Origin of the sequence: Variovorax sp. UC122_21, assembly GCF_044056785.1 — a bacterium.
Taxonomy (GTDB): domain Bacteria; phylum Pseudomonadota; class Gammaproteobacteria; order Burkholderiales; family Burkholderiaceae_C; genus Variovorax.
The window spans coordinates 56,737-110,817 of sequence record NZ_CP172003.1; the positions used below are offsets into that span (position 1 = coordinate 56,737).

The 54,081-nt window shown below is 70.5% G+C and carries 53 protein-coding genes, 1 tRNA gene and 5 pseudogenes; 26 read left to right on the top strand and 33 right to left on the bottom strand.

The window, feature by feature from the left end; all coding sequences use genetic code 11:
- The first annotated feature begins 296 nt into the window (after window positions 1-296).
- The 15 genes and pseudogenes from ACHMXE_RS00315 (at window position 297) to ACHMXE_RS00385 (ending at window position 12,533) form a co-directional block, all read left to right on the top strand.
- Window positions 297-1,247: a TauD/TfdA family dioxygenase gene (locus ACHMXE_RS00315; RefSeq protein ID WP_395346218.1), complete on the top strand. Its 951-nt coding sequence runs from the start codon at window positions 297-299 to the stop codon at window positions 1,245-1,247.
- Window positions 1,248-1,386: 139 nt separating this feature from the next.
- Entirely contained in the window at window positions 1,387-2,346 is a 960-nt protein-coding gene (locus ACHMXE_RS00320; RefSeq protein WP_395346220.1) for a Bug family tripartite tricarboxylate transporter substrate binding protein, read from the top strand.
- Between the two features lie 143 nt (window positions 2,347-2,489).
- Window positions 2,490-3,293, top strand: coding sequence for an ABC transporter substrate-binding protein (locus ACHMXE_RS00325; RefSeq protein WP_395346222.1), 804 nt, complete (start codon window positions 2,490-2,492; stop codon window positions 3,291-3,293).
- Window positions 3,294-3,620: 327 nt separating this feature from the next.
- Window positions 3,621-4,046: pseudogene (locus tag ACHMXE_RS00330) on the top strand (ABC transporter permease subunit); the annotation flags it as partial.
- 121 nt (window positions 4,047-4,167) lie between these two features.
- Window positions 4,168-4,449: an ABC transporter permease subunit gene (locus ACHMXE_RS00335; RefSeq protein WP_395346224.1), complete on the top strand. Its 282-nt coding sequence runs from the start codon at window positions 4,168-4,170 to the stop codon at window positions 4,447-4,449.
- A 15-nt stretch (window positions 4,450-4,464) separates the two neighbouring features.
- On the top strand, window positions 4,465-5,208 hold the full coding sequence (locus ACHMXE_RS00340; RefSeq protein ID WP_209539495.1) for an amino acid ABC transporter ATP-binding protein: 744 nt from the start codon (window positions 4,465-4,467) through the stop codon (window positions 5,206-5,208).
- A gap of 78 nt (window positions 5,209-5,286) precedes the next feature.
- The gene (hutC, locus tag ACHMXE_RS00345; RefSeq protein ID WP_281081622.1) at window positions 5,287-5,994 is read left to right on the top strand and encodes a histidine utilization repressor; all 708 of its coding nucleotides are present in this window, start codon (window positions 5,287-5,289) and stop codon (window positions 5,992-5,994) included.
- Between the two features lie 23 nt (window positions 5,995-6,017).
- Window positions 6,018-6,788 carry a helix-turn-helix domain-containing protein gene (locus ACHMXE_RS00350; protein WP_395347375.1) on the top strand — a complete coding sequence of 257 codons (771 nt, stop codon included), beginning with the start codon at window positions 6,018-6,020 and terminating at the stop codon, window positions 6,786-6,788.
- Window positions 6,789-6,821: 33 nt separating this feature from the next.
- The gene (locus ACHMXE_RS00355; protein WP_395346225.1) at window positions 6,822-7,604 is read left to right on the top strand and encodes an NAD(P)H-dependent oxidoreductase; all 783 of its coding nucleotides are present in this window, start codon (window positions 6,822-6,824) and stop codon (window positions 7,602-7,604) included.
- A 22-nt stretch (window positions 7,605-7,626) separates the two neighbouring features.
- Window positions 7,627-8,802, top strand: a complete 1,176-nt coding sequence (locus ACHMXE_RS00360) for an NAD(P)/FAD-dependent oxidoreductase (protein ID WP_395346226.1) — start codon at window positions 7,627-7,629, stop codon at window positions 8,800-8,802.
- Window positions 8,803-8,815: 13 nt separating this feature from the next.
- Window positions 8,816-9,589, top strand: coding sequence for an SDR family NAD(P)-dependent oxidoreductase (locus ACHMXE_RS00365; RefSeq protein ID WP_395346227.1), 774 nt, complete (start codon window positions 8,816-8,818; stop codon window positions 9,587-9,589).
- 3 nt (window positions 9,590-9,592) lie between these two features.
- Window positions 9,593-10,045, top strand: a complete 453-nt coding sequence (locus ACHMXE_RS00370; RefSeq protein ID WP_395346228.1) for a VOC family protein — start codon at window positions 9,593-9,595, stop codon at window positions 10,043-10,045.
- Between the two features lie 16 nt (window positions 10,046-10,061).
- Window positions 10,062-10,826, top strand: a complete 765-nt coding sequence (locus ACHMXE_RS00375; protein WP_395346230.1) for a LamB/YcsF family protein — start codon at window positions 10,062-10,064, stop codon at window positions 10,824-10,826.
- Window positions 10,827-10,834: 8 nt separating this feature from the next.
- Window positions 10,835-11,536: an allophanate hydrolase subunit 1 gene (locus tag ACHMXE_RS00380; RefSeq protein ID WP_395346231.1), complete on the top strand. Its 702-nt coding sequence runs from the start codon at window positions 10,835-10,837 to the stop codon at window positions 11,534-11,536.
- Window positions 11,529-12,533 (top strand): biotin-dependent carboxyltransferase family protein, encoded by a 1,005-nt coding sequence (locus ACHMXE_RS00385; RefSeq protein ID WP_395346232.1) that lies wholly within the window; start codon window positions 11,529-11,531, stop codon window positions 12,531-12,533. The genes ACHMXE_RS00380 and ACHMXE_RS00385 overlap by 8 nt, the downstream gene beginning before the upstream one ends.
- 6 nt (window positions 12,534-12,539) lie before the next feature.
- Here ACHMXE_RS00385 and ACHMXE_RS00390 read toward each other — a convergent pair whose 3' ends face one another.
- Complete coding sequence (locus ACHMXE_RS00390) at window positions 12,540-13,472, bottom strand: LysR family transcriptional regulator (RefSeq protein WP_395346233.1); 933 nt, start codon at window positions 13,470-13,472, stop codon at window positions 12,540-12,542.
- A gap of 108 nt (window positions 13,473-13,580) precedes the next feature.
- Here ACHMXE_RS00390 and ACHMXE_RS00395 point away from each other — a divergent pair, with 108 nt between their 5' ends.
- Genes ACHMXE_RS00395 through ACHMXE_RS00405 form a run of 3 tightly spaced genes read left to right on the top strand, consistent with a single transcriptional unit; the run spans window position 13,581 to window position 16,202 of the window.
- On the top strand, window positions 13,581-14,117 hold the full coding sequence (locus ACHMXE_RS00395; protein WP_395346235.1) for a phosphonopyruvate decarboxylase: 537 nt from the start codon (window positions 13,581-13,583) through the stop codon (window positions 14,115-14,117).
- Window positions 14,117-14,713 (top strand): thiamine pyrophosphate-dependent enzyme, encoded by a 597-nt coding sequence (locus ACHMXE_RS00400; protein ID WP_395346236.1) that lies wholly within the window; start codon window positions 14,117-14,119, stop codon window positions 14,711-14,713. Before ACHMXE_RS00395 ends, ACHMXE_RS00400 begins: the two co-directional genes overlap by 1 nt.
- A 10-nt stretch (window positions 14,714-14,723) precedes the next feature.
- Complete coding sequence (locus tag ACHMXE_RS00405) at window positions 14,724-16,202, top strand: aldehyde dehydrogenase (RefSeq protein ID WP_395346237.1); 1,479 nt, start codon at window positions 14,724-14,726, stop codon at window positions 16,200-16,202.
- A gap of 30 nt (window positions 16,203-16,232) precedes the next feature.
- On the opposite strand, the pseudogene ACHMXE_RS00410 reads toward ACHMXE_RS00405, so the two are convergent.
- From ACHMXE_RS00410 to ACHMXE_RS00420, 3 genes and pseudogenes are all read right to left on the bottom strand, one after another.
- Window positions 16,233-17,491, bottom strand: a pseudogene (locus tag ACHMXE_RS00410) (putative Na+/H+ antiporter).
- A gap of 114 nt (window positions 17,492-17,605) precedes the next feature.
- On the bottom strand, window positions 17,606-18,478 hold the full coding sequence (locus ACHMXE_RS00415) for an SDR family oxidoreductase (protein WP_395346238.1): 873 nt from the start codon (window positions 18,476-18,478) through the stop codon (window positions 17,606-17,608).
- Between the two features lie 209 nt (window positions 18,479-18,687).
- Window positions 18,688-19,191 (bottom strand): annotated as a pseudogene (locus ACHMXE_RS00420) (low affinity iron permease family protein); the annotation flags it as partial.
- A gap of 160 nt (window positions 19,192-19,351) precedes the next feature.
- Between ACHMXE_RS00420 and ACHMXE_RS00425 the strand changes: the two are divergent.
- Complete coding sequence (locus ACHMXE_RS00425) at window positions 19,352-19,600, top strand: DUF2934 domain-containing protein (RefSeq protein WP_395346239.1); 249 nt, start codon at window positions 19,352-19,354, stop codon at window positions 19,598-19,600.
- Window positions 19,601-19,606: 6 nt separating this feature from the next.
- On the opposite strand, the gene ACHMXE_RS00430 is transcribed toward ACHMXE_RS00425, so the two are convergent.
- From ACHMXE_RS00430 to ACHMXE_RS00460, 7 genes are all read right to left on the bottom strand, one after another.
- A complete protein-coding gene (locus ACHMXE_RS00430) occupies window positions 19,607-21,901 on the bottom strand; it encodes an FdhF/YdeP family oxidoreductase (RefSeq protein ID WP_395346240.1) in 2,295 nt (764 codons plus the stop codon).
- Between the two features lie 97 nt (window positions 21,902-21,998).
- Window positions 21,999-22,256 carry a hypothetical protein gene (locus ACHMXE_RS00435; protein WP_395346241.1) on the bottom strand — a complete coding sequence of 86 codons (258 nt, stop codon included), beginning with the start codon at window positions 22,254-22,256 and terminating at the stop codon, window positions 21,999-22,001.
- A gap of 51 nt (window positions 22,257-22,307) precedes the next feature.
- Window positions 22,308-22,580: a hypothetical protein gene (locus ACHMXE_RS00440; protein ID WP_203207239.1), complete on the bottom strand. Its 273-nt coding sequence runs from the start codon at window positions 22,578-22,580 to the stop codon at window positions 22,308-22,310.
- Window positions 22,577-22,759 carry a DUF3606 domain-containing protein gene (locus ACHMXE_RS00445; protein ID WP_203207238.1) on the bottom strand — a complete coding sequence of 61 codons (183 nt, stop codon included), beginning with the start codon at window positions 22,757-22,759 and terminating at the stop codon, window positions 22,577-22,579. The genes ACHMXE_RS00440 and ACHMXE_RS00445 overlap by 4 nt, the downstream gene beginning before the upstream one ends.
- Before the next feature lie 19 nt (window positions 22,760-22,778).
- Entirely contained in the window at window positions 22,779-22,967 is a 189-nt protein-coding gene (locus ACHMXE_RS00450) for a hypothetical protein (protein ID WP_395346242.1), read from the bottom strand.
- A gap of 20 nt (window positions 22,968-22,987) precedes the next feature.
- Window positions 22,988-23,455, bottom strand: coding sequence for a PA2169 family four-helix-bundle protein (locus ACHMXE_RS00455; protein WP_203207236.1), 468 nt, complete (start codon window positions 23,453-23,455; stop codon window positions 22,988-22,990).
- A 186-nt stretch (window positions 23,456-23,641) separates the two neighbouring features.
- On the bottom strand, window positions 23,642-24,130 hold the full coding sequence (locus tag ACHMXE_RS00460) for a hemerythrin domain-containing protein (RefSeq protein ID WP_395346244.1): 489 nt from the start codon (window positions 24,128-24,130) through the stop codon (window positions 23,642-23,644).
- Window positions 24,131-24,378: 248 nt separating this feature from the next.
- Here ACHMXE_RS00460 and ACHMXE_RS00465 point away from each other — a divergent pair, with 248 nt between their 5' ends.
- Both ACHMXE_RS00465 and ACHMXE_RS00470 read left to right on the top strand, forming a co-directional pair.
- The gene (locus ACHMXE_RS00465; RefSeq protein ID WP_209539514.1) at window positions 24,379-24,774 is read left to right on the top strand and encodes a hypothetical protein; all 396 of its coding nucleotides are present in this window, start codon (window positions 24,379-24,381) and stop codon (window positions 24,772-24,774) included.
- Window positions 24,768-25,067: a DUF3253 domain-containing protein gene (locus ACHMXE_RS00470; protein WP_395346245.1), complete on the top strand. Its 300-nt coding sequence runs from the start codon at window positions 24,768-24,770 to the stop codon at window positions 25,065-25,067. Before ACHMXE_RS00465 ends, ACHMXE_RS00470 begins: the two co-directional genes overlap by 7 nt.
- On the opposite strand, the gene ACHMXE_RS00475 is transcribed toward ACHMXE_RS00470, so the two are convergent.
- The gene (locus tag ACHMXE_RS00475) at window positions 25,027-25,974 is read right to left on the bottom strand and encodes a GlxA family transcriptional regulator (RefSeq protein WP_203207232.1); all 948 of its coding nucleotides are present in this window, start codon (window positions 25,972-25,974) and stop codon (window positions 25,027-25,029) included. The genes ACHMXE_RS00470 and ACHMXE_RS00475 overlap by 41 nt on opposite strands.
- Before the next feature lie 135 nt (window positions 25,975-26,109).
- On the opposite strand from ACHMXE_RS00475, the gene ACHMXE_RS00480 reads away from it, so the two are divergent.
- Both ACHMXE_RS00480 and ACHMXE_RS00485 read left to right on the top strand, forming a co-directional pair.
- On the top strand, window positions 26,110-26,943 hold the full coding sequence (locus ACHMXE_RS00480; RefSeq protein ID WP_395346247.1) for an isocitrate lyase/phosphoenolpyruvate mutase family protein: 834 nt from the start codon (window positions 26,110-26,112) through the stop codon (window positions 26,941-26,943).
- A 10-nt stretch (window positions 26,944-26,953) separates the two neighbouring features.
- Window positions 26,954-28,138, top strand: a complete 1,185-nt coding sequence (locus ACHMXE_RS00485) for an MFS transporter (RefSeq protein ID WP_395346248.1) — start codon at window positions 26,954-26,956, stop codon at window positions 28,136-28,138.
- Here ACHMXE_RS00485 and ACHMXE_RS00490 read toward each other — a convergent pair.
- A complete protein-coding gene (locus tag ACHMXE_RS00490) occupies window positions 28,133-29,050 on the bottom strand; it encodes a DMT family transporter (RefSeq protein WP_395346249.1) in 918 nt (305 codons plus the stop codon). The two genes, ACHMXE_RS00485 and ACHMXE_RS00490, sit on opposite strands and share 6 nt — an antisense overlap.
- A gap of 168 nt (window positions 29,051-29,218) precedes the next feature.
- Between ACHMXE_RS00490 and ACHMXE_RS00495 the strand changes: the two genes are divergently transcribed.
- Complete coding sequence (locus tag ACHMXE_RS00495; protein ID WP_395346250.1) at window positions 29,219-30,937, top strand: thiamine pyrophosphate-dependent enzyme; 1,719 nt, start codon at window positions 29,219-29,221, stop codon at window positions 30,935-30,937.
- The gene (locus ACHMXE_RS00500; RefSeq protein WP_395346251.1) at window positions 30,934-31,674 is read left to right on the top strand and encodes an MgtC/SapB family protein; all 741 of its coding nucleotides are present in this window, start codon (window positions 30,934-30,936) and stop codon (window positions 31,672-31,674) included. Before ACHMXE_RS00495 ends, ACHMXE_RS00500 begins: the two co-directional genes overlap by 4 nt.
- A 15-nt stretch (window positions 31,675-31,689) precedes the next feature.
- On the opposite strand, the gene ACHMXE_RS00505 is transcribed toward ACHMXE_RS00500, so the two are convergent.
- Together ACHMXE_RS00505 and ACHMXE_RS00510 are read right to left on the bottom strand one after the other, a co-directional pair.
- Entirely contained in the window at window positions 31,690-36,051 is a 4,362-nt protein-coding gene (locus tag ACHMXE_RS00505) for a DEAD/DEAH box helicase (RefSeq protein WP_395346252.1), read from the bottom strand.
- 83 nt (window positions 36,052-36,134) lie between these two features.
- On the bottom strand, window positions 36,135-37,025 hold the full coding sequence (locus ACHMXE_RS00510) for a LysR substrate-binding domain-containing protein (protein WP_395346253.1): 891 nt from the start codon (window positions 37,023-37,025) through the stop codon (window positions 36,135-36,137).
- Between the two features lie 122 nt (window positions 37,026-37,147).
- Between ACHMXE_RS00510 and ACHMXE_RS00515 the strand changes: the two genes are divergently transcribed.
- Window positions 37,148-37,591 carry a VOC family protein gene (locus ACHMXE_RS00515; protein ID WP_395346255.1) on the top strand — a complete coding sequence of 148 codons (444 nt, stop codon included), beginning with the start codon at window positions 37,148-37,150 and terminating at the stop codon, window positions 37,589-37,591.
- A 72-nt stretch (window positions 37,592-37,663) separates the two neighbouring features.
- On the opposite strand, the gene ACHMXE_RS00520 is transcribed toward ACHMXE_RS00515, so the two are convergent.
- The 18 genes and pseudogenes from ACHMXE_RS00520 to ACHMXE_RS00605 form a co-directional block, all read right to left on the bottom strand.
- A tRNA-Arg gene (locus ACHMXE_RS00520) sits at window positions 37,664-37,740 on the bottom strand.
- 214 nt (window positions 37,741-37,954) lie between these two features.
- The gene (gene prpB, locus ACHMXE_RS00525; protein ID WP_395346256.1) at window positions 37,955-38,848 is read right to left on the bottom strand and encodes a methylisocitrate lyase; all 894 of its coding nucleotides are present in this window, start codon (window positions 38,846-38,848) and stop codon (window positions 37,955-37,957) included.
- Window positions 38,845-40,242 carry an FAD-dependent oxidoreductase gene (locus ACHMXE_RS00530; RefSeq protein ID WP_395346257.1) on the bottom strand — a complete coding sequence of 466 codons (1,398 nt, stop codon included), beginning with the start codon at window positions 40,240-40,242 and terminating at the stop codon, window positions 38,845-38,847. The genes prpB and ACHMXE_RS00530 overlap by 4 nt, the downstream gene beginning before the upstream one ends.
- A gap of 37 nt (window positions 40,243-40,279) precedes the next feature.
- On the bottom strand, window positions 40,280-41,917 hold the full coding sequence (locus ACHMXE_RS00535) for an FAD-dependent monooxygenase (RefSeq protein ID WP_395346258.1): 1,638 nt from the start codon (window positions 41,915-41,917) through the stop codon (window positions 40,280-40,282).
- Between the two features lie 29 nt (window positions 41,918-41,946).
- The gene (locus ACHMXE_RS00540) at window positions 41,947-43,356 is read right to left on the bottom strand and encodes an FAD-dependent oxidoreductase (protein WP_395346259.1); all 1,410 of its coding nucleotides are present in this window, start codon (window positions 43,354-43,356) and stop codon (window positions 41,947-41,949) included.
- 5 nt (window positions 43,357-43,361) lie between these two features.
- The gene (locus tag ACHMXE_RS00545) at window positions 43,362-43,610 is read right to left on the bottom strand and encodes a hypothetical protein (RefSeq protein WP_209539528.1); all 249 of its coding nucleotides are present in this window, start codon (window positions 43,608-43,610) and stop codon (window positions 43,362-43,364) included.
- Between the two features lie 65 nt (window positions 43,611-43,675).
- Entirely contained in the window at window positions 43,676-44,431 is a 756-nt protein-coding gene (locus ACHMXE_RS00550; RefSeq protein ID WP_395346260.1) for an SDR family NAD(P)-dependent oxidoreductase, read from the bottom strand.
- A gap of 2 nt (window positions 44,432-44,433) precedes the next feature.
- On the bottom strand, window positions 44,434-45,651 hold the full coding sequence (gene prpF / locus ACHMXE_RS00555) for a 2-methylaconitate cis-trans isomerase PrpF (protein WP_395346261.1): 1,218 nt from the start codon (window positions 45,649-45,651) through the stop codon (window positions 44,434-44,436).
- A complete protein-coding gene (locus ACHMXE_RS00560; protein ID WP_395346262.1) occupies window positions 45,648-46,742 on the bottom strand; it encodes an amidohydrolase family protein in 1,095 nt (364 codons plus the stop codon). The genes prpF and ACHMXE_RS00560 overlap by 4 nt, the downstream gene beginning before the upstream one ends.
- Window positions 46,743-46,774: 32 nt before the next feature.
- Window positions 46,775-47,569, bottom strand: a complete 795-nt coding sequence (locus ACHMXE_RS00565) for an SDR family oxidoreductase (protein WP_395346263.1) — start codon at window positions 47,567-47,569, stop codon at window positions 46,775-46,777.
- A gap of 48 nt (window positions 47,570-47,617) precedes the next feature.
- Window positions 47,618-48,322, bottom strand: coding sequence for an ABC transporter ATP-binding protein (locus ACHMXE_RS00570; RefSeq protein WP_395346265.1), 705 nt, complete (start codon window positions 48,320-48,322; stop codon window positions 47,618-47,620).
- A complete protein-coding gene (locus ACHMXE_RS00575) occupies window positions 48,319-50,160 on the bottom strand; it encodes an ATP-binding cassette domain-containing protein (RefSeq protein ID WP_395346266.1) in 1,842 nt (613 codons plus the stop codon). Before ACHMXE_RS00575 ends, ACHMXE_RS00570 begins: the two co-directional genes overlap by 4 nt.
- Window positions 50,157-51,020 carry a branched-chain amino acid ABC transporter permease gene (locus ACHMXE_RS00580; RefSeq protein ID WP_209539535.1) on the bottom strand — a complete coding sequence of 288 codons (864 nt, stop codon included), beginning with the start codon at window positions 51,018-51,020 and terminating at the stop codon, window positions 50,157-50,159. The genes ACHMXE_RS00575 and ACHMXE_RS00580 overlap by 4 nt, the downstream gene beginning before the upstream one ends.
- A gap of 13 nt (window positions 51,021-51,033) precedes the next feature.
- The gene (locus ACHMXE_RS00585) at window positions 51,034-51,783 is read right to left on the bottom strand and encodes an ABC transporter substrate-binding protein (protein ID WP_395347376.1); all 750 of its coding nucleotides are present in this window, start codon (window positions 51,781-51,783) and stop codon (window positions 51,034-51,036) included.
- A 43-nt stretch (window positions 51,784-51,826) separates the two neighbouring features.
- Window positions 51,827-52,174, bottom strand: a pseudogene (locus ACHMXE_RS00590) (ABC transporter substrate-binding protein); the annotation flags it as partial.
- A 43-nt stretch (window positions 52,175-52,217) separates the two neighbouring features.
- Complete coding sequence (locus ACHMXE_RS00595) at window positions 52,218-52,526, bottom strand: SDR family oxidoreductase (protein WP_395347377.1); 309 nt, start codon at window positions 52,524-52,526, stop codon at window positions 52,218-52,220.
- Window positions 52,453-53,025 (bottom strand): annotated as a pseudogene (locus tag ACHMXE_RS00600) (SDR family NAD(P)-dependent oxidoreductase); the annotation flags it as partial. The gene ACHMXE_RS00595 and the pseudogene ACHMXE_RS00600, both read right to left, overlap by 74 nt.
- A gap of 43 nt (window positions 53,026-53,068) precedes the next feature.
- Window positions 53,069-54,070 (bottom strand): Bug family tripartite tricarboxylate transporter substrate binding protein, encoded by a 1,002-nt coding sequence (locus ACHMXE_RS00605; RefSeq protein ID WP_395346267.1) that lies wholly within the window; start codon window positions 54,068-54,070, stop codon window positions 53,069-53,071.
- Window positions 54,071-54,081: the final 11 nt, after the last annotated feature.

Sequence of the window (54,081 nt, forward strand, 5' to 3'; positions counted from 1 at the left end):
CCGAATGTGTGCGTTGCGCCCCACATTGGATCCAATCCTGAATTCAATCATGGAGCCATTCGTAGGTATTTGCCCTTGATTTGCCCTCGCGCCCGTTGCGTCGGAAGCGGATGGCTGCCTAACATCTGTACCTGTCTATACATCAGTAGACAAAGCCCAATCATCTTTCTGGAGAGTTCATGTCCGAGTCGAGTTATCTGAGCGGCGCCTGCGTTTGGTCGGGTGCCGAGATGGGCCACAACGATCGGTGGGTCAAGCAGTTTCCCGCCGTCGTTCTGGATCAAATCGATACTGCGTTGCAAAAGACCGAGGGCCTCGACTGGCGCAGGATCGACCGCCAGAACTTCCCGCTGCCCGATGCCAAGCCCTTCTTCGACGAGGTGCGCGAGGAGCTCGAGAACGGCTCGGGCATGGTCAAGATCCGCGGCCTCGAGGTGGGGCGCTACCAGCAGGAGCAGCTGCGCCGCATCTGGTACGCGCTGGGCGCGCACCTGGGCACGCCGATGTTCCAGAACTACCGCGGCGAGGTGATGCGCGAGATCAAGGACGAGGGGATGGGCGTCGGCGCCAGGCTCTACGGCGCGACCGTCGACGAGCACGGCAAGCAGTTCCTCTCGTCGGGTGCGCGCACGCTGTCGCCGGGACAGCTGCGCTTCCACACCGACCGCTGCGACGTGGTCGGGCTGCTGTGCGTGCGCCAGGCCTCCGAAGGCGGCGTCAGCAAGCTCGCGAGCAGCGCGACCGTCTACAACCGCATCCTCGAGCGCCGGCCCGATCTGCATGCGCTGCTGTGCCAGGCGATTCCGCGCAGCCGCTTCGGCGAGGAGGCCGGCGGCGAGCACGTGGCCTACGACCTGCCGATCTTCGGCGTGCGCGACGGCAAGCTCACGAGCCACTTCTCGCTGACCTACATCGAGAACGCGCAGATGCTGCCCGGCGTGCGCAAGCTCGGCGAGGCCGAGCACGAAGCCATCCAGCTGCTGATGGCGGTGGCCGAGGAGGAGTGCTTCGAGATGCGCTTCGCGCCGGGCGACATCCAGCTGCTCAACAACCACGTGATCTACCACGGCCGCACCGCCTTCAAGGACGACGTGCAGACCGGCCAGGACCGCATGCTCATGCGCCTGTGGCTGTCGGTGCCCAATTCGCGCGCGCTGCCCGACGACCATGCGGTGCTGTGGGGCGACGTCGGCTCGGGCAAGCCGCACGGCGGCATCGCGCAGCCGGCGGCGGCGCTGCCGGCCTGAACCCGCGTCGCGCCCTGCCGGCCGCCCGGCGAGGCCCGGCCTTCGATCTCTCTTGCTTCGCTGCAGGACTCCCTTCGCAAGGGGTTCTGCCTTTTGCAACTTGCGTGCGTTCTCTCTGGAGGTGCCTATGAATCGATGGATGCGATGGCTGGCCGTGGCGTTCCTGGTCTGCACGGCCGGCACGGCTTCGGCGCAGGACTGGCCAAGCCGGCCAATCCGCTTCGTCGTGCCCTGGCCGCCCGGCGGACTCAACGACACCATCGCCCGCGCGTTCAACGACCGCGTCGGGCAGGCGCTGGGGCAGCCGGTGGTGCTGGACTTCAAGCCTGGTGCCGCGGGCCGCATCGGCGTGTCGGACGTGGCGCGCTCCGCGCCCGACGGCTACACCGTCGGCATGGGCAACCTCGGGCCGCTGACGATCCATCCGGTGCTCTACAAGCAGATGCCCTACGACGTGAAGAAGGACCTGCTGCCGATCGCGATGTTCGCCGCCTCGCCGCTGGTGCTGGTGGTGCCGGCCACCTCGCAGTTCAAGTCGGCGCGCGAGCTGGTCGAGGCGGCGCGCGCGAAGCCCGGCGGCTACAACTTCGCCTCGGTCGGACTCGGCAGCCCCGCGCACCTGACCTTCGAGCTGGTGAACGCCAAGGCCGGCATCCAGATCGTCCACGTCCCCTACAAGGGCACCAACGAAGCCCTGCCCGCGGTCATCGCGGGCGACGTGCACGCCACCTTCGACACGCTGTCGAGCCTGCAGCCCTTCATCAAGGCCGGCAAGCTGCGACCGCTGGCCGTCACCACGGCCGAGCGCGTCGCGCAGTTGCCCGAGGTGCCGACGCTCAAGGAGCTCGGCCTGCTCGATGACCCCGTGCTGTCCTGGTATGCGCTGATCGCGCCGGCGCGCACGCCCGCCGCGATCGTCGCGAAGCTGTACAAGGCCTATGGCGATGCCGCGCAGACCCCGGAGATCCAGAAGCTGCTGGCCGCGCAGGGCCTGATCTACCTGCCGATGTCCTCGGCCGAGTTCCAGGCCGGCATCGACAAGGAGACCGCCCGCTGGGCCCGGATCATCCAAGACCACCGCATCGAAGTCACGCCCTGAACACCACGCATCTCTCGCCACCCGGACCGCTTTTTTTCCTCGATTCCAATCAACCCAACGGAGCCCCGACATGACATCCCCCCAGCGCCAGCGAACCACTTCCCACGCCAGGCCGATTGCCTCGGGTACTCGCGGCCCTCCTCGTGAGTGCCGCCTCGTTCGCGGCTTCCGCGGCACCGGACTACGGCAAGTGCGAGGTCACGGGCCAGCGCGGCTCGGTGAAGCTCGAGACCGTGGTGCCGGGCGCGCTGTCCGTGCGGCCCGTGCTGCCCTCGCCGGGCTGGTGGAACGGCGACTCGATCGACACCATCAAGGACGGCTTCGAATACTGCATGGCCGCCAACATGGCCTACCGCGCCGGCCTCGACAAGGTGGTGGTGGTGAACCGCTCGTTCGCGCAGATCCTCACCGGCCAGGCGCAGGGCTTCGACATCGCGCTGAGCCAGATCACCATCACCGACGAGCGCAAGAAGGTGGTGAACTTCACCGAGCCCTACTTCAGCTCGGACCAGGGCATCCTCGTGAAGGCCGGCGTCAAGGTCGACAAGGAGAGCATCAAGAAGCTGCGCCTCGGCGTGAAGCAGGGCACGACCATCCTTGGCTACCTCGCCGACAACGTCAAGCCGGTGGAACAGCCCAAGGTCTTCGCCGAGGCGGCCGCGATGTACGCGGCGCTGGCGGCCGGCCAGGTCGACGCCGTGCTCTACGACACGCCCAACCTGCTGGCGCGCGCCAAGCAGTCGAACGGCCTGTTCGAGGTGGTCGGCCGCTACGACACGGGTGAACGCTGGGGCGGCCTCGTCAACAAGGACTCGCAGAACATGGCGACCTTCAACAAGCTGATCGACGAGATGAAGCGCGACGGCACCTTCGCGCGCCTGGCGAACCAGTACCTGACGCCCAGCCTCGGCGCCGATCCCACCAAAGTGCCCGTCTTCAATCCCTGAGACCGAGATCCGACCATGAACAGTGCAACGCAGCAGTCCGCCGGCCTGCCTTCGCCCGTCGCGGGGCAGGAGCGCCGCCTGAACATCGGAGGCATGCCGAAGGTGCCGCTGATGCTCTTCCTCTTCGCGCTGGCGGGCGTGATCCTGGTCGTCGCGGCCAGCTGGTACACCCTGCAGTCCCTGCGCGAGGCCCTGCGGGGCAGCGCCTGGGACGGCTGGTGGACCACGGCCGGGGCCGGGGTCCTCGCGCTCGCGTCGCTGGCCGTGGTCCGGCCGCTGTGGCGCGCCTTCCAGCGCTGCCGCGGCGTGCGCGCGGCGGCGAGCCGCATGGACATCGTGGCGGCGCGCATCGAGCGCTCCGACGCCTGCGTGCAGAGCTGGATCGCGCTCGGCCACACGCTGGCGCAGTTCCTCGTGGTGCTGGGCTTCCAGTTCCTGCTGGCCAACAACCAGGCGGTCGCCAAGACCTTCTTCCTGGTGCCGCTGATCGTGAAGACCTTCCCGCTGGTCCTCGATGCGTTCTGGGTCAACGTGAAGATCTTCCTGATCGCCGAGGTGCTGGTGCTGGTCTGGGGCCTGATCGTGGCGCTCGCGATGTTCGCGCCCGGCGCCGCCGGCAAGCCGCTGCGCTTCATCGCCACGGCCTACGTCGACGTGTTCCGCTCGATTCCCGCGGTGCTGGTGATCTACCTGGTCGGCTTCGGCCTGCCGTTGACGGGCGTGCCCATCCTCAAGGACCTGTCGCTCACGACCTATGTGGTGATCGCGCTGACCCTGACGGTCGGTGCCTACGTGGCCGAGATCTACCGCGCGGGCATCCAGAGCGTGCACTGGAGCCGAGACGGCCGCTTCGCGGTCGCTGGGGCTGTCGCACATGCAGACGCTGCGCTTCGTGGTCGTGCCCCAGGGCGTGCGCCAGATCATTCCGCCGCTGCTCAATGCCTTCATCGCGCTGCAGAAGGACACCGCGCTGGTCAACGTGGTCGGAGTGGTCGACTCCTTCAACCAATCGATGATCGTGGCCTCCAACTACTACAACCTGTCGGCCGCGACCACCGTCGCGCTGCTCTTCATCGTCATCTCCATCCCGCAGACGCGCTTCGTGGAGCGCATGGCCCGCCGCGATCGCGCCCGCATGCGCGCTGGCAACGCATAAACCGAGTCCCCACACATGTCCTTCATCGAGATCAGGGAAATTTCGAAGTCCTACGGCGAGCTGCCCGTGCTCAACCGGCTGGCGATGGCGGTCGAGGAGCACCAGGTGGTGAGCCTGATCGGCCCCTCGGGCTCCGGCAAGTCGACGCTGCTGCGCTGCATCAACGGCCTGGAGCCCATCGACGCGGGCGAGATCCGCGTGCACGGCGACCGCATCACCGGGCCGGGCGTCGATGTCAACTCGCTGCGGCGCGACATCGGCATCGTGTTCCAGGGCTACAACCTGTTCCCGCACATGACCGTGCTGCAGAACGTGACGCTGGCGCCGATCCAGGTGCTCAAGCAGTCGAGGGCGGAGGCCGAGGACCGCGCGATGGCGCTGCTCAAGCGCTTCAGCCTCGCGCACAAGGCCAAGGAATATCCCGACCGCATGTCGGGCGGCCAGCAGCAGCGCGTGGCGATCGTGCGAGCGCTGGCCATGGACCCGATGGTGCTGCTGCTCGACGAGATCACCTCGGCGCTCGACCCCGAGCTGGTGTCGGAGGTGCTCAACATCGTGCGCGACCTCGCCAACGAAGGCATGACCATGCTGCTGGCCACGCACGAGATGGGCTTCGCGCGCGAGGTCTCGTCCAAGGTCTGCTTCCTGTGCGACGGCGTCGTCTGCGAGGAGGGACCGCCCGAGCAGATCTTCGGCGAGCCGCAGCAGGACCGGACCCGTTCGTTCCTGCGCAGCATCCGAGAGGCGAAGCGCATCTAGATGAGCGACCGTGGCACTGGCCGCCCGCCGCGTTCCGACGCTCCGGCCGTCGAGGGCGGCCGTGGCATGCTAGAGGGAATGACGACGACCCTGCACGAGCGAATCAAGGCCCATGTGACGCAGGGCATCCTCGACGGTACCTGGCAGCCGGGCCAGCGGCTGCCGTCCGAGCTGGAGCTGGTCACGCAGTTCGGCGTCTCGCGCATGACCGTCAACAAGGCGCTGCGCGAGCTCGCCAACGCGGGCCGGATCGTGCGCGTGGCGGGGGTCGGCACCTTCGTGGCGGAGAAGAAGCCGCAGTCCACCTTGCTGCAGATCGCCAACATCGCGAGCGAGATCCGGGCTCGCGGCCACGAGCACCGGTGGCGCGGCCTGTCGCGCGAGCGCGTGGCGGCCGCGCCCGACATCGCGGCCTGGCTCAACATGCTGCCGGGGCAGTCGATCTTCCGGCTGCAGAGCGTGCACCTCGAGAACGGCGTGCCCGTGCAGCTCGAGGACCGCTACGTCAACCCGAAGATGGCGCCGGCCTTCCTCGACCAGGACTTCTCGGACATCACGCCGGGCGAGTACCTGCTCTCGCTGGTGCAGGCCGATCTGGTCGAGCACGTGGTCGATGCCGTCATGCCGACGGCGGAGCAGGCGCGCATCCTCGAGATGAAGCCCACCGAGCCCTGCCTGCAGCTGACGCGGCGCACCTGGCTGCGCGAGGTGCCCGTGACCTGGGTGCGCTGCCTGAACCCGGCCTCGCGCTACAGCCTGGGCAGCCGGTTCCGGCCCTCGCCCTGAGCTTCATCGAGCCGGGACTCGCGATGCGACTCGACGAACAGGTGCAGGCGTGGCTCACGCGCACGCCGGGGCTGATCGAGACCCTGTTCGACCGGCTGCCCGACGTGCTGTTCTACGTCAAGGACCAGCAGGGCCGCTACCTCTGGGCCAACCAGACCCTGATCGACCGCGCCGGCCTGCAGGACGGCGAGAGCGTGGTGGGCAAGACCGCGGACCAGCTGTTCCCGGCCAGCGGCCTCAGCACGGTGGCGCAGGACCTCGAGGTCATCGACAGCGGCCGGCCGATGCGCGAGCTGCTGCGCATGTACCAGACCTGGCGCGGCGACCGCTACTGGTGCCTGAGCTCCAAGTTCCCGCTGCTCGATGCCGACGGCCGCATCGTCGGCCTGGCCGGGCTGTCGCGCGACCTGCCGCGCCCCAACGAGCGTCATCACAGCTACCGGCGGCTGCGGCGCTTCCTCGACTTCATCGACGCCGGCCTCGACGCTCCGGTGCTGATCGCCGAGGCGGCCGCCCATGCCTCGGTGTCGATGGACACGCTGGCGCGCCTGGTGCTCGAGGTCTTCAACGTGACGCCCAAGCAGCTCTTGATGAAGAAGCGCATCGACAAGGCCTGCCAGCTGCTCGAGGAAACGCCGGCCTCGATCACGGAGGTGTCGGCCGCCTGCGGCTATGCCGACCACAGCGCCTTCTCGCGCCAGTTCAAGGTGGCGACGAACATGACGCCGGCGCAGTACCGCGCCGCGCGCCGCGACTATGCAGAAAACCGCAACCCGGTGCGCCGTACGTTCTAGCTGCGCCTGAGCCCGGCGCTCAGAATTCGCGGCATGAACTGCCTGATCGTCTATGCCCACCCCGAACCCGCGTCGTTCAACGGCGCCCTGAAGGACGTCGCGGTCCGAGAGCTCGAGCGCATGGGCCATTCGGTGGTCGTCAGCGATCTCTATCGCATGGGCTGGAACCCGGCGCTGGGCCCCGGCGATTTCGAGGGCGGGCGCGCCGACGCCGACTACCTCGATCTCTCGAAAGAGCAGGAGCATGCCTTCGCGGCCGGCACGCAGCACCCCGCGGTGGCGGCCGAGCAGGCCAGGCTCGCGGCGGCCGACTTCGTGCTGCTGCAGTTCCCGCTCTGGTGGTTCTCGATGCCCGCCATCCTCAAGGGCTGGGTCGACCGCGTGCTGAGCCGCGGCTTCGCCTACTCGGCGGGGCGCAAGTACGAGACCGGGCATTTCAGGGGCAAGCGCGCGATGCTCAGCATCACGACCGGCACGGCCTCCACGCTCTACGAACCGAACGGCATCGATGGCGACCTCCACCACGTGCTCTGGCCGATCCACAACGGCATCCTGGCCTATACCGGCTTCACCGTGCTGCCGCCCAGCGCCGCCTGGATGCCCGCGCGACTGTCGCCGCAGGAGCGCCAGGCCTGCCTCGACGCCCATGCCGAGCGCCTGCGCGGCATCGAGCACATCGAGCCGCTGTTCTTCCATCCGTGGAGCGACTACGACGAATCGCAGCGGCTCAAGCCGGGCGTGATCGCGCGCTCGGGCGTGCAGTGGAATCCGCGCGCCGGCCAGAGCTTCGAGGCCTCGGCGTCGGCCAACGCTTGACCGTCCTGTGCAGGAAACCCGCATGTCCTCCTCCAACACACCCCGCGTCGTCATCGTCGGCGGCGCCATCATCGGCAGCTTCTGCGCCTGGTCGCTGCGCCAGGCCGGCTTCGCGGGCCCGATCACCGTGGTCGAGAAGGATGCCTCGTACCAGTTCTCGTCGACGGCGCTGTCCGCGGCTTCGATACGCACCCAGTTCGGCACGGCCGCGAACATCCGCATGAGCCTCTACGGCGCCCGGATGTTCCGCGACATCAAGGTCGTGTTCGGCGACCAGGCCGACATCGGCTACCGCGAGCGCGGCTACCTGATCCTCGGCGGCCACGACCAGGTCACGCAGCGGCTGGAAGCCGTTCGCATGCAGCGCAGCCATGGCGCCGACATCCGGGTGCTCGATCCCGACGAGCTGGCCGGGCGCTATCCGGGCGTGGACTTCGGCGACGTGGGCATCGGAACGCTGGGCGTGCAGCACGAAGGCTGGTTCGATGCCTGGAGCCTGCTCTCGGAAGTGCGCCGCGCGGCGCGGCGGCAGGGCGTGGACTACGTGGAGGCGACGGCCAGTGGCTTCCGCACCAACGGCATGCGCGTGACCGGTGTCGAGCTGTCGAACGGCGAAGTGCTCGCTTGCGACTTCTGCGTGCTGGCCGCGGGCGCGCTGTCGGGCCGCCTGGCCGCCTTGCTCGACATCGCGCTGCCCGTGGTGCCGAAGAAGCGCACCGTGTTCTCGTTCAAGACGCCGTTCAAGGCGAGCGAGCTTCCGATGCTGTTCGACTCGAGCGGCATCTGGGTCCGGCCCGAAGGGGAGGGCTTCATCGGCGGCATCCAGCCCCCGGCCGAGATCGACGGGGACGCCGATGGCGACTTCGAACCGCACCACGACCTGATGGAGTCGCTGTTCTGGCCCCTGCTCGCCAAGCGCATTCCGGCCATGGAGGAACTGCGGCTGCAACGCGCCTGGGCCGGCCACTACGAGGTCAACACGCTCGACCACAACGGCGTCGTCGGCCCGCATGACGCGCTCGGCAACCTGATCTTCGCGACCGGCTTCTCGGGCCATGGCGTGATGCACGCGCCGGCGGTCGGCCGCGGCGTGGCCGAGCTGATCACGACGGGTGCGTTCCGCGCCATCGACATGAGTCCCCTGGGCTGGGCGCGCATCCGCAGCGCGACGCCCTTGTTCGAATCCATCGTTTACTGAAAAGGAGATCGCCATGAGACTGGCAGGCAAGGTGGCAGTGGTGACGGGCGCCGCGCGCGGCATCGGGCGCGCGACGGCGGAACGGCTTCTGGCCGAGGGCGCGAAGGTGGTCGTGTCGGACATCGATGCGCAGACCCTCGAGAAGACGGCCGCCGAGATCGGCCCGGCCGCCAACGTCTTCGCGGTGCGCGCCGACGTCTCGAAGAAGAGCGAGGTGGTCGACCTGGTCGAGGCGGCGGTCCGGCATTTCGGCACCCTCGACATCATGGTGAACAACGCCGGCATCGCACCGGTGGTGGAGTTCCTCGATGTCACCGAGGAGATGCTCGACCGCGTGCTCGACGTCAATCTCAAGGGCGCCTTCTACGGCACCCAGGCGGCGGGGCGCGAGATGGTCGCGCGCGGCAAGGGCGGGGTGATCATCAACATGTCCTCGATCAACTCCGGGCTGGCCAATCCCAACGTCGCGCCCTACGCGATCTCCAAGGGCGGCATGAACCAGGTGACCTCGACCGCGGCCGTGGCCTTCGCGCCGCACGGCATCCGCGTGGTCGGCGTCGGGCCCGGGACCATCATGACCGACATGGTGGCCGGCGCCTTCGTGCAGAGCGCGGGCAACCACGCCATCCTCTCGCGCACGCCGCTGGGCCGCTACGGCCAGCCCTCCGAGATCGCTTCGGTCGTCGCCTTCCTGGCGAGCGACGATGCCTCCTACATCACGGGCGAGACCATGTACGTGGACGGCGGCCGGCGCGTGCTGAACTACGTGGTTCCGGTGAAGGCCTGAGCGATGACGCATCCCTTCGCCAAGCTGCACCACCTCTGCATCGTGGTGCACGACATCGACCGGACGCAGGCCTACTACGAGTCGATCGGCATCGGCCCCTGGACCGAATACCCGCCGCTGGCCGAGTACGAGGAGCTCGAGGCGCCCAGCAAGCCCGGCTTCCTCGCGCTCAAGTACCGCGTGTGCAACCTGCCGACCGTGCAGCTCCAGCTGTGCCAGCCCGGCGACGAGCCGACGCCGCAGCGGCTGCACCTGGACAGCAAGGGCGAGGGCGTGTTCCACGTCGGCTTCGAGGTGCCCGACGCCGATGCCGCGCAGGCACAGGCCACGGCGCTGGGCCTGCCGGTGCTGATGCGCGGGCGCCGCGCGAACCGCACGGGCTTCACCTACTACGACAGCGCCGAGGGCGCGGGCGTCACGCTGCTCACGCGGGCGACCCCCCATCCAGGCAAATAGCAGCGAGGAGCGGGCCATGCGGATCGATCTGAACTCCGACCTGGGCGAGGGCTACGGCCCGTGGACGATGGGCGACGACGCGCAGATCCTCGACTGCGTGACCAGCGCCAACATCGCCTGCGGCGGCCATGCGGGCGATGCGGAAACCATGTACCGCACCCTGCGTCTCGCGGCGGAGCGCGGCGTGAAGGTCGGCGCCCATCCGGGCTACAACGACCGCGAGGGCTTCGGACGGCGCGTGATCCCGATGCCGCCCGCCGAGATCGGCCGCATGGTCGCGGCGCAGGTCGGCGCGCTCGCGGCGATGGCCAGGCTCGCGGGCACCGAGGTGCGCTACGTCAAGCCGCATGGCGCGCTCGGCAATCTCGCGGCCGCGGACATGGGCGTGGCCCAGGCCATCGTCGCCGCGCTCGAGAAGGTCGACCCCGCGCTCGCGATCCTCGCCATCTCGGGCACCTGCCTCGAGCAGGCCGCGCGCGCGCAGGGGCTGCGCGCCTTCTCGGAGATCTTCGCCGACCGCGCCTACCAGCCCAATGGCCAGCTGGTGCCGCGCGGTCAGCCCGGCGCGGTGCTGCACGATGCCGAAGAGGCCGCGGACCGGCTCATCGGCTTCGTGCGAACCGGAAGGATGCCGGTGCAGGGCGCGGCGCCGATCGCGTTGAAGGCCGACTCGGTCTGCGTCCATGGCGACAACGCCGAATCGGTCGAGATGGCGCGGCACATCCGCAAGCGACTGACGGCCGAAGGGATCGAGCTGGCCTCGTTCCTCGACCATCGGTAGACACGCCGATGCCGAACCCCGAATGGCCGCGCTACACGCCGGTCGCGGACCACTCGCTGCTGGTGTCCTTCGGCGACGCGATCGCCGACCCGGCCAGCGCCGCCGTGCTCGCGCTCGACCGGGCCCTGGCCGATTCGCCGCCCGAGGGCCTGCTCGAGTGCATCCCGGCCTTCGTCAGCCTGCTGGTCGTCTTCGATCCGCTGCTCACCGATCACGCGCGGATCCGGGAGGCGGCCGAGCAGCTGCGGCGCGATCCGCCGGCCGGCCTGCCGGCGGGAGAAGCGCGCGAGGTCGAGGTCTGCTACGACGACGACTTCGCCCCCGACCTCGAAGCGGTGGCACGGGCCTCGGGCCTGGGCATCGATGCGGTGATCGACCTCCACCTGCGGGGCGACTACCGGGTGCGCATGTACGGCTTCGCGCCGGGCTATGCCTACATGTCGGGCGTGCCGACGGAGATCCAGGTGCCGCGCAAGCCCTCGGCCCTGCGCGACATCGCCGCGGGCAGCGTGCTGATCGCGGGGCCGCAGTGCCTCGTCACCACGCTGCGGATGCCCACGGGCTGGTCGATCGTCGGCCGCTCGCCCACGCGCATCCTGACGCGCGACGACAACGCGCCCTTTCTCTTCGGCGTGGGCGACCGCGTGCGCTTCAAGCGCATCGACCGCGCGCAGTACGAAGCAAGGTTGGAGAACCAACGCCATGGCTGAAGCCAGGCTGCGCGTGCGCGCCTGCGGCCCGCTGGTCACGTACCAGGACGGCGGCCGAGCGGGCATGCTGCGCTTCGGCGTGCCCGCCTCGGGCCCGATGGACCGGCTCGCGCATGCCGCGGCCCATGTCGCGCTCGGCAACCCCGCGGATGCCACCGCGATCGAGATCTCCCTGGGCGGGCTGGAGCTGCTGTGCGAGGCGGGCGAGGTGAGCTGCGGCATCGCCGGCGGCGAGTTCCAGGTCCGCCATTCGGGCGCGGCGACGGGTTCGTGGTGCGTGCGAACGCTGCGCGCGGGCGACACGCTGTCGATCCGTCCGGGCCGCTGGGGCAGCTGGGCCTACCTGGCTTTCAGCGGCGAGCCGGCGTGCGAACGCTGGGCCGGGCACAGCGCCACGCATTCGGCCTCGGGCCTCGGCGGCGGCAGCCTGGTGCCGGGCGCCGGGATCGTGCTGCGCGACGCGCGGGTCGTGCACGAGCGCGAGGGAGACCGCACCGCGCCCGCGCTGGCCGGTCCGCGCCAGTTCGTGCGCGTCGTGCTGGGGCCGCAGACCGACAGCTTCGAGGGCGCGTCCGTCGCCGCGTTCCTCGAAGCGGGCTTCTCCGTCACGCCCGCCCGCGACCGCATGGGCATGCGCCTCGCGGGGCCGGCACTGGCTTTGAAGGATGCCTTGTCCATTCCCTCCGAGCCGATCGTGCGCGGCTCGATACAGGTCGGTGGCGATGGCGTGGCCTCGGTGCTGCTGGCCGACCACCAGACCACCGGCGGCTATCCGAAGATCGCCACCGTCCTGTCCTGCGACCTCGATGGCCTGTCGCAGCTTCGACCGGGCGACGGGCTGCGCTTCCAGGCCGTGGACCCGGCGGAGGCGATCCGGCTCGTGCGCCTGGAAGCACCGCTGACGAGCCGCCTCCTGCAGGAGATGGCCCGACCGCCGGGCAGCCTGCCGAGCCGCCTGATGGCCGAGAACCTGATCAGCGGCGTCGTGCGGGCATAGCGCGCCTCAGGCACCGAGCCAGCGCCCCTCGGGCCAGGCACCGGCATCGATCGCGCGCCGCGCCTCCCGCGTGAGCACGTCGACCGCGCAGCGCACATGGCGCGCAATCGGCCGATTGATGGGCAGGGCCAGCACGATGGTTCGGCTGATGCCGGGATCGGCCAGCGGCGCGCCCCTGAGCTTCTGCGTGCGCAGGTCCTCCGCGACCGCGATCGGCGGCAGGATGGTCATGCCATGGCCGCCGAGCACCAGGCTTCGCTGCACGCTCAGCGCGTTGGTCTCGGCCGACAGGTCGAGCGTCACCTGGGCCACGGCGCAGGCATGCTCGACCAGCGTGCGGATGCCGTGCGGCGCGCTCGGCAGCACCAGCTTGTGGCCCGCGAGCTCGGCCAGCGCCACCGGCCGGTCGGGCCGCAGCTTGCTGCTCTTCGGGCCGATGACCCACAGCGCCTCCTCGATCAGCGGCGTGGTCTGGATGTTGGGCGAGCGCTCCGCGCCATAGAGCAGCGCGGCATCGACCTCGCCCGATTCGAGCCAGCGCAGCAGCGTTCCCGCGTAGCCCATCGCGATGCGCACGCGGATGCCCGGGTAGTCGGTGGCCAGCGCGGTCACCAGCGGGCTCGAGAGGATGTCGATGGTGCTCGGCAGCAGCCCCAAGGTCACCAGCCCGCCGATGCTGTTGTCGACGGTGCCGATCTCGGCCCGGGCGCGGTCCAGCTCGAGCAGCGCGCGGCGCGCATAGCCGACGAGCGCCAGCCCCGCGTCGGTCAGCACCATGCCATGGCGCTCGCGCTCGAACAGGGGCGCGCCGATGTCTTCCTCGAGCAGGCGGATCTGCCGCGACACCGCGGGCTGCACCAGGTGCAGCACCTCGGCCGCGCGCGTGACGTTGCCGGTCTCCGCCACCGTGAGAAAGGCGCGCAGTTGTTTCAGGTCCATGTGGCTGTCTCCATGCGCAAACGTGATCGTGGAATCTCGAATTTCTATTTCACATTCCCAGACATCAAATTCTATGATTCCTGGCACTTTCACACCCGAAGACAACCCATGAACCAGACCCCCCAGGCCGCGCCCGACTGGCAGCAGGCCGCCTTCCGCGTGCTCAAGGCGGGCGGCGTGAGGCAGATCGCCTACGTGCCCGACGCCGGCCATTCGCACGTGATCCGCAGCGCCATCGCCGACCCCGACATCGAGGACGTGGTGCTGACCACCGAGGAGGAGGGCGTGGCGCTGGTGAGCGGCGCCTGGCTCGGCGGCCAGCGCGCCGTGCTGCTGATGCAGAGCAGCGGCGTGGGCAACTGCGTGAACATGTTCTCGCTGCTGCAGGCCGCGGACTTCCCGTTCTTCACGCTCGTGACCATGCGCGGCGAATACGCCGAGTTCAATCCCTGGCAGGGCCCGATGGGCAAGGCCACGCAGGCCGCGCTCGAGCTCATGGGCATCCACGTGCTGCGCGCCTCGAAGCCCGAGGAGGTCGAGGAGATCGTCAGCGCGGGCTTCGATGCCGCCTTCGAGGCCGGCGAGAAGGTCGCCGTGCTGCTGGGACAGGAACTGATCGGCCGCAAGAAGTGGGAGCGCAAGTGATGAACACCAAGACCCCGGCGCAGCGCGCCGACCGCCGCGAATTCGTGGCAAGGCTGATCGCCGCCATTCCCGATGCCCTGATCGTCACGGGCCTGGGCTCGGCCTCCTACGACGTGTTCGCCAGCGGCGACCGCGAGCGCAACTACTACCTGTGGGGCGCGATGGGCGGCGCCGCCTCGCTGGGGCTGGGCCTGGCGCTGGCGCAGCGCGACAAGTCGGTGGTCGTCATCACCGGCGACGGCGAGCAGCTCATGGGCATCGGCAGCCTCGGCACCATCGGCGTCAAGCAGCCGAAGAACCTCAGCATCGTGATGCTCGACAACGGCCACTTCGGCGAGACCGGCATGCAGCGCAGCCACTCGAGCCTGGGCGCCGACCTGGTGGCGGTGGCCAGGGGCTTCGGCATCGCCGATGCGTTCTCGGTGAACGGCATCGACGCGTGCGAGGAGCTGGCCGAGCGCATCAACGCCCGGCGGCAGACCACCTTCGCGCAGGTGTTCATCGATGCCAACGAGCCGCCACGCGCGCTGCCGCCGCGAGACGGTTCGTACATCAAGAACCGCTTCCGCGCCGCGCTGGGCTTCGCGCCTTTCTGACGGGCGCGCCATGCAACGCTATTCATTGCACATCGGCGGCGAGGCCTGCGAGCCGCACGGCGGCACCTGGTTCGACACCCAGAACCCCTTCACCGGCGAGAGCTGGGCGCAGATCCCGCGCGGCAACGCGCAGGACGTCGACCGCGCCGTGCGCGCCGCGCACCAGGCGCTGACCAGCGGTCCCTGGTCGGAACTGACCGCGACGCAGCGCGGCGCGTTGATGCGCAAGCTCGGCGACCTGATCGCGCGCGACGCGGCCCGGCTCGCCGCCACCGAGGTCCGCGACAACGGCAAGCTGCTCGCCGAGATGCGCGGCCAGCTCGACTACCTCCCGCAGTGGTTCTATTACTACGGCGGCCTGGCCGACAAGGTGCAGGGCAGCACGCTGCCGCTCGACAAGAAGGGCTACTTCGCGTTCACGCGCCACGAGCCCGTGGGCGTGGTGGCCGCCATCACGCCGTGGAACTCGCCGCTGCTGCTGCTGGCCTGGAAGCTGGCGCCAGCGCTGGCCGCGGGCTGCACCGTGGTGGTCAAGCCCTCCGAGTTCACCTCGGCCTCGACACTCGAGTTCGCGCAGCTGTTCGAGGAAGCCGGCTTTCCCGCGGGCGTGTTCAACGTGGTGACGGGCTTCGGCGCCGAGGTCGGCACGCCGCTGGTCGAGCATCCGCTGGTGGCCAAGATCAGCTTCACGGGCTCGGACGCGACCGGCCGCCTGATCAACGAGCGGGCCGGCCGCCTGCTCAAGCACACGGCCATGGAACTCGGCGGCAAGTCGCCCAACGTGGTGTTCGAGGACGCCGACCTCGAGCAGGCCGCGTTCGGCGCGATCTCGGGCATCTTCGCCGCCACCGGCCAGACCTGCATCGCCGGCTCGCGGCTGCTGGTGCAGGACAGCATCCACGATGCCTTCGTCGAACGCCTGCTGGCGGTGGCGCGCACCGCGCGCATGGGCGACCCGATGAGCGCCGAGACCCAGGTCGGCCCGATCACCACGCCGCCGCAATACCGCAAGGTGCTCGAGTACATCGACATCGCCCGCGCCGAGGGTGCGACCGCCGTGCTGGGGGGCGACAAGGGCACGGCGCCCGAATGCGGCACGGGCTGGTTCGTGCAGCCCACCATCTTCACGGGCGTGCGCAACCACATGCGCATCGCGCAGGAGGAGGTGTTCGGCCCCGTGCTGTCGGTGATCCGCTTCGAGGACGAGGCCGACGCGCTGCGCATCGCCAACGACGTGCGCTTCGGCCTCGCCGCGGCGGTGTGGACGCAGGACATCGGCCGCGCCATGCGGATGTCGGAGAAGCTGCAGGCCGGCACGGTGTGGATCAACACCTACCGCGCCGTGAGCTTCATGGCCCCGTTCGGCGGCTACAAGGACTCGGGCCTGGGCCGCGAGAACGGCATCGACGCGGTCCGCGAGTACCTGCAGACCAAGTCGGTGTGGATCAACACCGGCGCGGCGACGGGCAATCCCTTCGTCATGCGTTGAGGGCGTTGAGGGCGTTGACGGCGCCGAGGCTCACAGGAACAGGAACGCCGCCGCCGCCACGGCGGTGGGCCCCAGCGCACCGAGCAGCAGGCCGCCGGCGCCGATGGTCTCGTCGGCGAAGCCGCGCTTGAGCAGCGCCACGCCCGCGGATTGGGCGCGTTGGCGATCACCGTCAGGCCGCCCCCGGCCACGGCGCCCGCCACCAGCATGTACTTCGATTCGTCCGAGATGCCGACGATCAGCGAGCCCAGGTAGGTGAGGGCGGCGTTGTCGGTGACGGCGGTGAGGCCCAGCGCGCCGAGGAACAGCGCGACCGGCGCGAGCGCCGAGACGATGGGCTGCAGCCACCACTGCTGCATGCCGCCCAGCACCACCAGGCCCGCGAGGAAGAAGCCGACCAGCAGCGCCTCCTTCACGATCAGCGGGCTCTGATGGCGCTCGTAGGCCTGGGTGAAGCCGAGGAACATCAGGAACAGGCCGAGGAACACCACCGGATGGTGGGCGAACAGCACCACGCCCGCGAGCAGGCCCAGGTGCACCGCGACCACCGGCAGCGGAACGCGCGCTTCGGGCGCCGCGCCCGCGTCGCCCACCGCGGGCTGCAGATGCCGACGCAGCGCCCAGGTCGCGATGGTCGCGTTCAGCAGCACCGCGAGCGCGGCCTTCCAGCCGAAGCTCGCGAGCATGAAGGCGCTGTCCCATTGCCAGGTGGTCGCCACCATCAGCACCGGCGGCGCGGCATAGGAGGTCAGCGTGCCGCCGATCGAGATGTTGACGAACAGCACGCCCAGCGCCAGGTACTTCACGGCCTCCGGCACGCGCGGCCGGAAGATCTGCGGCGCGAGCATCAGCGCGGCGATGGTCATGGCGGCGGGCTCGGTGATCAGCGAACCGAGCAGCGGCACCGCCGCGAGGCCCAGCCATGCGCTCGCCAGCGGCGTGGGCACGGGCGCGATGCGCGCGAGCGCGTCGACCAGCGACATCGCCGTGCGCAGCACGGGACGCGAGGCCGCGATCACCATCACGACGAAGACGAACAGCGGCTCGGTGTAGTTGCGCGACTCGGCATAGTCGAGCGCGGTGCCGCCGCCCGCGAACAGCGCCATCGACGCCACCAGCACGATGGCCCAGAAGCCGAACACCACCTCGACTTCACCGAGCAGGTGGAACAGGCCGGCGTGGCGTGGATAGCGGTGGGAGAGGCGCTCGAACTGCCTGGCGCTGAAGGTGTGGAGCAGGGCGACGGCAAAGATGGCCGCGGCGATCCACTGGATCGGGGTGTGGGACATGGGGTTCCTCGACGAGGCGAAACCGCGAGGCGGCCCGACCTGCGCGAATCCTGGAACGCCCGAAACGGCATGCCACCCGGGGCGGATTTTAACCGACGAGCTTCAGCCCGCGGTTCACAGGAAGGGCACGCCGCCGGTCACGGGAATCGTCGCGCCCGAGATGTAGCTGCCTTCGTCGGAGGCCAGCAGCACATAGACCGCCTGCAGCTCGCGCGGCTGGCCCGGGCGCTTCATCGGCGTCTGCGTGCCGAACTCCCGGACATTGCCGGCCGGCAGGGTCGAGGGGATCAGCGGGGTCCAGAACGGCCCCGGCGCCACGCAGTTCACGCGGATGCCCTTGTCGGCGAGCAGCTGCGCCATGCCGCCCGAGAGGTTCTGGATCGCGCCCTTGGTCGCGGCATAGGCCACGAGCGTGGCATTGGGCTTGTCGGCATTGACCGAGGCGGTGCTGATGATCGAGCTGCCGGGCTTCATATGGGGCACCGCGGCCTTGCAGAGGTAGAAGTTCGCGTAGACGTTGGTGCGGAAGGTGCGGTCGAACTCCTCGGCGCTGATCTGCTCGAGCGACTTGTGCGCCATCTGGAAGGCGGCGTTGTTCACCAGCACGTCGATGCGCCCGAAGTGCTCGAGCGTGGTGGCCACGAGGGCCTCGCACTGCGACTCCTCGCGGATGTCGCCGGGCGCGAGCACGCAACGGCGTCCGGCGGCTTCGACCAGGCCCAGGGTGACCTGCGCATCGGACTCCTCCTCGGCCAGGTAGGAGATCACGACGTCCGCGCCCTCGCGCGCGAAGGCCAGCGCGACGGCGCGACCGATGCCGCTGTCGCCGCCCGTGATCAGCGCGGCCTTGCCGAGCAGCTTGCCGGCGCCCACGTAGGAACTCTCGCCGTAGTCGGGGCGCGGCGACATCTCCGATTCGAGGCCGGGCGGCGTCTGCTGGGAGGTCGAGAAGGGCGGCCGGGGGCCTGCTTCGCGGGGATCGGTCATGGCTGGTCCTCTGTGGATGTCAAGGGAAGGAAAAGGGGTGCCCTCAGGAGGGCGCGTTGGCGGGCCCGGTGCGCATGCGCGTGTCGGCCGACGCGTGGTCGGATCGGTCCTCGCACTTGGCCATGTCCCGGCCCATCGCCACTTTTCTGCGCCGCCTCGGAGGTCAGGTTGCCGGCCTTGGCGCGCTCGGCGAGCCGCGCATAGAACGCGGCCACGCGCTGCAGCTCCTGTTCGTCGAGCGCCTCGATGCCGATCATGCGGTTGCTCGCACGCTGGCTGGTGGCGAGCAGTTCGTCGAGCTTGAGGTGCACGGCCACGCTGTCCTTGTTCTGGCTCTGCTGGATCAGGAACACCATGAGGAAGGTCACGATCGTGGTGCCGGTGTTGATCACGAGCTGCCAGTTCTCCGAGAACTTGAAAAGCGGGCCGCACAGCGCCCAGGCGGCCACCGCCATCAGTGCGACGCAGAACGCGGTCGGCGTGCCGGCCCAGCGCGTGACACGGCTGGCGAAGCGATCGAAGCGCGCGAGCCAGAGCGACCTGCCGGCATAGGCGACGGTGGCGGTGTTGGGCATGCCGCCCACGGGGCCATCCTCGTCCTCGGGTGGGTGCGGGCGTAGGGCGGGCTGGATGTCTGACATAGGGGGAGTGCTCCTGCGATCCGTCGCAGCCTGCGTTCGAGGACGGCCTGCCCACGACATCCGCGCGCGCATCCACTTGCAGGAGTGCGCCTTCGCCGGCAGCACGTGCAGCGTCACGGCATGTCGGCGCGGTACGACCTGATCCTACGAAATCGATCGCCAAGAAGAGACGGCGCCGCCGACTGGCCGGCCTACCGTCCATCGAACCCAACCACACTGCAAGGAGCCTCAGATGGCAAGTTCGAAGAATGGCGACGACCAGACCCTGGTCGCGCCGGCGGGCGGCGCGAATCCTCCGGTCGATTCGCTCACCGAAGGCCTGGACGGCGCCGCGCCGAAGCAAACGAGCGAGGGCGACCGGGAACAGGCGATCCGCGAAGCCGCCTATGCCGCCTACGAGCGCCGCGGCAAGACCGAGGGCAACCCCGAGCAGGACTGGCTGGACGCCGAGGCCGAGGTGAACGCCCGATCCGGGCCCTGAGCACCGTCAGGCAAGTGCTGCGCGCGCCACGCGCACGGGGATCGCCTTCGCCGCCGGCACCATGCTCTGGCGCGCGAAGTGCTCGAGCGGAATCAGCGGATTGCACTCGGGGTAGTAGCCGCCCACGCAGCCTTCGGGCAGGTCGTAAGGGGTGACGCGCAGGCCCGCCACCCGGCGCTCGGCGTCCTCGAAACCCTCGGCGTTCACATCGACCAGGTCGCCCTCGGCCAGCGACAGCCGCGCCATGTCACGCGCGTTCATCAGCAGCACCTGGCGCGTGCCGTGGATGCCGCGGAAGCGGTCGTCGAGGCTGTAGATGGAGGTGTTGAACTGGTCGTCGCTGCGCAGGGTCATGAGCCGCAGCACCGGCGACGAAGGCGCTTCACCCTCGCGCGGCAGGCCGTAGCCCTTGAAGTTGGCCTTGCCGTTCTTCGTCTTCCACACGCGCTCGCGCGCTGGCAGCGGCCGCGGAAAGCCCGCCGGGTCTTCCAGCCGCGCATTGAAGTCGTGGAACACCTCGGGCAGCACCTGCGCGATGTGCTCGCGGATGCGCGCGTAGTTCTCGGTCCACGCCTCCCAGGGCACGGCCGGGTTCGGCGGCAGGGTCGCGAGCGCGATGCCCGCGACGATCGCGACCTCGGAACGCAGCGTGTCGGCGGCGGGCTCGGCCATGCCGCGCGACGCATGCATCACGCCGGTGGAGTCCTCGACCGACACCGACTGCTCGCCGCCGGCCTGGCGATCGATCTCGATGCGGCCCAGGCAGGGCAGCAGGTACGACAGCTCGCCATGCACCAGGTGGCTGCGGTTGAGCTTGGTGGCGATGTTGACCGTGAGGCGCAGCTTCTTCCATGCGGGCTCGATGCGGTCGGTGTCGGGCACGGCGCGCGTGAAGTTGCCGCCGAGCGCGACGAAGGCGCGCACCGAGCCGTCGAGCACGCCGCGGCAGGCCTCCACCGTGTTGAGGCCCTTCTCGCGCGGCGGCTCGAAGCGGTAGAGCTTCGCCATCGCGTCGAGCGGCGCGAGCTCGGGCTTCTCGGTGATGCCCACGGTGCGCTGACCCTGCACGTTCGAATGGCCGCGCACCGGGCAGATGCCCGCGCCAGGGCGCCCGATGTGACCGCCGAGCAGCAGCAGGTTCGACACCATCTGCACGTTCGCGACCCCTTCCACATGCTGGGTCAGGCCCATGCCGTAGATGCCGATCACGGCGCGCGACTCGGCGAAGGTGGCGGCCGCCTGTTCCAGCGCCTCGCGCGACAGGCCCGATTCGGCGGCGATCGTGGTCCACGAGGCCTCGCGCAGCCAGGCCGCGAAATCCTCGAAGCCCTCGGTGTGCGCCGCGAGGAAGTCGGCATCGAGCACGCGCGGCGCCCCGGCCGCGAGCGCCGCATCGTCGGCCGCCACCAGCGCCTTGCACAGGCCCGCGAGCGCCGCGAGGTCGCCGCCGTTGCGCACCTGCAGGTACTGGGTGCTGACCTGCGTCTCGGCGGGCGTGAGCATCTGCAGCGGCGACTGCGGATTGGCGAAGTGCACCAGCCCGGGTTCGCGCAGCGGATTGAAGGTGACGATCTTCGCGCCGCGCTGGCGGGCTTCCTGCAGCTGGTGCAGCATGCGCGGGCTGCTCACGCCGGTGTTGTGGCCGAAGATGAAGATCGCGTCGCACTGCTCGAAGTCGTCGAGCCGCACCGTGCCCACGGGCACGCCGATGGTCTCGGGCAGCGCCACCGAGGTGGTCTCGTGGCACATGTTCGAGCTGTCGGGCAGGTTGTTGTTGCCATACAGCCGCGCCAGCAGCTGGTAGAGATAGCTGGTCTCGAGCGAGGCGCGGCCCGAGGCATAGAACACCACCGAGGCCGGATCCTCGTGCCGCAGGGCGCGCAATTCGGCGCCGATCTCGGCGAGTGCGTCGTCCCACGAGACCTCGAGGTAGCGGTCGCTCGCGGCATCCCAGCGCATCGGCCGCGTGAGCCGTCCCCCGGCCTCGAGTTCGTGGTCGCTCCAGCCGAGCAGTTGCTCGACCGTGTGCTGTTCGAAGAACGCCGGCGGCATGCGCTTGGCCGTGAGCTCCCAGGCCGTGGCCTTGGCGCCGTTCTCGCAGAACTCGGCCGTGCGCGGATGGCCGGGCTTGGCCCAGGCACAGCTCACGCAGGCGAAGCCATCGGGCTTGTTCTGCTTGAGCAGGGCCTGTGCGCCCAGGATGGGAATGTGCTCGCGCAGCAGGATGCTGCCCACCGCCTTCAGCGAGCCCCAGCCACCGGCCGGGTGATCGTAGGGCTCAACTTTGCTCGCGTCGTTCACATCGTGCTCCAGCCCGTCCGGCGAGATATCGGCAGGTCATGCAGGCAGCTCCTGCAGCGCAGCAGGCAGCAGCGCTCGGTCCCGGGACGCCGCGCATTCAGCGCTGGCCCGGACCGGGATTGGGCTGCTGCGCGAGGTCCTCGTGCAATCCGAAGGCGGCCGAATCGTCGCGCTTCGTGTTCTCGACGCTCTTTCGCTTGTCCTGCATGCGTTCCTTCGGCGCGGGAGAAGCCACTTCCTCGCCTGCGGCCGTGCGTTGGGTCGAGAAGCGTTCGCCGCCGCCGATGTTGTCGACGCCGCCGCTGGTAGTGGGGCGCGTGCCGTCGCCGCTGCCCGTGATGTTGGGTTGGGTCATGGAATGTTCCTGTTCAGACTTGTGAAGCCATCGCGGGGGCGACGCTTCGGCTCAATCCGGTCCGTCGATGGGACCGACGGGCGGTGCATCCTCGTCCTCGTCGTCCTCGCCGGTGGCTCGCGGCCCGGCGCGCTCGTCGGGCACCATGCGCACGAGCTCCGCGCAGCCGTCCTCGAAGGCGTCGAGCCACAGGTCGTAGGCCATCGGGCTGGCGGACAACTCGATCCATTCGGAGGCGTCGTCGCCTTGCTCGTGCAGCACCCAGTGGTAGTTTCCGGCCCCGACTTCCTCGACGAATACGGCGATTCGCCGAAGCCGGTTCATTTGAGTTTCTCGGCCAGGTACTGGCGAACCTCGTCGGCCGAGTTGCCGACGGCCTTCACCGCATCGCGCAGCTGGGTCTCGCTGCAGCCCAGGCTCTCTGTCCACGAGCGGACCTCATGGGGTTCGTGCAGCGCGATGAGCTTGCGATCGAGCGCGGTCTTCTTGGGATCGTCTGCCATGGGACCTCCTGTGGAATGTCTAGGCCTTCTCGCCGTTGCGTCGGGTTTGCGCGGGCCGCCTCGCGCGCTCGGCCTCGGGCGCGGGGGCATCGTGTCCGCGCTCGCCCGGATCGCCCGAGGCCTTGTCGGCCTCGCGGCCCATGCGGCTGCCGTCCAGCGGCGTATCGATGCCGACCTCGCGGTTCTGCTCGATGTTCACGGGCGACATGGGCTTGCGCGTGCTGATGTTCAGCCCTTGGCCTTGTACTGGTCGCGCAGGTCGCGGATCTGGTCGTGGTTGCGCTGGGCGCCATCGGCCTGGCGCTGCACGACGGCGAGCACTTCGGCGGGCAGGTCGTTCTTCAGCGCCTTGCGGTAGCGCGCCACGGCCGAGTCCTCGCCGCGTTCGCACTCCTCGAGCATCGACAGGGCGCTGTCCGCACCGAGCGTGCCCTTCACATGGACCCAGCCGCGGTGCAGCGCGCCGCTGACGCTGCCGCCCTTGTCCACTTCGCCGCCGAGCGAGCGGATCAGGGTCGCCAGCTCCTCGGCCGCCGTGGCGCACTGGACCGCGCGGTTCTCGAAGACCTGCTTGACCTGCGTGTCCTCCACTTCGTCGGCGCAGGCGCGGAATCCGTATTCGCCGTCGCGCGAGTTCTCGAGCAGGTCGTCGAGGATCGACAGGACTTCGTCATTGGTGATGGATGCGGTGGACATGGTGTGACTCCTGGGGGTTGATTGACTGATCGATACCTACGGTGGGGCTGGTGCCGAGGGCGGCGTGTAGGTGCCCGCCGCGCCAGCTCGTCGTGGCGCGCCGACGCTCTCGAGCATTCGGGCGCCGGGGTCGGCCCCACGAGAAAAAGCCCGCGGCAGCGGGCTCGGGGCGGGGAGTGCCGCGGGTCACGCCGTGGCCGTCTGTTCGGCCATCAGCTCTTCCTTGCGCGCGGCCAGCAACTCGCGCATGGTCACGAGGTCCAGGCCCTTGGCCGCGCGGGCCTTGGGGAACATCTCGTTGCGCTCTTCCTTCACGTGGTGGTCGATGTACTCACCGAGCACCTTGACCTTGGCATCGAACATCTCGTCGATGTCCTCGGCGTCCTGGATCTGGGCGATCAGGTCCTTGGCGCTGGCGTGCTCCACCTCGGCTTCGTCGAGCAGGTCGGTTTCCTTCAGGGCCTCGCGCAACGCGGGGTAGAAGATCTCTTCCTCGATCTGGGTGTGCGCGGTCAGCTCGGCGCAGATCTGCTGGGCCAGCTGGCGCTTCTTGCCGGTCGCGCTCGCGGCCTTGGAGCCGGCGAGCTGGTCGTAGGCCGTGAAGAGCTTCTTCACGTTCTTGTGGTCGGTATCGAGCAGGCTGCAGGCATCGGGCTCGGCGCGTTTGGTGGTCATGGATCGCTCCTGTTGGGTGTCGTGGGAGTCATCACACTCGGGTCGGGCCCCGTCGCGGCGCGTAGGGTTTAGGCGCATCGCCACGCAGGAATGCCGCAAGCCGCGCGCGCGGGCGCCCCGGCCATCCACCCGCAGGCGCTCGGACGAGGCACACAGCCGATGTGCGCCTACGACGGGGTGATGGCGTGCTTCCCAGAATCTGCCGCAGGGGGCCAGTTTCTTCTTCTCAATCGGGGAGGCAGCCATCCATGCCGCGAAAGACTTTCACCGAGCGCGAAACACGCGTGCTCGTCAGCATGAAGCTGCTGGCCTCGTTCTGGCAGCGGTGCCTGCCGGCCGAATCCACATCCAGCGACGAGATCGAGCACCTGCTCGGCCTGGACGCGGCGGGCCTCGTGAAGGCACGCTTCGACCCGCCGACACGCAAGCGCACGGGCGAGCTTTCGATTGCGCGCGCGGTCGTCCTGGAAGTGACGGCCGAAGGGCTTTCGGCGCTCGTGCGCGCTCGTCGGCAGCAGCCCTCGCTGCTCGAGGACATGCCGGTCAGGAAAGCACGACGGGTCCGGCCGTCGGGTGCTTCTACCGACGAGGCGCCTGGACAGCCAGGCCTCGCGGGGCCGGGGAAGATCTCGAACCGATGGTGACAATCGATCCGACACCCGATGCCGACATCGAGGCGCAGATCCTTCGGCTTCTCGATGCCCGTCGTCCGGGCGCGAGCATCTGTCCCTCCGAAGTGGCCCGGGCGCTGAAGGGCGACGACCACGGCTGGCGTGCGCTGATGCCGCGGGTGCGACAGGTGGCGCAGCGGCTCGCGCGGCACGGCCAGATCGAGGCGACCCGCGGTGGCGTCGTGGTCGATGCGATGAGCCCCGGCGGGCCCATCCGGCTGACCCTCAAGCGCGCCGCGCCACCGACCGATTGGCCCGCCGGATGACCTGCGGCGGCTGCCCGTAGGCTCGCAGGAAGGCCCGGCGCATGCGGTCGGGGTCGCCGAAGCCGGTGTCGCGCGCCACGGTCTCGATCGGCAGCAGCTGCGACTCGATCATCAGCCGCGCCGTTTCGGTGCGCAGCCGCTCGACCGCCTTGGCGGGCGTCTGGCCGGTCTCCTCCCTGAACACGCGGCCGAACTGGCGCGGGCTGAGGCTGGCGGCCTCGGCGAGCTCCTCGAGCGAGAGCTCGTTCGTCAGGTGACTCCTGGCATAGCTGAGTGCCTTCTGGATGCGATCGGTGCGCGGACGCAGCTCGAGCAGCGCGGAATGCTGCGACTGGCCGCCGGTGCGACGGTGGTACACGACCATGCGCTTCGCCACCAGCTTGGCGACCTCGGGGCCGCAATCCTCCTCGACCAGGGCCAGGCCGAGGTCGATGCAGGCGGTGGCGCCGGCCGAGGTCCAGACGCTGCCGTCCTGCACGAAGATGCTGTCCTCCTCGAGCAGCACCTCCGGGTGATGGCGCCGCATCTTGACCACATGGGCCCAGTGCGTGGTCGCGCGCCTGCCGTCGAGCAGCCCGGCCTGCGCGAGGTTGAAGGCGCCGGTGCAGGCCGCGCCCATGCGCCGCGCGCGGCGCGCCGACTTGCGCAGGAAGGCCAGCATGGCGGGCGAGCCCTCGGTCACCACGGTATCGCCGACCACCAGCACGGTGTCGTAGCGTGCGTTGCCGAACGGCACCGTGCCGACCTCCACGCCGCACGAGGAGCGGACGGGCCCGCCGTGCTCGGACAGCAGGGTGTGGACATACAGCGGCTCGGCCAGCGACATGTTGGCGTACTCGAACACCGAGACCACCGCCAGGGTGAGCAGCTGAAAACCGGGATAGATCACCACGCCGACACGAATCATCCGACACCTCGCTGCTGATGGAGCATTGCCGCGCCTATGGCGCAAAAAGACGGAAACCTGACCTGAACGCCATCGCAGTTTATGACGAAGATCGATGCCTGTCACCCCGCGAGGGGCCCACTCCAGGAGCACGTTTTGACTTCCACCCACCTCGGCACGGCCAGAAACACGGCCGCGCATTTCCGCCAGCTTCACCATGCCGCCACGCCGCTGCTGCTGCCCAACGCCTGGGACGCGGCCTCGGCCCGGCTGTTCGAGAGCGCCGGTGCCACGGCCATCGCCACCACCAGCGCGGGACTCGCCTGGTCGCTGGGCCATGCGGACGGCCGGGCGCTGCCGGTCGACGAAGCCGTGGGCGCGGTCGCCCGCATCGCGCGGGTGCTCACGGTGCCGCTGTCGGTCGACATCGAGAACGGCTACTCGGACGACCCGAAGGCCGTCGTCGAGCTCGTGCGGCGGCTGCTCGACCTCGGGGTGACCGGCATCAACATCGAGGACGGGCGCGACGCGCCGGAGATCCTCGCGGCCAAGATCGAGGCGATCGGAACCTTCCTGCGCCGCACGAACGCCGACCTGTTCGTGAACGCGCGCACCGACGTCTTCCTCGCCGGGCTCGCCGAGCCTCCGGAGCGCGTGGAGGAAAGCATCCGGCGCGCGGCGCTGTACTCCGCGGCGGGCGCCGACGGCCTGTTCGTGCCGGGCCTGCGCGAGCCGACGGAGATCGAGGACGTCGCCCTCGCCACGCGGCTGCCGCTGAACCTCATGGCCTGGGGCGGCCTGCCCGAGGCGGCGGCGCTCTACAAGCTCGGCGTGCGGCGGCTCAGCGCGGGCTCCGCGATCCCGCAGCTGGTGTGGGGGCAGGCCGAGCGCGCCGCCAGGGACTTCCTCGAGACCGGGCATTCCGATCCGCTGTCGGCCGGCGCCAAGCCCTTCGCCGAGGTGCAGCGGCTCTTCGTTGCATCGCGCTGAGGGAAAAGCCATGGACAAGCGACTGCTGGTACTGGCCCTCGGGATGTTCGCGCTCGGCACGGACACCTTCGTGGTGGCCGGCATCCTGCCGCAACTGGCGCACAGCTTCGACGTCGACATCGCAGTGGCCGGCCAGTTGACGACGCTCTATGCGATCGCCTATGCGCTGCTGGCGCCGACCATCGCCGCCATCGCGGGCAACGTCCCGCGCAAGCAGCTGATGCTGGCGGGGCTGGGCATCTTCGTGCTCGCGAACCTGGCGACCGCGCTCGCGCCCAGCTTCGCGGTCGCGCTGGCATCGCGCGTGTTCGCCGGACTGGGCGCGGCCATGTACTCGCCGACCGCGACCGGGACGGGCGCGAGCATCGTCGAACCGAACCGACGCGGGCAGGCGATCGCCGTGATCGTCGCGGGCCTGACGGCGGCCACGGCGCTGGGCTCGCCGATCGGCACGGTGCTCGGCGGACTCGGCGACTGGCGCTGGACGATGTACTTCGTGTCGGCCGTGGGGCTGGCGGCGGGGCTGGGCATCCTGGTGCTGCTCGATCGGGTGCCGCTGGCGCCGAGGATCGGCCTCAGGGCGCGCCTGGCGCCGCTGAAGGATTCGCGCATCGGCTGGACCCTGCTGACCACCTACCTGGGCATGGCGGGCAACTTCCTGGTCTATGTCTACTTCTCGGTCGTGTTCGATCGCGTGCTGGTCAACGCGCTGGTGTTCGGTGCGCTGCTCGTGGTCTGGGGCGCGAGCGGCACGCTCACCAACATCGCGCTGGCGCGCGTGCTCGACAAGACCAGTCCGACGAAGGTCATGTTCGTGGTGCTGGCGGTCCAGGCGGTGGACATGGCCTTCCTGCCCTGGACCAGCGCCTCGCTATGGCCCGCCGTCGTGGCCGTTGCGATCTGGGGGGCGACAGGGTGGGGCATCCAGGGGCCGCAGCAGTATCGGCTGGTCAATATCGCGCCGCCCATCGCGCCGGTGCTGCTCGGCCTCAATACCGCGGCGACCTACCTCGGCGTGACGACCGCCGGCATCCTCGGTGCCGTGGGCATCCATCTGCTCGGCGCCCACTACCTGAGCCTGCTGAGCGTGGCGGTCTTCATGCTCGCGATCTTCACCTCGCACATGGCTGGCCGCCGGATCGCCGGCCACCGTGCGCGGGGGGCGTCGGGCGTCGCGCTGCCGGCGCGCTCATGAGGACGAGCGCGTCGCGGGGGAGGCCGGCTGCCGCTTGCCGCGGGCCGATCTGGCCGCCTCGCTGCGCGCCAGCCACAGGCCGCTCGCGACGATCAGCGCGCCGCCGCCCAGGGTCCAGGCATCGGGCACGGCCTGCCAGAACAGCCAGTCGAGCAGCAATGCCCAGGCCAGCGCGCTGTATTCGAAGGGCGCGATGGCGGCGGCCTGGCCATGGCGGAAGGCCTCGGCGATCGCCAGTTGCCCGAGGAAGCCGCTGAGGGCCAGGCCCGCGAGCATCCACGCGTGCTCGGCGCGGATCGGCACCCATTGCGGCGCCGCCAGCAGGCTGCCGCCCACCGCCATGCCGGCCGTGGTCCAGAACACCAGCGCGGCGCTCGGTTCGGTGCGGCTGATGAGCCGGCCCAGCATGTTCGACAGCGCATAGCAGACCGCGGCGATCAGGATCGCGATCGCGCCCATCGAGAGGAAGGCGCCTTGCTCGGGCCGCAGCGCGATCACCACGCCCGCGAAGCCCAGCCCGATGGCGACCCAGTGCCGCGCGTGGATCGATTCGCCGAGCATCGGCACGGCGATCAGCACCATCAGCAGCGGCGCGATGAAGGTCAGCGTGTAGGCCTCGGCCAGACCCAGCGTCTTGAGGCCATGGACGAAGAGCATGAGCATCGCCATGTTCAGCGCGGCGCGCAGCAGGTGAAGGCGCCAGCGCAACCGGCGGTTGAAGACCCCGGCCGCCTCGCGGCGCCACGCGACGTAGAGGCAGACCAGGGGCAGCGCCGTCAGGCCGCGCAGCGCCATCACCTGCGCCGGCGGATAGTGGCCGGCCAGGGTCTTGAGCAGCGCGTCCATGCAGCCGAAGAAGGCGCAGGCCAGCAGCATCGCGGCGATGCCGCGCAGGGTTCCGGTCGATTGCATCGGGTGGGTCGTCTCGCGACGGGGCGGGTGCTTGCCGCCGTCGGGCTTTGCGGATGTTTGGCGCATTCTGCCTGCGCGGCGAAATCCTACCCATGGTTTCGACCGCTGCCCACGGGCCGCGCGAGGCGGGTGCGTAGCCTCTTCTCTTTGTCGCAAAGGAAGCTCCGCATGGCCCACAAGAAAGTCGCCGACCTCGTCATCGAAACCCTGCAGAAGGCCGGCGCCAGACGTTGCTACGGGATCGTCGGAGACACGCTGAACCACGTGACCGACGCGATCCGCCGCAGCGAGATCGAATGGGTGCATGTGCGCCACGAGGAAGCGGCCGCCTTCGCCGCCGGCGCGGAGTCGTACCTGACGGGCGAGCTGAGCCTGTGCGCGGGTTCGTGCGGGCCGGGCGGGCTGCACTTCATCAACGGCGTCTTCGAGTCGAACCGCAACCGCGCGCCGGTGGTGCTGATCGCGAGCCAGATCGTGACGGCCGAGCTCGGCATGGAGTTTCCGCAGGAGGTGGACTTCAAGTCGCTCTATGCGGGCTGCAGCGTCTTCTGCGAACAGGTGCAGTCGGCCGAGCAGGCGCAGCGCGTGGTGGCGCTGGCCGCGCAGGCGGCGTTGTCGCGCCGCGGCGTGGCGGTCGTCATCCTGCCGAGCGACATCGCGCAGACCGAGGTGAAGGAGGGTCTTGAGTTCTCGGTCCACCGCGCCGCGCCCGTGATCCGGCCCAACGATGCCGAACTCGCGCAGCTGGCAGCCCTGCTGGGCCAGGGAAAGAAGATCGCGATCTATGCGGGCCATGGCTGCGAGGGCGCGCACGAGATGCTGCTGGCGCTGGGCCAGTGCCTGAAGGCGCCGATCGCCCACACCTCGCGCGCCAAGGATTTCGTGGAGTACGACAACCCCTTCAACATGGGCATGACCGGCATCTTCGGCGTGGAGTCGGGCTACCGCGCGCTGCAGGAGTGCGACACGCTGCTGCTGCTGGGCGCCGACTTCGCATGGAGCCAGTTCTATCCGGCCAAGGCGACCATCCTGCAGATCGACGTCGACGGCAGCCATCTCGGCCGGCGCCATCCGGTGGCGCTGGGGCTGGTGGGCGACATCGCGCACACGATCGAGACGCTGATCCCCCTGCTCGAGGAACGTGCCGACCGAAGCTTTCTCGACGACTGCCTGCGCCATCGCAAGGCGTCGCTGGAGACGCTGCGCCGCGACGAGCGGCCCGGCAAGGCGGGGCTGATCCATCCGCAGCACCTCACGCGCGTGATCGACGAACTGGCGGCCGACGACGCCGTCTTCACCGCCGACGGCGGCAGCCCGATGGTGTGGTCGCTGCGCCACCTCACGATGAACGGGCGCCGCCGCACGCTCGTGAGCCTGCTGCACGGCACCATGGCCAACGCCATGCCGCAGGCGCTGGGCGCGCAGAAGGCCTTTCCCGGGCGGCAGGTGATCTCGCTGTCGGGCGACGGCGGCATCGCGATGCTGCTGGGCGACCTGATGACGGCCGTGCAGGAGAAGCTGCCGATCAAGGTGGTGGTCTACAACAACGCGAGCCTGAATTTCGTGGAGCTCGAGCAGAAGGTCGAAGGGCTGCTCGACAACTACACCGACCTGCTGAACCCCGACTTCGCGCGGCTGGCGGAGGTGATCGGCTTCTACGGACAGAAGGTGGAGCGCGCCGAGCAGTTGCCCGATGCCGTGCGCGCCTTCCTCGCGCATCCCGGGCCGGCGCTGCTCGACGTGAAGGTCAACCGCACGGAGCTGGTGATGCCGCCGAAGGTGGAGTTCAGCCAGGTCGCGGGCACGATGCTGTACTCCGCCAAGGCGGTGCTCGGCGGACGCTCGTCCGACGTGGTGGACCTGATCAAGGACAACTTCACCGAATGACGTCGAGCCTGTCCATGCTGCACGGCAACGTTCTTCTTTCCCATGGCGAGACGCTGCTGCGTCTCTTCGTCGCCGCCGCGCTCGGCAGCCTGGTCGGCCTGGAGCGCGAGCGGCTGCTGTGGGCTGCCGGCATCCGCACGCACATGCTGGTGAGCGTGGGTGCCTGCCTCTTCATGCTGGTGTCGGCCTACGGCTTCGCGGACAGCCTGCGCGGCGAGCACGTGGTGCTCGATCCGTCGCGCGCGGCCGCGCAGGTGGTCTCGGGCATCGGCTTCCTCGGCGCCGGCGCGATCCTCGCGCGCGGGGAGATCGTGCGCGGGCTCACGACCGCCGCGAGCATCTGGACCGTGGCCGCGATCGGGCTCGCGGTCGGCGGCGGGCTGTACTTTCCGGCGGCCGCCTCGACCGTGATCATCCTGGTGATCCTCGCGGGCATCAAGCCGCTCGAAGAGGCCTACCGCGCGCGCAGCCAGAGCTGCCGGCTGCGCGTGGTCGCGACGCACGGCGCGGTGAGCCCGGAGTCGCTCGAGCAGGGCCTCGACCTGCAGCCCGCGCGGCTGCGGCGCTTCCTGGTCGCGGTGCGGCCGGGCGGGGCGCTCGACGACATCACGGTGCAGCTGGTGCGCGTGTCCTCGGCCGACATCGGCAATTTCGTGCGGCGGCTCGAGGCGCTGGAAGGCGTGCAGTCGGTCGAGGTCGTGACGCGCGGCGGCGGGCACGGGGCCGAGGCCAGCTGAGGCCGTGGCGTGGGCTCAAGCCGCCGGCTGCGCGGCGAGTTCGTAGCTGCGCAACGACGGCTCGAGCGACAGCGCACGCCGCGCCGCCTGCGCCCGCGCGGCATCGAGCTCGACCAGCAGGCGGATCTCTCCCGCCACGCTGGTCGCGATCGGCACGCCATCGCAATACAGCACGCGCGAGCCCGCGACCCGCGGCACCTTGGGACCGTTCACGACCGTGCCCAGCAGGTTGGCGGGATCGCTGGCCGCGAGCGCGATCAGCGCGCCGTCGCCCGGCTCGCGACGCACCCGCCGCATCGATGCCACCGCCTCGGGCAAGGCGAACTGCTCGCCCGACACGCCGGCGATGAAGCGGCCGCCACGGATCTCGCCGCGTGCCTCGAGCCGACGGCACACGCGCACCAGCTCGCGCCAGGGCGGCAGCCACGCGGCCTCGCGCTCGAGCAGCCGCCAGCAGACGACGCCGTAGCGACGCAGCAGCACATGCACCACCTGTTCGATCGCCTCGGCGGAGCTGGCGGCCATCGCTTCTGCGGCGGCAGGGGGCCGCACCAGGGTCCAGCGCCCGGCGTCCTCGATGCTGAAGAGGGGCGCGCGCCGCCGGCGCCTCAGATCGGCCGAGGCGCGCTTGGCGGCCGGCACCAGCAGGGCGCGCAGGCCCGCGTAGCTGTCGCAGCGCGCGCGGCCCTTGGCGACCAGTTCGGTCAGCGCCTCCTCGATCTCGACCGGCAGCAGCCGCGTGCCGTGCGCGATCTCGTCGAAGAAGCAGGCGCCGTGCTGGGCCAGGTGCGCGGCGACGCGTGAAGCGCGCGAGCCCAGGTTGTCGTCGTCGGCGGGCGCGGGCGCCAGCGTGGTCCACAGCGCCGAACTGCGGCGCGGCAACAGCACCACCGGCGTGGCGCGCAGCGACAGGCTGCCCGCGCCCTTGCGCCCCTCGGTGGCCGTCGGCCGCAGCCGCGTCCACAGCACGCGCCCGGCGGTGCACAGGTCGTCGAGCCAGGCGCCCGCGTAGTCGCTCACGCGCGCGGGCAGCAGCTCGGCCTCCCACAGCGGCGCGGGCGCTTCATAGCCCTCGAGCTGCGAGAGGATGCCCGACAGCGCCTCCGGGCCGCTCACGCGCGAGCCCGCGCCGATGTGCTGCCATTCGAAGAGGAAGCGCACGAAGTCGCGCGGCTCGACCGGCTCGATCTCGCGGCGCAGGCGGCCAAGGGTGTAGCGGTGGACGCGTGCCAGCAGATGGCGCTCGCACCATTCGGGCTCGGTGCTGCCGGGCGTGAAGCGGCCCTGCAGCACGCTGCCTTCGGCCTGCAGCGCGAGCAGGGCGCCCTCGACGTCCGCGCCCTGCAGGAAGAGCGGCGTGGCGAGCTGCGCGACCGTCACGGGGCCGAGCCCACCCAGGCGCGAGCGCAGCAGTTCGCGCAGCGCGGTGTCGCGATCGGCGGGCTGCTCGGCGTCGTCGGGCGCGACGATGGCGGGCTGCATCGGCGCATCGGGCGCCACGGCGCGCAGCAGCCCGAGCCGCTCGGCCGTCACCCACAGGCCGCGTGCGGCGCGGCCCTTGCCTTCGAAGATCAGGCGCGTCGCGCGGCCGGCCTTGGTCAGGGCCGCCAGCCATTTCTTCCAGTCCGACTGCCGGGCCACCTCGTCGTCGTTCAGAGCGCCGAGCATGCCGAGCGCCTCGTGCATCTCGTCGACGCTGCGCGGCTGCGGCCAGGCCTCCTCGCGCACGCTCGCGATGGCCTGCGCGTCGAGCTGGCCGACGTCGTCGGCGCTCTGCGGATCGGTGTAGCGCCGGTTCTGCACGGCCTGCGTGCGGCGTTCTTCCAGCGGCGCGTCGTCGAGGAAGGCATAGGGCCGCGCGTTCAGCGCCTCGAGCGCGAGCGGCGAGGGCGCGGGCAGGTCGCGCGCCAGCACGCGCACCTCGCCGGCCTCCATGCGCCGCAGCAGCGCGAGCCAGCCGTCGGCGTCCATCGCGTCGTGCAGGCAGTCGTCGAGCGTCTGCGCGACCAGCGGATGCTCGGGGATCTCGCGCTCGCCGACGATGTTCTCCGCGCACGCGACCTGGTCGGGAAAGACGGCCGCGAGCAGGTCTTCGGAACGCATGCGCTGCAGCTGCGGCGCCACCTTGCGCCCGCCGGTGAAGCGCGGCAGCGCGAGCGCGGTGGTGGCGTTCCAGCGCCAGCGCACGCCGAACAGGGGCGCGTCGAGCAGCGCCTGCACCAGCACATGCAGCGCCGAGGCCGAATGCAGGTAGCGCGCCACCTCGTCGAGCGGGAAGCTGTGGCTGGTCGACAGCGACAGCACGATCGCGTCCTCGGTCGCCGCGGCCTGCAGTTCGAAGTTGAAGGTGCGGCAGAAGCGCTTGCGCAGCGCCAGGCCCCAGGCGCGGTTGAGCCGGCTGCCGAAGGGCGCGTGGATCACCAGCTGCATGCCTCCCGAGGCATCGAAGAAGCGTTCCATCACGAGCGTGTGCTGCGTGGGCAGCTCGCCGAGCACGGCGCGCGCCTGCGCGAGATGCGCGACGATCTGGCGCGCGGCCTCGTCGTCGAGGCCGACGGTCCGCGTCAGCAGCGCCATCGCCGCGTCGTTGCCGCCCGCTGCGAGCGCCTGCGACACCTCCTCGCGCAGCCGCGACACGCCGAACGACAGCTCGTCGCTGCGCCCCGGCGCCTCGCCGAGCCAGAACGGGATGTTGGGCGCCGCGCCCTGCGCGTCCTCGACCCGTACGCGGCCCGGCTCGATCTTGAGGATGCGGTAGCTGGTGTTGCCCAGCTGGAACACGTCGCCCGCGAGGCTCTCGACCGCGAAGTCCTCGTTGACGGAGCCGATCTTGTCGGCCTGCGGCTCCAGCACGACCGTGTAGTCGCCGGTCTCGGGGATGGTGCCGCCGGAGGTCAGCGCGGTCATGCGCGCGCCCTTGCGTTCGCGCAGCAGGTGGTGCACGGCATCGCGGTGCACATAGCCCGCGCGCTGGCCCTGCCGCGTGGCAAAGCCCTCGGACACCATGCGCACCACCTCCATGAAGCGCGCCTGCGACAGCTGCGCATAAGGCCAGGCGCGACGTACCAGGGCGAACAGCTGGTCCTCGTTCCATTCGCGGCAAGCGGTCTCGGCCACGATCTGCTGCGCCAGCACGTCCAGCGGCGCCGGCAGCACGCGCAGCGCGTCGAGCTCGCCGCGGCGGATGCAGTCGAGCAGGGCGGCGCACTCGACCAGCTCGTCGCGCGACTGCGCGAACAGCCGCGCCTTCGGCACGCCGCCCACCGCATGGCCCGAGCGTCCGGCGCGCTGCAGGAAGGTGGCGATGGCGCGCGGCGAGCCGAGCTGGCACACGAGGTCGACGTCGCCGATGTCCAGGCCCAGCTCGAGCGAGGCCGTGGCGACGAGCACCTTGAGCTCGCCGCGCTTGAGGCGCTGCTCGGCGGCCAGCCGCGTTTCCTTCGACAGGCTGCCATGGTGCGCGGCCACCGCCTCCTTGCCGAGGATGTCGCCCAGGTGCCGCGCCGCGCGCTCGGCCATGCGGCGCGTGTTGACGAACACCAGCGTGGTCTTGTGCAGCCACACGAGTTCGGCCACGCGCGCATAGACCTGCGTCCACTGGTCGCCCGACATCACGGCCTCGAGCGGCGTGGGCGGCAGCTCGAGCGCGAGGTCGCGCTGCTTGGCATAGCCGATGTCGACGATCTCGCAATCGGCCGTGCCGTCGGCGCGCAGCGCGCCCGCGCCGACCAGGAAGCGCGCCACCTCGTCGATGGGCTTCTGCGTGGCCGACAGCCCGATGCGCACCGGCCGTGCCGCGCACAGCGCCTGCAGGCGCTCGAGCGACAGCGCCAGGTGGCTGCCGCGCTTGCTCGCGGCGATGGCGTGGATCTCGTCGACGATCACGCTGCGCACCGTCGACAGCATCCTGCGGCCCGAGGCGGAGCCCAGCAGCACGTAGAGCGACTCGGGCGTGGTCACCAGCACATGCGGCGGCCGGCGCAGGCTCTGCTGGCGCTCGCGCTGCGGCGTGTCGCCGGTGCGCACGGCGGTGCGGATGTCGACCTCGGGCAGGCCCAGCGCCGCCAGCTCGGCGCGGATCCCGGCGAGCGGCGCATCGAGGTTCAGGCGGATGTCGTTGGACAGCGCCTTCAGCGGCGAGACGTAGACGACCGCGGTCTCGTCGGGCAGGCCGGCGGGCTCGAGGCCCCGGCGCACCAGATCGTCGAGCGCCGCCAGGAAGGCCGTGAGCGTCTTGCCCGAGCCCGTGGGCGCGGCCACCAGCGTGTCGCGCCCGGCGCGGATCGCCGGCCACGCCTGGGCCTGGGCCGAGGTGGGGCCGGGGAAGGTTCGCGAGAACCAGCGGGCGACGGAGGGGTGAAACGAGTGCAGGGCCACGGGAAGTGCAGGCTACGGCAGCGCTCGCGATGGCGCAACGCGGTGGGCCGTAGACCCTGCAGGTCGGGATGTTGCGGGGCAAGTCAAGAGGGGGGTTCCGGCGGCCCCGCGCCATAGGCCTCGGCGATCAGCTGCGCGAGCGCGCGCGAGGCTTCGCTCATGTTGCGCTTGCTGCGATGGACCAGGCCGATGTCGCGATGGAAGGTGTCTTCCTCGAGGTCGATGACGCGGACCGCCGCGGGCCAGCGCCGGTTGCGCATCGTCTGCGGCACCAGCGACGCGCCCAGGCCGAGCGCGACCAGGCGGATCAGCGCATCGAGTTCGTCGGCCTCGCAGACGTCCTTCACGGCGATGTGTTCGCGCCGCAGGAACCGGTCCACCTGCCGGCCGGCCAGCGATGCGCGGTCGTAGCGGATGAAGGGGATCGTCATCAGCAGCTCGCGCCAGCCGATGTCCGGCGCGTCCCGCGGCATGACGAGCCGGAAGGGTTCGCGCGCCAGGGTGGTCCATCGGAGGTCGCTGTGCAGAGAGAAGGGCGGCCGGATGACGATCGCCATCTCGAGTTCGCCGGCGTCGACGAGATGGGCCAGGTCCATCGAGAGGCCCGGCACCAGCCGCGTGCGGACCTCCGGGAATTGCCGATGGAACCTGGCGATCGCCTCGGGCAGCAGATGCGATTGCGCGGAGGCGATCGAGCCGATGCTGAACCGGAACGAGGTCGTCGTCGCCGCATTGCCGGCACACAGGTCCGCATACATGCGGATCAACTGCTCGGCCTGGCCGACCATCTGGTGCCCGCGGTCGTTGAGGCGGGCGGTGCGGCCGGCGCGGTCGAAGAGGTCGTGGCCCACCTCGGCTTCGAGGCGCTGCATCTGGGCGCTGATGGCGGACTGGGTCAGCCCGATCTTGTCGCCGGCGGCCGAGAAGGTGCCCTCGCTCGCGACCGCCAGCAGGGTCTTCAGTTCTCGGATCATGGGTCAGCCTCCGTTCTCGGGTTCATACAAAAATAATTTGTATGAACCAAGAATATTAATTGCTTTTTTTATTGCATCGGAGTGCCTATCGTTCGGGCCTGCTCAACCCCACAGAAGACCCCATGCTTGCCCCTCGCACCAACCCCGCGATGCTGTCGCCGTTCCATGTCGCTTTTCCCGTGCACGACCTCGCGCTCGCGCGCCGGTTCTATGGCGAGACCCTCGGCTGCCCCGAAGGCCGCAGTTCCCCGGACTGGATCGACTTCAATTTCTACGGCCACCAGATCGTGGCCCACCTCTCGCCCGAAGAGGCCGGTGTCGCGCAGAAGAACGACGTCGACGGCAAGGGCGTTCCGGTGCGCCACATGGGCATCGTGCTTCCTCGCGCCGATTGGGATGCGATGGCGCAGCGGCTGAAGGCGGCCGGCATCGCCTTCATCATCGAGCCCTACATCCGCTTCCAGGGCGAAGCGGGCGAACAGGCGACGATGTTCTTCCTCGACCCCTCGGGCAACGCGATCGAGATCAAGGCTTTCGCGAACATCGAGATGCTGTTCGCCAAGTAGGCGAAGGTCGCGCACAAAGAAAAACGGGCCAGACGCCTGAACGTCTAACCCGTGGTTCTAGAACCGAAATTCTGGTGCGGCTGGCAGGAATCGAACCCACGACCCCTTGGTTCGTAGCCAAGTACTCTATCCAGCTGAGCTACAGCCGCGAAGCCTGCGATTATAGCCCGGAAATCGGCGCCTACCCTGGCGGGCCGGCTATCGCGGATCTGCAGAAGCGATCGATGCTCCGATTCGTGAATCAGGAAGGCCTTGATACGCTGACCCTGTCCATACGCCGTGGCCGCTCGTCCGATCTAGTTAACATAACACTCATTGTGGTTTTAAGCAACCGCAGCCATCCCGGCCACGGCCCGCCCAAGCTCAGCGGCGCCCCTCGGCAAACAACGCATCGAGCCGCTGCTCGAACGCGTGATAACCGATGCGTTCATAGAGCTCCTCGCGCGTCTGCATCGAACCGAGCACCGCGCGCTGGTGACCATCGCGGCGGATCGCGCCATAGACCGCCTCGGCCGCCTTGTTCATCGCGCGAAAGGCGCTCAAGGGATAGAGCACCATCGCGACGCCGGCGGAACGCAGTTCCTCGACCGAGAACAGCGGCGTCTGGCCGAACTCCGTGATGTTCGCGAGCACCGGCACGCCGGTGGCGTCGACGAAGCGACGGTAGGTCGGCAGGTCCAGCGCGGCCTCGGCGAACACCGCGTCGGCGCCGGCTTCGACGCAGGCGCGCGCGCGCTCGATCGCGGCGTCGACACCCTCCATCGCGATGGCGTCGGTGCGCGCGATCACGAAGAAGGCGTCGTCGCTGCGCGCATCCACGGCCGCCTTCACGCGGTCGGCCATCTCGCGCACGCCCACGATCTCCTTGCCCGGCCGGTGGCCGCAGCGCTTGGCGCCGACCTGGTCCTCGATGTGGCAGGCGGCCGCGCCGGCCTTGACCAGGCTGCGCACCGTGCGCGCGATGTTGAAGGCACTGGGGCCGAAGCCGGTGTCGATGTCCACCAGCAGCGGCGTGTCGCACACGTCGGTGATGCGGCGCACGTCGACCAGCACGTCCTCCAGCCCGCTCATGCCGAGGTCTGGCAGGCCCAGCGAGCCCGCGGCGACGCCGCCGCCCGAGAGATAGATCGCGCGGTAGCCGGCGCGGCGCGCCAGCAGCGCATGGTTGGCATTGATCGTGCCGACGATCTGCAGCGGCGATTCCTCGCGCAGCGCGGCGCGGAAACGCGCGCCGGGGCTGGTCTGGCCCGCGCTCATGCCGCGGCCCTCGCCACGGCATGCTGCGCCGCCAGGCGTCCGAAGATGCAGCCCTTGGCCAGCGAGGAGCCGCTCATGTAGGTCTCGCCGTGGAAGCCGCCCATCACCTCGCCCGTCGCATAGAGGCCCTCGATCGGCCGCTTGTAGACGTCGAGCACGCGCGCATCGACGTCGATGTGCAGGCCGCAGTAGGTCGAGGTCAGGCCGGTGGTGCAGGCCAGGCCGTAGAACGGCCCGGTCTCCACGCGCGTGGGCTTGCCGTAGCCGGTGCTCAGCGAGGTGCGGCCGAAGGCATCGGGCTCGGCGCCGTCGCAGGCGCGGTTGTAGGCGTCGACGGTCTCGCGCAGCGCGGCGGCATCGATGCCGAGCGCCGCGGCCAGCGCCTCGAGCGAATCGGCCTGCTTCACCAGGCCGGCATCGAGCGCGCCCTGGTAGTCGGCCACCGTGGGCAGCGGCGAGGACTGGTCCATCACGCGCTGGTCGAAGACCTGGAAGCCCAGCCGCTCGGGCTGCTCGAGGCAGCGGTCGCCGATGGTCTTGTACGACACCGATTCGTTCACGAAGCGGCGCCCTGCCCTGTTCACGATGATCGCGCCGCGGTACATGGCCGACACCAGCCGCGGCGCCACCTCCTCCTTGCCCGGCGCCGGCTCCGCCACGGGCGCGCCGAAGGTGCCCTTGACGTAGCCCAGGTCGATCAGGTCGGCGCCGAGCGCCCAGGCCATGCGCAGGCCGTCGCCGGTGTTGCCGTGGCCGCCCATGGGCCGTGCCTCGCGCAAGTGCGGCGCGAAGCGCTCGACCAGGTCGGGCGCGCGCGAGAAGCCGCCGGTGGCGATCACCACGCCGCCGCGCGCGCCGATGCGCTCGCCGTCCTTCAGCACCACGCCGGTCACGCGGCGCGCGTCGCCCTCGCCCTCGGTCAGCAGCCGCTCGACGTGGGCGCCGGCGCGGTACTCGACGCCGGCCGCGAGCGCCTGCGCATGCAGCGTCTCGAGCACCAGCACGGGGTCGATGCTGTGGTTGCGCGGCACCGACTGGCTGCCGCTCAACGAGACCTTGTCGAAGCGCAGGCCCATCGCCTGCAGCCATTCGTAGGTCTCGTACTGGCGCTCGGCGTACACATGCACCAGCGCCTTGTCGTTGCGGTGCTTGCCGGCCTCGAGCAGGTCCTGCTCGAGCAGCTGCGCGCTGTCGGGAATCTCGTTGCGCCGCTGCACCTCGGTGCCCGCGAACGCGAAGGCGCCGCCGCACATGCGGGTGCTGCCGCCGTACAGCGCGGTCTTCTCGAGCAGCAGCACCCTGGCGCCGCGCCGCGCCGCCTCGATGGCCGCGCAATGGCCGGCCATGCCGGCGCCGATCACGACCACGTCGTGCTGGTTCTTTTGCTGTGTCATTGCATTCCTCTCGTTTCCATGTCCTTGTCCATCCCGCTCAATGTCCGGCCACGGTCTTCACCAGCGCCGCCGGATCGCGCGGCATCGCATCGCCGCGCCAGGCCACGTGCCCGTCGGGCCGCACCAGCACATGGCGCTTCTGGTAGGCCGCGATCACCTCGGGCTCGCGCATCGCATGCTGGCGCACGGGCACGCCCGCCGCCTCGGCCGCGGCCAGCAGCGCGGCGGCCTCGCCGGTGTGGGCCGCATCGCTCATCAGCACGAAGCCGCGGCCGAACAGGTCGAGCGTCGAGCGCCCGTCCTCGAGCCAGGCATGCGGCGCGCGCGCACCGGGCCGCGTGCCGGGCCGGTAGTTCACGGCGTCGAGGAACTCGGCCTGGATCTGCTCGGGCGACTCGGGCTCGTCGTAGACGCACACGGGCGAGCCGGTATAGCGGTTGCCCAGGTGCATGTTCTTCGAGAACCACTCCTTGCGCAGCCCGTCGGACAGCGCCTGCCCCACCTGCGCGCGGGCGCGGTCGCCCGCCTCGCCGGCCTCGAAGACCTGCGCGGTGTGCGGCACCTGCTGCATCACCTCGAGGTTGCTGGTGGAAAAGCGCGTGATGCGGTGCGCGATCGGGCGGCGCTCGATGCCGTAGGAGGCCAGCAGCGCCGGACCGCCCCAGCCCTCGAGGCAGGCCGAGAGCTTCCACGAGATGTCGACCGCGTCGCCGATGCCGGTGTTCATGCCGAGCCCGCCGGTCGGCGAGGTCAGGTGGCAGGCATCGCCCGCGATGAACACGCGATCGCGCCCGTAGGCGTCGGCCACCTGCTCGATGCGGGTCCAGCGCAGGATGCTGAGGATCTCGAGCTCGAACACGCGGCCCACCGCGCGGTGCGCGAAGGCCTTGAGCTCGTCGTCGCTGTAGATCTTGCGTTCGTCGGCGGTGCCGATGATCGACATGCGCCACTGGTCCTTGCCGTTGATCGCGACGATGGTGGCCCACACGCCCTGCGCGCCGACGAACATGTAGCGATAGCCCGGCACCTTGTCGTGCAGCGCGTTGAAGCCGGCGCAGCGGAAGATCACGTTGGTGGTGTGCGTGAGCACGCCCTTGCCCTGCATGCCGATGCCCAACTGCTCGCGCACCGTGCTGCGCCCGCCGTCGCAACCGACCAGGTAGCGCGCGCGGTAGACGGTCCTGACGCCGGTGGCGGCGTGCTCGACGGTGGCGGTCACGCCCTCGGCGTCCTGCTCGAAGTCGAGCAGCCGCTGGCCGTAGCGCAACGAGACGCCCGGGCGCGAGCGCGCGAACTTCTGCAGGATCGGGTCGAACATGTTCTGCGGGCAGCGCTCGCGCTTCTGCGGGCTCTCGGGCGGCGGCCGGTCGTCCTGCATCGCCGGCATCGGCTGGCGGCCGAGCTCGTAGCCGTCGAGCGTGGTCAGGTAGACGTTGTCCTGCGGATAGGCGCGGTTGTAGTCGCTGCCCTCCACGTCGCCCACGATGCCCCAGCGCCGGCAGAACTCCATGGTGCGCACGCCCACGCCGTCCATCTTGGCCTGCCGCACCACGCCGTCGCCCTGCTCGATCAGCACGCACGCATGGCCGCGCCAGCCCAGGTCGCCCGCGAGCGACAGCCCCACAGGACCGCCGCCCACCACGAGCACGTCCGTCTTCACTGCTTGTTGTTCCATTGCTTCCCAGTCTTGATGTTGCGCATCGCTCAAGCGCGCGCCGTTGCGCGCTCGCCCACGATGTGCTGCGCGGCGCGCAGGCCGGTGGTGGCGGCCTTCGCCAGGCCGCCCACGTAGCCGACGTCTTCGCCGCCCTCGAGGCCGCCGCTGGCTCCGCCGGCCGCGTACAGCCCTGCGAAGGGCGCGCCCTGTTCGTCGATGGCGCGCGACCATTCGTCGATCGCGAGGCCGCCCATGGTGTAGGTGATGCCGGCGCACACCGGCACGCCGTAGAAGGGGCCGGTCGCGATCGGCAGCGCCTTGTAGCTCGCCAAGGTGCGCGGCGGCGCCAACTGCCCCGTCGTGCCCGCCGCCAGCGCGGCGTTGTGGGCCTCGACCGTGGCTGCGAGCGCCGCGCCGTCGATGCCGAGCTTGCCGGCCAGCGCCTCGATCGAATCGGCGCGCTCGATGGCGCCGCCACACTTCTCCATGTGCGGATTGGGCGGCAGGAAGCGCGAGGTGCCCGGCCCGTCCCAGATCGGCTGGTCGAAGACCACGAAGGCCGACAGCGGGTCCGCCAGCGCCGCGATGCGATTGGCCAGGTAGACGCCGCCGCGGCCCTCGTCGGCGATGCGCCGCCCGCCCGCATCCACCACGATGGCGGCCGTGGCCACGTTGTCCATCCACGGCAGCGGCCACAGCCGGTCGTCGGTCATCGCGTTGCGGTTCATCACGTGGCCGTAGAAGCCGCGCAGGTCCGACAGCCGCGCCCCGGCCGCCTGCGCCATGCGCACGCCATCGCCCAGGCCCGAACGCGCATTGCGCTGCAGCAGCTTCGCGGGCTCGGGCGAGATGCTCTGGCGCAGCAGCGCCGGATCGCACTGGAAGCCGCCGTCGGCGATCACGACCGCATCGGCCTCGATCGCGAACGGGCCCTCCTGCGCCGCGCCCTTCACGCCGACGCAGCGGCCATTCGCCACCAGCAGTTCCTGCGCCCGGTGCCCGCGCCTGAGCTCGCCGCCGTGGCGCGCCAGGGCCGCGCCCAGCGTGCGCAGCAGCACGTCGCCGCCGCGGCCGCGCCATTCCGAGCCCACGCGCTGCAGCGAAGGCGGCGACAGCACGAAGTTGTGATGCGGCTCCGAACCGCCCTTGATGAAACGGATGCCCTGCGACTGCAGCCACTTGACGGCACGGCGCGCATCGGTCGCGATGGCGCGCGCGAGGCCCGCGTGCGCGGCGCCGTGCGTCGCGTCGAGGATGATCCGCTCGAGCCGGCCGGCCTCGGTCTGGATGTCGTTGAGGCAGACGTGGAAGGCGCCGCCGGTCAGGCGCGAATTGCACAGGTACTCGGGATCGGCCGAGCGCTCGAGCACCACCACGCGCAGCCCGGCCTCGGCCGCGCGCACGCCGGCGGTCAGCCCCGCCAGGCCCGCGCCCACCACGCAGACGTCGAATGTCATCGTGCTCATCTCGGCATCAGCGTCTCGGCGACCAGTTCGATCACCTCGACCGCCACCTTCATGGCCATGTGCACCGCCGCCGCGAGCACCAGCGCGATCGCATACAGCTCGACGACGCCGGTGCGCCATGCCAGCCAGATGCCCAGCGCGGCGACGCCCGCGCTGGCCGCGCCGACGATGCGGCGCTTGTGCTTCAACACCGACCGGATCTGCGGAAACGGCACGGGCGCTTCCTGCTCCAGGGTCTGTTCCATCGGGATAACTCCTTGATTGTTGGAAAAAGGGCGAGGAACGGCGGGCGCATGGCCCAGCGTCCGCGTCAGGCCATGGTTTCGCCGCCGTTGATGTCGACCACCGTGCCGTTGACGAAGCTGGCGCCGTCGCTCGCGAGGTAGAGCACGGCCGAGGCGATCTCGCCCACCGTGCCGAGCCGGCCGGCCGGAATCTTCTTCGCGGCCTCGGCGAGAACCTCCGGCGCCGAGGTCCGCGCCAGCGGCGTCTCGATCTGCCCGGGCGCGATGCAGTTGGCCGTGATGCCGAACGGCGCGTAGTCGCCCGCGATCTTTCGCGTCATGCCGATCACCGCGGCCTTCGACGCCGAGTAGTGGGTGCCGGCGCGCGGCGAATAGGTGCGGCCCGCGCGCGAGGCGATGTTGACGATCCGGCCCCACCCCTTGCGCTTCATCGCCGGCAGCATCTTCTGGCACAGCAGGAACGGCGCGGTGGTGTTGACGCGGAAAACGAACTCCCAGTCCGCCAGCGCGATGGCCTCGAACTGCGCGATGCGGCCATCGACCTTGGGATGCACGCCTGCGTTGTTGACCAGGATGTCGACGCCGCCGCACAGCGCCAGCACCTGGTCGCCGACGCGATCGAGCGCCGCCAGGTCGGAAAGATCGGCAACGACGGCCTCGGCCTTCGCGCCCGCGGCGGCGAGCTCGGCGGCCGCCTCGCGCACCTGTTCGCTGCGATCGAGCAGGATCACGCGGATGCCGGCTTCGGCCAGCAGCCGCGCGCTCTCGCGGCCGATGCCGCTGGCCGCGCCCGTCACCAGGGCGGTTCGTGTAGAGGTCATGTTCATTGCTCCTTGTTCGTTGAATTCGCGGGGGCCGCCTCGAAGCAGGCCGCCGGCACGCAGACGGCGCCGACCATCAGCCGGCGCGCGCTGCGCGACAGCGACACGCGCCGGATCCGCCAGTGCCCCTCGGGTGCCCGTTCGGCCTGCGCGCCGACCTCGATCGCGCCCGAGGCATGGCCGAAGCGCACGCTGCCATCGGCCTTCGCCGGCGCGATGCGCGAGACGACGGTGCCAGGCACCGCGGCGGCCGCGGCGATCGCCACCGCGCCGGTACCGGTCATCGCGTGATGCAGCTTGCCCATCGACAGGATGCGGGCCACGAGATCGATCTCATGCGCCGCCACGCGGCGTCCGCCAGCCACGCCGTGGTCCACCGGCGGCGCGACCCAGGCGAGCTTGGGCGTCGCGGGACGCGATTCGGCGGCCTCCCGGGCCGTGCGCGCCAGTCCCATGCACACCGCCGCATGCGCGCGCAGCTGCTCGAGCCGGGCGAGCAGTTCGGTGTTCGCATCGATCTCGCCCTGCGATTCGGTGCCGGTGAGCCCGAGATCAGCGGCTGCGACGAACACGGTCGGATTGCCCGCGTCGACCAGGCTGGCCTCGACGCTCGCGGCGCCGGGCACTTCGAGGATGTCGATCGCCCGGCCGGTGGGGAATAGAGCGCCGCCACCGCCCTCCTCTCCCCCCGCCGGGTCGAGGAAGTCCAGCCGTATCGCCGCGCCGGGAAAGCTCAGGCCATCGAGCTCGAAATCGCCCTCCTCGACCACCTGGCCGTCGCGCATCGGTACCTGCGCGACGATGCGCTTGCCGATGTTGGCCTGCCAGATCCTCACCGTGGCCATGCCATCGCGCGGCGCATCGACGAGGCCGCACGCGATCGCGAAAGGACCGACCGCGGCGCTCAGGTTGCCGCAGTTGCCGCTCCAGTCGATCACCGGCGCCTCGATGGCGACGGCGCCGAACAGGTAGTCGACATCGCAGTCCGGCCGCGTCGCGGGGCCCACCAGCACCACCTTGCTGGTGCTCGAGGTCGCGCCGCCCAGGCCGTCGATCTGCTTGCCGTAGCGGTCGGGGCTGCCGATCGCGCGCAGCAGCACCCGGTCGCGCAGCGCGGCATCGCTGGCCATGCCGTGCGGCAGCGCGCGCGTGTCGAAGAACACGCCCTTGCTGGTGCCGCCGCGCATCCAGGTCGCGGCGATCTCGCGCTGCCCCGTCATGCGGTGTGCTCCGGCGCGCGCTGCGCCAGCGCGGCCGGCAGCCGGTAGGTGTGCACCGCGGTGCCCGCCAGCAGCGCCGCGCGCTCGTCGCTCGACAGCGGCGCGGCCAGCCGCTTGAAGGTGTTCCACATCGTGCGGTAGCTGCACAGGGACTTGTCGACCGGGAAGTTGCTCTCGCACATCGCGCGCGTCGGGCCGAAGGCCTCGAGGCAGACCTCGAAGGACGGCCGCCAGGCCTCGGCCAGCTCCGCCGACGTGGGCGGCAGGTCGCGGTCGTGGAAGCCGAAGCCGCCCAGCCGCATGCCGATGCCGCCGATCTTGATCGAGACCTGGGGCCGCTTCGCGAGCTCGCGGATGCCGGCCGCCCACTGCGCGAAGGTGGCCGCGGGATCGGCCGCGTAGGGGCCGAGGCCGGCGCGTCCACCCATGTGGTTGAGCACCACGCGGACCTCGGGATGCGCGTCGACCAGGTCGATGAGTTCGGCCAGCTGTGGGTGGTAGACCCAGGCGTCGAACACCAGGTCGAGCGGCGCGAGCTGCGCGAAGCCGGCGCGGAAGCCCTTGTCCATCAACAGCCCTCGCGGCGGCGGCCGCACGAGGGTGCTGACCTCGGGACTCGCGTCCCAGGCCGCCATGTGGCGGATGCCGCGAAAGCGATCGGGCGCGCGCGCGACGCAGGCCTCGAGCAGCTCACGCGCGGAGGCGCCCTCGCTCAGGTCGACCTTGCCCACGATGGCCGCGCACACGCGCACGGGTCCGTAGACGCCGCTCGCGCTCATCGCGCCGATGCCGTTGGTGAACTCCACCTGGCCCAGGCAGGCCAGGCGCGGGTCGCCGTCGGCGCGGTACATCGAGGTGCATTCGACGAAGCCGGTGCCGCGCACGTTGTGGCCGCTCGCATGGATGTCGGCCAGGATCTCGGGCAACAGGTACAGGCTGTGCGGGCGCCGGTCCCACAGGTGGTGGTGCGGATCGAAGATCGGCAGCTCGGGTTCGAGCACGGGCTCGCTGCGCAGGGCCAGCCATTCCTCGTCGACGAAATGGTGCGGCGCGGCGCCGCGCAGGGGTTTGGCGTGATGAGCAGTCGACATGGCGTTTTCCTTTTTTTGGGGCGACGCGGCGCTCAGGCCATGAAGGTGCCGCCGTTGACGTCGATCACGGCGCCCGTCAGGTAGCCCGAGTGCTCCGAGGCCAGGAAGGCGGCGACGTGGCCGATCTCCTCGGGCGTGCCGATGCGGCCGACGGGAATCGCGCCCACCAGCCGCGCGCGCTGCGCCTCGTCGCCCTGCTGCGTCATCGGCGACTCGATGCGCCCGGGCGCGATGCAGTTGACCGTGATGCCGTCGGCCGCCACCTCGGCGGCCAGCACGCGGCTCATGCCGATCATTCCGGCCTTGGAGGCCGCGTAGTGCACGCCGGCCGTGCCGACCAGCGTGCGGCCCGCGCGCGAGGACATGTTGACGATGCGGCCCCAGCCGTTGCGCCGCATCGCGGGAATGGCTTCGCGGCTGAACACGAAGGCGCTCGTGAGGTTGACGTCGAGCACTTCCTTCCATTGCGCGGTGCTCATGGCCGTGACGCCGGTGCGCTCGCCGTCGGTCTTCGGATGGATGCCGGCGTTGTTGACCAGCACGTCGAAGCGGCCGAAGCGCTCGAGCGCCGAGGCCACGAGCGCGCGCACGCCGTCCTCGTCGGTGACGTCGAGCACCGCCGCCTCGATGCGCAGGCCCCGCGCGGCATGCGCGGCGACCGCCTCCGCGACCTTGGGCGAGCGGTCGATGGCGATCACGTGCAGGCCGGCTTGCGCCAGCGCCACGGCCACGCCGAGGCCGAGGCCGCCGCCCGCTCCGGTGACGGCGGCCACGCGCACGAGCGCGGCGTCGGGCGTGGATGGATCGATGGATGTCTGTGGGGTCATGGAATCCGGTGTCCTCGAAGAATGGGATGGGTTCGTGCGCGGCGCGCTCTACATGCCCATGAAGGCGGCGCGCACCTCCTCGCTCGCGCGCAGCGCCTGGGCCGGGGCCTCGGTGACGACGCGTCCGCCCTGCAGCACATAGCCGCGGTCGGCCGCGGACAGCGCCATCTCGGCGTTCTGCTCGGCCAGCAGCACGGCGATGCCGCCGCGCGCGAAATGGCGAATCGCGGCGGCCAGCTCGCGCACCACGATCGGCGCGAGGCCGAGCGTGGGCTCGTCGAGCATCAACAGGCGCGGGCCGGCCATCACGGCGCGCGCGATCGCCAGCATCTGCTGCTCGCCGCCCGAGAGGCTGCCGGCCGCCTGGGCCTCGCGCTCGCGCAGCCGCGGGAAGCGCTGGTACATGGCTTCGCGGCGCGCCGCGCGCTCGCCGCCGTCCTTGCCCAGGTAGCCGAGGTCGATGTTCTCGCGCACCGTGAGCTGCGGGAACACGTGGCGCCCCTCGGGCGACAGCGAGATGCCCGCGAGCAGCCGCTCGCGCGTGTCGGCGCGCTCCAGCGCCCGCCCGTCGATGGCCACCTTGCGCGCCGCGTGCGGCGTGAGCGCCATCACGGCCTTGAGGATGGACGACTTGCCCGCGCCGTTGGCGCCGATCAGCGCCACCACTTCGCCCGGCGCGATGCGCAGCGACACGTCGTGCACCGCCGTGACGGCGCCGTAGCGCACCTGCAATCCCTCGATGGAGAAGCTCATGCCGGCACCTCCTCGGGCGCGGCCTGAGCAGGCGCCGGCTCGGCGGGCGTGCCCAGGTAGGCGCGCAGCACCTCGGGATGCACGGCGATGGCGGCCGGCGTGCCCTCGGCGATCTTGCGGCCCTGCTGCAGCACCACCATGCGGTCGCAGATCGACATCAGCAGCGGCAGGTTGTGGTCGATGATCGCGATCGTGCAGCCGTCCGCGCGCACCCGCTGCAGCACGGCCGCCAGCCGCATGCCCTCGGTGTGGTTGAGCCCGGCGGCGGGCTCGTCCAGCAGCAGCACGCGTGGCCGCGTGGCCAGCGCCACCGCCACGCCGAGCAGCTTCTGCTCGCCATAAGGCAAGGTGCCGGCCACGGCATCGGCGCGCTCGGCCAGGCCGACCGCCGCGAGGCAGCGCGCCGCGTTCTCGCGCCGCTCGCGCTCGCGCGCCTCGAAGGCCGGCGTGCGCACCAGGCCCGCCCAGGGCCGTTCGCGATGCAGCAGGTAGCTGGCGAACAGCACATTGTCGAACGCGCTCAGCGACGCGCAGTGCGCGGTCTGCTGGAAGGTGCGCACCAGCCCGCGCCGCGCGACCCGGTTCGGCGCGCCGGCATCGATGGCCTCGCCGGCCAGCCGGATCTCGCCCGTGCTGGTCGCCATGAAGCCGCCGAGCATCGACAGCAGCGTGGTCTTGCCCGCGCCGTTGGGCCCGATGATGCCGAGCAGCTCGCCGCTGGCGATCTGCATGTCGACGCCGTCGACCGCGACCAGGCCACCGAAGCGCCGGCCGACGCCGCGGACGGTGACGATGGGTACGCCGGATGCAGCGGGAACAGGGCGCGCCTCGCTTGCCTGCGCTGACGTCACCGCTGGCAACGCCGCTGCGACCGCGTCCGCGCCGCCGGAAGTCGCCGGCCTGCGCCAGCGCGGCAGCAGCGACACGATGCCCTCGGGCAGCAGCCGCACCACCACCAGCAGCAGCAGCGCGAACAGGCCGAGCCGGTACTCGTCGATGGCGCGCAGCATCTCGGGCAGCACGCCGAAGGCGATGCCGCCGATCACGGGCCCGATCAGCGTGGCCTTGCCGCCGAGGATCACCGCCAGCAGGCCCGCCGCCGAGTGCTGCACGCCGAACAGGTCGGGCGAGAGCACCAGCGCCTTGGGCACCAGCAGGCCGCCGGCCAGCGAGGCCAGCGCGCCCGACAGCGCGATGTTGATGACACGCGCGCGCAGCGTCGGGATGCCGACCGATTCGGCCAGCGCGGGCGCCTCGCGCACGAAGGTCCAGGCGCGCCCGAGCGGCCCCGCGCGCAGCCGGGCCAGCAGCAGCAGCGCCAGGCCCAGCGTCGCGAGCAGCACGAACAGGTAGCCCTGCTGGCCGCTCCAGCCCAGGCGCTCGGTCCAGGCCATGGGCTGGACCATGACCATGATGCCCAGCGGCCCGCGCGTCACGTCCATCCAGTTGGTGGCCACCAGCCGCAGCATCTCGGCCAGCGTGAGGGTGGCGATCGCGAAGTAGGCGCCGCCCAGGCGCACCGAGGCCAGGCCGACCAGCGCGCCGAGCGCCGCGCCGGGCAGCAGCGCCAGCGGCACCGCGCTCCAGTAGTCGAGCCCGCCGCGCGTGACCAGCAGGCCGACCGCGTAGGCCCCCACGCCGAGGAAGGCCGCGTGGCCGAAGCTCACGTAGCCGAGCTGCCCGAAGGTCAGCCCCACCGCGAGCGAGAACAGCGCGAGCACCACCGCGTAGCTCAGCACGTCGGCCACGTAGGGCGCGGTGGCGAGGCCGGCGATGGCGGCGCTGGCGAGCGCCACGCCGGCGAGCAGCACCGGCAGCCGAGTGAGGAGCGCCTTCATGCCGCGCGCCCCATCAGGCCGTGCGGCCGCCACAGCAGCGTGACCAGCATCAGCGCGTAGATGGCCGCGGCGGCGAAGCCCTCGGACATGAAGGCGCCCGCCAGCGCCTCGACCACGCCCAGCAGCACGCCGAACACCACGGCGCCCCGCACGCTGCCCAGCCCGCCCATCACCACCACCACGAAGGCCTTGATGATCACGGCATGGCCGATCTGCGGCGAATAGAGGATCACGGGTGCGAGCAGCGCGCCGCCGAGCCCCGCGATGGCACTGGCCAGCACGAAGGTCAGGCTGTTGACGCGCTGCACGCGGATGCCCACCACGCGCGCGGCGAAGGCGCTCTGGGCCACGGCGCGCAGCTGCACGCCGAAGGCCGTGCGCCGCAGCAGGAACTCCATCGCCACCAGCACCACGATGCCCGCGCCGAGCACGAACACGCGCTGCCACGGCACGGCGACGCCGCCGGCCGTCCACACGCCCGGGATGCCCGGCACGTTCTCGGCCTGCGCGCCGAAGCTCACGAACACCGCCTCGAACACGATGATCGAGGCCGCGAAGGTCGCGAGCAGCACCTCGGACTTGTCGTGGCTGCGCGCGAGCAGCGGCGCCACGCAGACGCGGTCGAGCAGCGCGCCCAGCGCCACGCCCGCCAGCACCGCCAGCGGCAGCGTCGCCAGGTAGGGCAGGCCCCAGCGCGTGCCCAGCAGGGCCGCGAGCGCACCGACCATGAACACCTCGCCGTGCGCGAAGTTGATCACGTGCAGCACGCCGAAGACCAGCGTCAGGCCGAGCGCGACGAAGGCGTAGCCCACGCCGTTCGACAGGCCGTTGGCCAGCAGCTGAAGGACGAATTCCGTCATCGGTGCCGTCCGCTCACTGCGACGCCGTCAGCTTGCCGCCCTTGGCGACGAAGTCGACGTAGTCGCGGGCCTGCGACTGGCCGCCGGCATCGAAGCGGATCTCGCCGCGCGGCGTGGCCCAGGCGTTCTTGTGCAGCGCCTCCGCCACCTTGGCGGTGTCGGTGCTGGTGCCGGCCGCGGCCATCGCCTTCGCGGTGAGCCAGACCGACTCGAAGCCCAGCACCTCGACCTTCTCGGGCACATGGCCGTGCTTGGCCTGGAAGCGCTTGACGAATTCGTCGTTGAGCGGATTGCGCCGCGTCGAGACGTAGATGTCGGAGCCGAAGGCGCCCTCGGCGGCGTCGCCCGCCAGCCGCAGGATCTGGTTGTTGAGCACGCCGGTGGCCGTGCACTTGCGCGCCTGCAGGCCCACGGTGCCCATCGCGCGCAGTGCGTTGGCGGCCTGCTCGGGCTTGCCCGCGACGATGCACACGGTGTCCGCGCCGCTGGCCTTGACCTTGGTCATCAAGGTACTGAAGTCGCTCTGGCTGAGCTCGAAGGTCTCGCCGGCCACGAACTTGTCGCCGAAGCGCTTCTTCGAGCCCTCGATGACGTAGCGGCCGTAGTCCGTGTTCTCCGCCACCACCGCGAGCTTCTGCGGCTTCACGCGCTCGAGCAGCTGGCGATCGAAGTACTCCGAATCGGCGTCGAGCGTGGTCGTGAGGCGGAACACCTTGTCGTAGCCCGACTTCGTGAGGTCGGGGTGCTTGGGCACCGCCGCCATGAACAGCACGTTGTTGCGCGCGCGCGATCTGCAGCACCGCCAGCGCCACCGTGCTGCTGATCTCGCCGGCGATGAACTTCACGCGGTCCTGGTTGATGAGCCGCTGCGCCGCGGCCACGCCCTCGACGGGCTGGAAGTTGCTGTCGTAGACGATGAGCTGCACCTTGCGCCCGCCGAGGATGCCGCCCTGGTCGTTGATCATCTCGGCGGCGAGCTCGGCGCCCTGCTGGCCTTGCTGGCCGATGACGCTCTTGGTGGGCATCAGCACGCCGATCTTCACGGGCTCGCCCTGGGCGAAGGCGGCGGACGGCAGCGCGGCGCAGGTGGCGAGCAGCGTGGCCGAGACGGCCGCGAGCAGGCGGCGGCGAAGGGGTCGGTTCGAATGGTTCATGGCGTGTCTCCGGTTCCGGTCAATCAATAAAAAGCAATGAGGGTCACGACGGCGTGAGCACCTTGCCGCCGCAGACGGAGATGCACTGGCCGGTAACGTAGGAGGAAAGATCGGTCGCGAGGAACTCGAGCGGCCCCGCCATGTCCTCGACGGTGGCGAGGCGGCGCAGCGGGATCTTCGGCAGGTCGGCATCGCCCACCATGCCCGCGCGCGCGGGCCTGGCTCGCGACGCGCGCGGTGGCCGTGGAGCCGGGCGCGATGCAGTTGACGCGGATGCCGTCGGGGCCGACCTCGGCCGCGAGGAAGCGGGTGAACTGCACCACGCCGGTCTTGGCCATGCCGTAGTGCGCATAGGCGCCGGCGCGGTGCGCGGCGTCGAGCCCCAGCGTCGAGCCCACGTTGATGATGTTGCCGCTGCGCCGCGCGCGCATGTGCGGCAGCACGGCCTGGCTGCAGTACACGGTGCTCATGAGGTTGACGTCGAACATGTCGGCCATGTCGCGGTCGCTCATCTGCGAGGCCCGGCTCGACTCGATCGGCGCGAAGGCGCCGCCCGCGTTGTTGACGAGGATGTCGACGCGGCCGAAGGCCTCGATGGCGCGCGCCACCAGCGCGTCGGCGGCCGCGCGCTGGCGCAGGTCGCCCTGCACGCCGATGCTGCGCCGGCCCAGCGCGACGATCTCGTCGCTCACGCTGGCCGCGCTGAGCTGCTCGTCGAAGCGGCGCGCCGCGTCGAGGTCGACGTCGGCCACCACCACGTGGCAGCCGAGCCGGGCGAGGCGCAGCGCGAAGCCGCGGCCGATGCCGCGCGCGGCGCCGGTGACAATGGCGACCTGGTCCTGGAGTTTCATGAAGGGGTCCTCGTTGAATGGAGATGGCAAGGCGGCGGATGCCTCACTGCTGGACCAGGCCGTACTCGTCGGCGATGCGGCGGTACTGCGGAATCTTGGCGGCCAGGTCCTTCTTCATGGCCTCGCCGTCGAGCACGTAGAGCGGCACCTGCATCTGCTCCAGCAGGCTGCCGAAGGCCGGGCTGCGCGCGGCCTTGAGAAAGGCGGTCTCCAGCGTCTTGCGGATGGGCTCGGGCGTCTGCGCGGAGACCGCGAGGCCGGTGATCCAGGGAAACTGCCAGTCCACGCCGAACTCGGTGAAGGTCGGCACCTGCGGCATCGAGGGCATGCGCTGGCGGTCGAGCAGCGCGAGCGCGCGCAGCTTGCCGGCCTTGACCATCTCGGCGTAGTTGGAGGTCGGCGCGAAGGTGGTCTCGCCCGACACCACCGCCATCAGGCTCTGGTTGGCGCCCTGGTAGGGAATGTGGTTGAAGCGCACGCCCTTGGCGCGCTCGAGGGCCTTGGCGCCGAAGTAGGCGGTGTCGGAGGTGCCGACCGTGCCGAAGCTCAGCTCGCCGGGACGCGCGCGCGCATCCTCGATCAGGTCGTCGAGCGTGCGGTACTTCGAGTCGGCCTTGACCACCAGCGCATGCGAGGGCCCGGCGTAGTTGAGCACGTAGGCGATGTCCTTGAGCGGATCGAAGGGCGCCTTGGTCAAGAGCGGGCTGATCAGCACCACGCTGGTGGTGACGGCCACCAGGGTGTAGCCGTCGGACGGCGCGCGCAGCACCTGCGCGGTGCCGATCAGGCCGTTGGCGCCGGGCCGGTTCTCCACCACCACCGGCTGGCCCAGGTCGTCGGCCACGAGCTGCCCGATGCGGCGCGCGCTCACGTCGGTCAGGCCGCCCGGCGGGAACGGCACCACGATGCGGATCGGCTTGCTCGGGAAGGCATCGGCCGCGCGCGCCGGCTGCGTGAGCGGCGCGAGCACGGCGCCCAGCGCCATGGCCGCGCACAGCACCCGCGATGCGATGCGGGAAAGGAAGGGACGGACGATGGGGCTCATGTCGGCTCCTG

What these genes read in the sequence shown, in the direction of transcription:
- ACHMXE_RS00320 (WP_395346220.1), top strand. Translation starts at nt 1,387, where the DNA reads ATGCGATGGCTGGCCGTGGCGTTCCTGGTCTGCACGGCCGGCACGGCT.
- ACHMXE_RS00335 (WP_395346224.1), top strand. Translation starts at nt 4,168, where the DNA reads ATGCAGACGCTGCGCTTCGTGGTCGTGCCCCAGGGCGTGCGCCAGATC.
- ACHMXE_RS00340 (WP_209539495.1), top strand. Translation starts at nt 4,465, where the DNA reads ATGTCCTTCATCGAGATCAGGGAAATTTCGAAGTCCTACGGCGAGCTG.
- hutC (WP_281081622.1), top strand. Translation starts at nt 5,287, where the DNA reads ATGACGACGACCCTGCACGAGCGAATCAAGGCCCATGTGACGCAGGGC.
- ACHMXE_RS00350 (WP_395347375.1), top strand. Translation starts at nt 6,018, where the DNA reads ATGCGACTCGACGAACAGGTGCAGGCGTGGCTCACGCGCACGCCGGGG.
- ACHMXE_RS00355 (WP_395346225.1), top strand. Translation starts at nt 6,822, where the DNA reads ATGAACTGCCTGATCGTCTATGCCCACCCCGAACCCGCGTCGTTCAAC.
- ACHMXE_RS00360 (WP_395346226.1), top strand. Translation starts at nt 7,627, where the DNA reads ATGTCCTCCTCCAACACACCCCGCGTCGTCATCGTCGGCGGCGCCATC.
- ACHMXE_RS00365 (WP_395346227.1), top strand. Translation starts at nt 8,816, where the DNA reads ATGAGACTGGCAGGCAAGGTGGCAGTGGTGACGGGCGCCGCGCGCGGC.
- ACHMXE_RS00370 (WP_395346228.1), top strand. Translation starts at nt 9,593, where the DNA reads ATGACGCATCCCTTCGCCAAGCTGCACCACCTCTGCATCGTGGTGCAC.
- ACHMXE_RS00375 (WP_395346230.1), top strand. Translation starts at nt 10,062, where the DNA reads ATGCGGATCGATCTGAACTCCGACCTGGGCGAGGGCTACGGCCCGTGG.
- ACHMXE_RS00380 (WP_395346231.1), top strand. Translation starts at nt 10,835, where the DNA reads ATGCCGAACCCCGAATGGCCGCGCTACACGCCGGTCGCGGACCACTCG.
- ACHMXE_RS00385 (WP_395346232.1), top strand. Translation starts at nt 11,529, where the DNA reads ATGGCTGAAGCCAGGCTGCGCGTGCGCGCCTGCGGCCCGCTGGTCACG.
- ACHMXE_RS00390 (WP_395346233.1), bottom strand. Translation starts at nt 13,472, where the DNA reads ATGGACCTGAAACAACTGCGCGCCTTTCTCACGGTGGCGGAGACCGGC.
- ACHMXE_RS00395 (WP_395346235.1), top strand. Translation starts at nt 13,581, where the DNA reads ATGAACCAGACCCCCCAGGCCGCGCCCGACTGGCAGCAGGCCGCCTTC.
- ACHMXE_RS00400 (WP_395346236.1), top strand. Translation starts at nt 14,117, where the DNA reads ATGAACACCAAGACCCCGGCGCAGCGCGCCGACCGCCGCGAATTCGTG.
- ACHMXE_RS00405 (WP_395346237.1), top strand. Translation starts at nt 14,724, where the DNA reads ATGCAACGCTATTCATTGCACATCGGCGGCGAGGCCTGCGAGCCGCAC.
- ACHMXE_RS00415 (WP_395346238.1), bottom strand. Translation starts at nt 18,478, where the DNA reads ATGACCGATCCCCGCGAAGCAGGCCCCCGGCCGCCCTTCTCGACCTCC.
- ACHMXE_RS00425 (WP_395346239.1), top strand. Translation starts at nt 19,352, where the DNA reads ATGGCAAGTTCGAAGAATGGCGACGACCAGACCCTGGTCGCGCCGGCG.
- ACHMXE_RS00435 (WP_395346241.1), bottom strand. Translation starts at nt 22,256, where the DNA reads ATGACCCAACCCAACATCACGGGCAGCGGCGACGGCACGCGCCCCACT.
- ACHMXE_RS00440 (WP_203207239.1), bottom strand. Translation starts at nt 22,580, where the DNA reads ATGAACCGGCTTCGGCGAATCGCCGTATTCGTCGAGGAAGTCGGGGCC.
- ACHMXE_RS00445 (WP_203207238.1), bottom strand. Translation starts at nt 22,759, where the DNA reads ATGGCAGACGATCCCAAGAAGACCGCGCTCGATCGCAAGCTCATCGCG.
- ACHMXE_RS00450 (WP_395346242.1), bottom strand. Translation starts at nt 22,967, where the DNA reads ATGTCGCCCGTGAACATCGAGCAGAACCGCGAGGTCGGCATCGATACG.
- ACHMXE_RS00455 (WP_203207236.1), bottom strand. Translation starts at nt 23,455, where the DNA reads ATGTCCACCGCATCCATCACCAATGACGAAGTCCTGTCGATCCTCGAC.
- ACHMXE_RS00460 (WP_395346244.1), bottom strand. Translation starts at nt 24,130, where the DNA reads ATGACCACCAAACGCGCCGAGCCCGATGCCTGCAGCCTGCTCGATACC.
- ACHMXE_RS00465 (WP_209539514.1), top strand. Translation starts at nt 24,379, where the DNA reads ATGCCGCGAAAGACTTTCACCGAGCGCGAAACACGCGTGCTCGTCAGC.
- ACHMXE_RS00470 (WP_395346245.1), top strand. Translation starts at nt 24,768, where the DNA reads ATGGTGACAATCGATCCGACACCCGATGCCGACATCGAGGCGCAGATC.
- ACHMXE_RS00475 (WP_203207232.1), bottom strand. Translation starts at nt 25,974, where the DNA reads ATGATTCGTGTCGGCGTGGTGATCTATCCCGGTTTTCAGCTGCTCACC.
- ACHMXE_RS00485 (WP_395346248.1), top strand. Translation starts at nt 26,954, where the DNA reads ATGGACAAGCGACTGCTGGTACTGGCCCTCGGGATGTTCGCGCTCGGC.
- ACHMXE_RS00490 (WP_395346249.1), bottom strand. Translation starts at nt 29,050, where the DNA reads ATGCAATCGACCGGAACCCTGCGCGGCATCGCCGCGATGCTGCTGGCC.
- ACHMXE_RS00495 (WP_395346250.1), top strand. Translation starts at nt 29,219, where the DNA reads ATGGCCCACAAGAAAGTCGCCGACCTCGTCATCGAAACCCTGCAGAAG.
- ACHMXE_RS00500 (WP_395346251.1), top strand. Translation starts at nt 30,934, where the DNA reads ATGACGTCGAGCCTGTCCATGCTGCACGGCAACGTTCTTCTTTCCCAT.
- ACHMXE_RS00510 (WP_395346253.1), bottom strand. Translation starts at nt 37,025, where the DNA reads ATGATCCGAGAACTGAAGACCCTGCTGGCGGTCGCGAGCGAGGGCACC.
- ACHMXE_RS00515 (WP_395346255.1), top strand. Translation starts at nt 37,148, where the DNA reads ATGCTTGCCCCTCGCACCAACCCCGCGATGCTGTCGCCGTTCCATGTC.
- prpB (WP_395346256.1), bottom strand. Translation starts at nt 38,848, where the DNA reads ATGAGCGCGGGCCAGACCAGCCCCGGCGCGCGTTTCCGCGCCGCGCTG.
- ACHMXE_RS00530 (WP_395346257.1), bottom strand. Translation starts at nt 40,242, where the DNA reads ATGACACAGCAAAAGAACCAGCACGACGTGGTCGTGATCGGCGCCGGC.
- ACHMXE_RS00535 (WP_395346258.1), bottom strand. Translation starts at nt 41,917, where the DNA reads ATGGAACAACAAGCAGTGAAGACGGACGTGCTCGTGGTGGGCGGCGGT.
- ACHMXE_RS00540 (WP_395346259.1), bottom strand. Translation starts at nt 43,356, where the DNA reads ATGACATTCGACGTCTGCGTGGTGGGCGCGGGCCTGGCGGGGCTGACC.
- ACHMXE_RS00545 (WP_209539528.1), bottom strand. Translation starts at nt 43,610, where the DNA reads ATGGAACAGACCCTGGAGCAGGAAGCGCCCGTGCCGTTTCCGCAGATC.
- ACHMXE_RS00550 (WP_395346260.1), bottom strand. Translation starts at nt 44,431, where the DNA reads ATGACCTCTACACGAACCGCCCTGGTGACGGGCGCGGCCAGCGGCATC.
- prpF (WP_395346261.1), bottom strand. Translation starts at nt 45,651, where the DNA reads ATGACGGGGCAGCGCGAGATCGCCGCGACCTGGATGCGCGGCGGCACC.
- ACHMXE_RS00560 (WP_395346262.1), bottom strand. Translation starts at nt 46,742, where the DNA reads ATGTCGACTGCTCATCACGCCAAACCCCTGCGCGGCGCCGCGCCGCAC.
- ACHMXE_RS00565 (WP_395346263.1), bottom strand. Translation starts at nt 47,569, where the DNA reads ATGACCCCACAGACATCCATCGATCCATCCACGCCCGACGCCGCGCTC.
- ACHMXE_RS00570 (WP_395346265.1), bottom strand. Translation starts at nt 48,322, where the DNA reads ATGAGCTTCTCCATCGAGGGATTGCAGGTGCGCTACGGCGCCGTCACG.
- ACHMXE_RS00575 (WP_395346266.1), bottom strand. Translation starts at nt 50,160, where the DNA reads ATGAAGGCGCTCCTCACTCGGCTGCCGGTGCTGCTCGCCGGCGTGGCG.
- ACHMXE_RS00580 (WP_209539535.1), bottom strand. Translation starts at nt 51,020, where the DNA reads ATGACGGAATTCGTCCTTCAGCTGCTGGCCAACGGCCTGTCGAACGGC.
- ACHMXE_RS00585 (WP_395347376.1), bottom strand. Translation starts at nt 51,783, where the DNA reads ATGGCGGCGGTGCCCAAGCACCCCGACCTCACGAAGTCGGGCTACGAC.
- ACHMXE_RS00595 (WP_395347377.1), bottom strand. Translation starts at nt 52,526, where the DNA reads ATGCGCACTACGGCATGGCCAAGACCGGCGTGGTGCAGTTCACCCGCT.
- ACHMXE_RS00605 (WP_395346267.1), bottom strand. Translation starts at nt 54,070, where the DNA reads ATGAGCCCCATCGTCCGTCCCTTCCTTTCCCGCATCGCATCGCGGGTG.